56 protein-coding genes, 1 pseudogene and 1 riboswitch (2 of these 58 cut by a window edge) are annotated in these 54,479 nt (G+C 63.4%); of the genes and pseudogenes, 29 read left to right on the top strand and 28 right to left on the bottom strand.

The features are described 5' to 3' along the window. From pcaD to ACGYLO_RS10075, 4 genes are all read right to left on the bottom strand, one after another. On the bottom strand, window positions 1-576 hold the 5' portion of the coding sequence (pcaD, locus tag ACGYLO_RS10060; protein ID WP_271689419.1) for a 3-oxoadipate enol-lactonase. 228 nt of this gene lie to the left of the window's left edge; only the first 576 of its 804 coding nucleotides appear in the window; its start codon is at window positions 574-576; its stop codon lies beyond the left edge, outside the window. 169 nt (window positions 577-745) lie between these two features. Next, window positions 746-1,717, bottom strand: coding sequence for a threonine/serine dehydratase (locus ACGYLO_RS10065; RefSeq protein WP_271689420.1), 972 nt, complete (start codon window positions 1,715-1,717; stop codon window positions 746-748). Continuing rightward, the gene (locus ACGYLO_RS10070; protein WP_276154537.1) at window positions 1,714-2,535 is read right to left on the bottom strand and encodes an alpha/beta fold hydrolase; all 822 of its coding nucleotides are present in this window, start codon (window positions 2,533-2,535) and stop codon (window positions 1,714-1,716) included. The genes ACGYLO_RS10065 and ACGYLO_RS10070 overlap by 4 nt, the downstream gene beginning before the upstream one ends. Next, window positions 2,535-3,221 (bottom strand): haloacid dehalogenase type II, encoded by a 687-nt coding sequence (locus ACGYLO_RS10075; protein ID WP_271689422.1) that lies wholly within the window; start codon window positions 3,219-3,221, stop codon window positions 2,535-2,537. The genes ACGYLO_RS10070 and ACGYLO_RS10075 overlap by 1 nt, the downstream gene beginning before the upstream one ends. 195 nt (window positions 3,222-3,416) lie before the next feature. Here ACGYLO_RS10075 and ACGYLO_RS10080 point away from each other — a divergent pair, with 195 nt between their 5' ends. Continuing rightward, the gene (locus ACGYLO_RS10080; protein ID WP_271689423.1) at window positions 3,417-3,854 is read left to right on the top strand and encodes a peptidylprolyl isomerase; all 438 of its coding nucleotides are present in this window, start codon (window positions 3,417-3,419) and stop codon (window positions 3,852-3,854) included. A gap of 97 nt (window positions 3,855-3,951) precedes the next feature. Next, window positions 3,952-5,067: a class I SAM-dependent RNA methyltransferase gene (locus tag ACGYLO_RS10085; protein WP_271689424.1), complete on the top strand. Its 1,116-nt coding sequence runs from the start codon at window positions 3,952-3,954 to the stop codon at window positions 5,065-5,067. Between the two features lie 189 nt (window positions 5,068-5,256). Here ACGYLO_RS10085 and ACGYLO_RS10090 read toward each other — a convergent pair whose 3' ends face one another. Further along, a complete protein-coding gene (locus ACGYLO_RS10090) occupies window positions 5,257-6,048 on the bottom strand; it encodes an enoyl-ACP reductase (protein WP_271689425.1) in 792 nt (263 codons plus the stop codon). A 9-nt stretch (window positions 6,049-6,057) separates the two neighbouring features. Continuing rightward, window positions 6,058-7,287 (bottom strand): beta-ketoacyl-ACP synthase I, encoded by a 1,230-nt coding sequence (gene fabB / locus ACGYLO_RS10095; protein ID WP_067261394.1) that lies wholly within the window; start codon window positions 7,285-7,287, stop codon window positions 6,058-6,060. 163 nt (window positions 7,288-7,450) lie between these two features. Here fabB and ACGYLO_RS10100 point away from each other — a divergent pair, with 163 nt between their 5' ends. Then, window positions 7,451-8,830 (top strand): NAD-dependent succinate-semialdehyde dehydrogenase, encoded by a 1,380-nt coding sequence (locus ACGYLO_RS10100; protein WP_271689426.1) that lies wholly within the window; start codon window positions 7,451-7,453, stop codon window positions 8,828-8,830. A gap of 65 nt (window positions 8,831-8,895) precedes the next feature. Beyond that, entirely contained in the window at window positions 8,896-9,498 is a 603-nt protein-coding gene (locus tag ACGYLO_RS10105; protein ID WP_271689427.1) for an SDR family oxidoreductase, read from the top strand. Window positions 9,499-9,557: 59 nt separating this feature from the next. On the opposite strand, the gene fabA is transcribed toward ACGYLO_RS10105, so the two are convergent. Then, window positions 9,558-10,067: a bifunctional 3-hydroxydecanoyl-ACP dehydratase/trans-2-decenoyl-ACP isomerase gene (fabA, locus tag ACGYLO_RS10110; RefSeq protein ID WP_067261401.1), complete on the bottom strand. Its 510-nt coding sequence runs from the start codon at window positions 10,065-10,067 to the stop codon at window positions 9,558-9,560. 163 nt (window positions 10,068-10,230) lie between these two features. Here fabA and irrA point away from each other — a divergent pair, with 163 nt between their 5' ends. Then, entirely contained in the window at window positions 10,231-10,650 is a 420-nt protein-coding gene (irrA, locus tag ACGYLO_RS10115) for an iron response transcriptional regulator IrrA (RefSeq protein ID WP_067261468.1), read from the top strand. Between the two features lie 31 nt (window positions 10,651-10,681). Here the strand turns inward: irrA and ACGYLO_RS10120 are convergent, their stop codons facing one another. The 4 genes from ACGYLO_RS10120 to ACGYLO_RS10135 form a co-directional block, all read right to left on the bottom strand. Continuing rightward, window positions 10,682-11,299, bottom strand: a complete 618-nt coding sequence (locus ACGYLO_RS10120; RefSeq protein WP_271689428.1) for a class I SAM-dependent methyltransferase — start codon at window positions 11,297-11,299, stop codon at window positions 10,682-10,684. A gap of 1 nt (window position 11,300) precedes the next feature. Continuing rightward, complete coding sequence (gene pssA, locus ACGYLO_RS10125; protein ID WP_067261404.1) at window positions 11,301-12,080, bottom strand: CDP-diacylglycerol--serine O-phosphatidyltransferase; 780 nt, start codon at window positions 12,078-12,080, stop codon at window positions 11,301-11,303. Window positions 12,081-12,090: 10 nt separating this feature from the next. Further along, on the bottom strand, window positions 12,091-12,783 hold the full coding sequence (locus ACGYLO_RS10130) for a phosphatidylserine decarboxylase (protein ID WP_209217358.1): 693 nt from the start codon (window positions 12,781-12,783) through the stop codon (window positions 12,091-12,093). A gap of 323 nt (window positions 12,784-13,106) precedes the next feature. Further along, entirely contained in the window at window positions 13,107-13,976 is an 870-nt protein-coding gene (locus tag ACGYLO_RS10135; RefSeq protein ID WP_271689429.1) for a hypothetical protein, read from the bottom strand. Between the two features lie 122 nt (window positions 13,977-14,098). On the opposite strand from ACGYLO_RS10135, the gene miaB reads away from it, so the two are divergent. Then, window positions 14,099-15,403 carry a tRNA (N6-isopentenyl adenosine(37)-C2)-methylthiotransferase MiaB gene (gene miaB, locus ACGYLO_RS10140; protein WP_271689430.1) on the top strand — a complete coding sequence of 435 codons (1,305 nt, stop codon included), beginning with the start codon at window positions 14,099-14,101 and terminating at the stop codon, window positions 15,401-15,403. Between the two features lie 55 nt (window positions 15,404-15,458). Here the strand turns inward: miaB and ACGYLO_RS10145 are convergent, their stop codons facing one another. Beyond that, a complete protein-coding gene (locus tag ACGYLO_RS10145) occupies window positions 15,459-15,803 on the bottom strand; it encodes a hypothetical protein (RefSeq protein ID WP_209217356.1) in 345 nt (114 codons plus the stop codon). Between the two features lie 457 nt (window positions 15,804-16,260). On the opposite strand from ACGYLO_RS10145, the gene ACGYLO_RS10150 reads away from it, so the two are divergent. The 7 genes from ACGYLO_RS10150 (at window position 16,261) to metK (ending at window position 22,477) form a co-directional block, all read left to right on the top strand. Then, window positions 16,261-16,803 (top strand): OmpA family protein, encoded by a 543-nt coding sequence (locus ACGYLO_RS10150; protein WP_394374346.1) that lies wholly within the window; start codon window positions 16,261-16,263, stop codon window positions 16,801-16,803. Between the two features lie 13 nt (window positions 16,804-16,816). After that, on the top strand, window positions 16,817-17,140 hold the full coding sequence (locus ACGYLO_RS10155; protein ID WP_197470808.1) for a hypothetical protein: 324 nt from the start codon (window positions 16,817-16,819) through the stop codon (window positions 17,138-17,140). Window positions 17,141-17,287: 147 nt separating this feature from the next. Then, the gene (locus ACGYLO_RS10160; RefSeq protein WP_271689935.1) at window positions 17,288-18,271 is read left to right on the top strand and encodes a PhoH family protein; all 984 of its coding nucleotides are present in this window, start codon (window positions 17,288-17,290) and stop codon (window positions 18,269-18,271) included. Continuing rightward, window positions 18,246-18,791 (top strand): rRNA maturation RNase YbeY, encoded by a 546-nt coding sequence (gene ybeY / locus ACGYLO_RS10165; protein ID WP_271689432.1) that lies wholly within the window; start codon window positions 18,246-18,248, stop codon window positions 18,789-18,791. The genes ACGYLO_RS10160 and ybeY overlap by 26 nt, the downstream gene beginning before the upstream one ends. A 27-nt stretch (window positions 18,792-18,818) precedes the next feature. Continuing rightward, complete coding sequence (locus ACGYLO_RS10170; protein ID WP_067261410.1) at window positions 18,819-19,721, top strand: hemolysin family protein; 903 nt, start codon at window positions 18,819-18,821, stop codon at window positions 19,719-19,721. After that, window positions 19,718-21,211: an apolipoprotein N-acyltransferase gene (gene lnt, locus ACGYLO_RS10175; protein ID WP_271689433.1), complete on the top strand. Its 1,494-nt coding sequence runs from the start codon at window positions 19,718-19,720 to the stop codon at window positions 21,209-21,211. The genes ACGYLO_RS10170 and lnt overlap by 4 nt, the downstream gene beginning before the upstream one ends. A 31-nt stretch (window positions 21,212-21,242) precedes the next feature. Further along, window positions 21,243-21,291, top strand: a riboswitch (SAM-SAH riboswitch). A gap of 4 nt (window positions 21,292-21,295) precedes the next feature. After that, window positions 21,296-22,477, top strand: a complete 1,182-nt coding sequence (gene metK / locus ACGYLO_RS10180) for a methionine adenosyltransferase (RefSeq protein ID WP_271691856.1) — start codon at window positions 21,296-21,298, stop codon at window positions 22,475-22,477. A gap of 46 nt (window positions 22,478-22,523) precedes the next feature. On the opposite strand, the gene ACGYLO_RS10185 is transcribed toward metK, so the two are convergent. The 4 genes from ACGYLO_RS10185 to ACGYLO_RS10200 all read right to left on the bottom strand — a co-directional run bounded on the left by ACGYLO_RS10185 (window position 22,524) and on the right by ACGYLO_RS10200 (window position 25,807). Further along, window positions 22,524-23,150, bottom strand: coding sequence for a d(CMP) kinase (locus ACGYLO_RS10185; protein WP_271689435.1), 627 nt, complete (start codon window positions 23,148-23,150; stop codon window positions 22,524-22,526). After that, window positions 23,147-23,650 carry a hypothetical protein gene (locus tag ACGYLO_RS10190; protein WP_271689436.1) on the bottom strand — a complete coding sequence of 168 codons (504 nt, stop codon included), beginning with the start codon at window positions 23,648-23,650 and terminating at the stop codon, window positions 23,147-23,149. The genes ACGYLO_RS10185 and ACGYLO_RS10190 overlap by 4 nt, the downstream gene beginning before the upstream one ends. After that, window positions 23,647-24,999 (bottom strand): 3-phosphoshikimate 1-carboxyvinyltransferase, encoded by a 1,353-nt coding sequence (gene aroA, locus ACGYLO_RS10195; protein WP_271689437.1) that lies wholly within the window; start codon window positions 24,997-24,999, stop codon window positions 23,647-23,649. The genes ACGYLO_RS10190 and aroA overlap by 4 nt, the downstream gene beginning before the upstream one ends. A 106-nt stretch (window positions 25,000-25,105) precedes the next feature. Further along, window positions 25,106-25,807, bottom strand: coding sequence for a tRNA (guanosine(46)-N(7))-methyltransferase TrmB (locus ACGYLO_RS10200; protein ID WP_271689438.1), 702 nt, complete (start codon window positions 25,805-25,807; stop codon window positions 25,106-25,108). Window positions 25,808-25,937: 130 nt separating this feature from the next. Between ACGYLO_RS10200 and ACGYLO_RS10205 the strand changes: the two genes are divergently transcribed. The 5 genes and pseudogenes from ACGYLO_RS10205 to ACGYLO_RS10225 all read left to right on the top strand — a co-directional run bounded on the left by ACGYLO_RS10205 (window position 25,938) and on the right by ACGYLO_RS10225 (window position 30,357). Continuing rightward, on the top strand, window positions 25,938-26,729 hold the full coding sequence (locus ACGYLO_RS10205; protein ID WP_271689439.1) for a response regulator: 792 nt from the start codon (window positions 25,938-25,940) through the stop codon (window positions 26,727-26,729). 357 nt (window positions 26,730-27,086) lie between these two features. Then, a pseudogene (gene rpsA, locus ACGYLO_RS10210) lies at window positions 27,087-28,781 on the top strand (30S ribosomal protein S1); the annotation flags it as partial. A gap of 284 nt (window positions 28,782-29,065) precedes the next feature. Further along, window positions 29,066-29,350 carry an integration host factor subunit beta gene (gene ihfB, locus ACGYLO_RS10215; protein WP_067261426.1) on the top strand — a complete coding sequence of 95 codons (285 nt, stop codon included), beginning with the start codon at window positions 29,066-29,068 and terminating at the stop codon, window positions 29,348-29,350. Then, on the top strand, window positions 29,350-29,700 hold the full coding sequence (locus ACGYLO_RS10220; RefSeq protein WP_067261428.1) for a lipopolysaccharide assembly protein LapA domain-containing protein: 351 nt from the start codon (window positions 29,350-29,352) through the stop codon (window positions 29,698-29,700). Before ihfB ends, ACGYLO_RS10220 begins: the two co-directional genes overlap by 1 nt. Before the next feature lie 9 nt (window positions 29,701-29,709). Then, window positions 29,710-30,357, top strand: coding sequence for a phosphoribosylanthranilate isomerase (locus ACGYLO_RS10225; protein ID WP_271689440.1), 648 nt, complete (start codon window positions 29,710-29,712; stop codon window positions 30,355-30,357). A gap of 73 nt (window positions 30,358-30,430) precedes the next feature. Here the strand turns inward: ACGYLO_RS10225 and ACGYLO_RS10230 are convergent, their stop codons facing one another. The 5 genes from ACGYLO_RS10230 to ACGYLO_RS10250 form a co-directional block, all read right to left on the bottom strand. Then, window positions 30,431-31,927, bottom strand: a complete 1,497-nt coding sequence (locus ACGYLO_RS10230; RefSeq protein ID WP_271689441.1) for a phosphomannomutase/phosphoglucomutase — start codon at window positions 31,925-31,927, stop codon at window positions 30,431-30,433. Window positions 31,928-31,954: 27 nt separating this feature from the next. Continuing rightward, window positions 31,955-32,788, bottom strand: a complete 834-nt coding sequence (kdsA, locus tag ACGYLO_RS10235) for a 3-deoxy-8-phosphooctulonate synthase (RefSeq protein WP_271689442.1) — start codon at window positions 32,786-32,788, stop codon at window positions 31,955-31,957. Then, window positions 32,785-34,521, bottom strand: a complete 1,737-nt coding sequence (locus tag ACGYLO_RS10240) for a capsule biosynthesis protein (protein WP_271689443.1) — start codon at window positions 34,519-34,521, stop codon at window positions 32,785-32,787. The genes kdsA and ACGYLO_RS10240 overlap by 4 nt, the downstream gene beginning before the upstream one ends. Further along, the gene (locus tag ACGYLO_RS10245; protein WP_067261436.1) at window positions 34,499-35,158 is read right to left on the bottom strand and encodes an ABC transporter ATP-binding protein; all 660 of its coding nucleotides are present in this window, start codon (window positions 35,156-35,158) and stop codon (window positions 34,499-34,501) included. Before ACGYLO_RS10245 ends, ACGYLO_RS10240 begins: the two co-directional genes overlap by 23 nt. A gap of 237 nt (window positions 35,159-35,395) precedes the next feature. Beyond that, on the bottom strand, window positions 35,396-36,019 hold the full coding sequence (locus ACGYLO_RS10250; protein ID WP_067261478.1) for an acyl-homoserine-lactone synthase: 624 nt from the start codon (window positions 36,017-36,019) through the stop codon (window positions 35,396-35,398). A 465-nt stretch (window positions 36,020-36,484) separates the two neighbouring features. Between ACGYLO_RS10250 and ACGYLO_RS10255 the strand changes: the two genes are divergently transcribed. Further along, window positions 36,485-37,888: a cell wall metabolism sensor histidine kinase WalK gene (locus ACGYLO_RS10255; RefSeq protein WP_271689444.1), complete on the top strand. Its 1,404-nt coding sequence runs from the start codon at window positions 36,485-36,487 to the stop codon at window positions 37,886-37,888. A 128-nt stretch (window positions 37,889-38,016) separates the two neighbouring features. Here ACGYLO_RS10255 and ACGYLO_RS10260 read toward each other — a convergent pair whose 3' ends face one another. Both ACGYLO_RS10260 and ACGYLO_RS10265 read right to left on the bottom strand, forming a co-directional pair. Then, window positions 38,017-39,048, bottom strand: coding sequence for a permease (locus ACGYLO_RS10260; RefSeq protein WP_271689445.1), 1,032 nt, complete (start codon window positions 39,046-39,048; stop codon window positions 38,017-38,019). Continuing rightward, the gene (locus tag ACGYLO_RS10265) at window positions 39,041-39,382 is read right to left on the bottom strand and encodes a helix-turn-helix transcriptional regulator (protein WP_271689446.1); all 342 of its coding nucleotides are present in this window, start codon (window positions 39,380-39,382) and stop codon (window positions 39,041-39,043) included. Before ACGYLO_RS10265 ends, ACGYLO_RS10260 begins: the two co-directional genes overlap by 8 nt. A gap of 109 nt (window positions 39,383-39,491) precedes the next feature. Here ACGYLO_RS10265 and ACGYLO_RS10270 point away from each other — a divergent pair, with 109 nt between their 5' ends. Together ACGYLO_RS10270 and ACGYLO_RS10275 are read left to right on the top strand one after the other, a co-directional pair. After that, a complete protein-coding gene (locus ACGYLO_RS10270; protein ID WP_271689447.1) occupies window positions 39,492-40,091 on the top strand; it encodes a uracil-DNA glycosylase family protein in 600 nt (199 codons plus the stop codon). Then, window positions 40,072-40,878, top strand: coding sequence for an SseB family protein (locus ACGYLO_RS10275; RefSeq protein ID WP_271689448.1), 807 nt, complete (start codon window positions 40,072-40,074; stop codon window positions 40,876-40,878). Before ACGYLO_RS10270 ends, ACGYLO_RS10275 begins: the two co-directional genes overlap by 20 nt. 75 nt (window positions 40,879-40,953) lie before the next feature. On the opposite strand, the gene ACGYLO_RS10280 is transcribed toward ACGYLO_RS10275, so the two are convergent. Beyond that, window positions 40,954-41,568 (bottom strand): GcrA family cell cycle regulator, encoded by a 615-nt coding sequence (locus ACGYLO_RS10280; RefSeq protein ID WP_271689449.1) that lies wholly within the window; start codon window positions 41,566-41,568, stop codon window positions 40,954-40,956. Window positions 41,569-41,933: 365 nt separating this feature from the next. On the opposite strand from ACGYLO_RS10280, the gene ACGYLO_RS10285 reads away from it, so the two are divergent. From ACGYLO_RS10285 to ACGYLO_RS10295, 3 genes are all read left to right on the top strand, one after another. Next, window positions 41,934-43,109: an aspartate aminotransferase family protein gene (locus ACGYLO_RS10285; protein WP_271689450.1), complete on the top strand. Its 1,176-nt coding sequence runs from the start codon at window positions 41,934-41,936 to the stop codon at window positions 43,107-43,109. 73 nt (window positions 43,110-43,182) lie between these two features. Further along, entirely contained in the window at window positions 43,183-44,088 is a 906-nt protein-coding gene (gene argF, locus ACGYLO_RS10290; RefSeq protein WP_067261450.1) for an ornithine carbamoyltransferase, read from the top strand. Further along, window positions 44,085-45,119 carry a 2-dehydropantoate 2-reductase gene (locus ACGYLO_RS10295; protein ID WP_271689451.1) on the top strand — a complete coding sequence of 345 codons (1,035 nt, stop codon included), beginning with the start codon at window positions 44,085-44,087 and terminating at the stop codon, window positions 45,117-45,119. Before argF ends, ACGYLO_RS10295 begins: the two co-directional genes overlap by 4 nt. A 19-nt stretch (window positions 45,120-45,138) precedes the next feature. On the opposite strand, the gene ACGYLO_RS10300 is transcribed toward ACGYLO_RS10295, so the two are convergent. Together ACGYLO_RS10300 and ACGYLO_RS10305 are read right to left on the bottom strand one after the other, a co-directional pair. After that, window positions 45,139-46,620 carry an inorganic phosphate transporter gene (locus ACGYLO_RS10300; protein ID WP_067261454.1) on the bottom strand — a complete coding sequence of 494 codons (1,482 nt, stop codon included), beginning with the start codon at window positions 46,618-46,620 and terminating at the stop codon, window positions 45,139-45,141. 160 nt (window positions 46,621-46,780) lie between these two features. Further along, the gene (locus ACGYLO_RS10305) at window positions 46,781-47,209 is read right to left on the bottom strand and encodes an NUDIX hydrolase (RefSeq protein ID WP_271689452.1); all 429 of its coding nucleotides are present in this window, start codon (window positions 47,207-47,209) and stop codon (window positions 46,781-46,783) included. 169 nt (window positions 47,210-47,378) lie between these two features. Between ACGYLO_RS10305 and gndA the strand changes: the two genes are divergently transcribed. Beyond that, on the top strand, window positions 47,379-48,827 hold the full coding sequence (gndA, locus tag ACGYLO_RS10310) for an NADP-dependent phosphogluconate dehydrogenase (RefSeq protein WP_271689937.1): 1,449 nt from the start codon (window positions 47,379-47,381) through the stop codon (window positions 48,825-48,827). A 176-nt stretch (window positions 48,828-49,003) separates the two neighbouring features. Here gndA and truA read toward each other — a convergent pair whose 3' ends face one another. Then, window positions 49,004-49,777, bottom strand: coding sequence for a tRNA pseudouridine(38-40) synthase TruA (gene truA / locus ACGYLO_RS10315; RefSeq protein ID WP_271689453.1), 774 nt, complete (start codon window positions 49,775-49,777; stop codon window positions 49,004-49,006). A gap of 89 nt (window positions 49,778-49,866) precedes the next feature. Here truA and ACGYLO_RS10320 point away from each other — a divergent pair, with 89 nt between their 5' ends. The 3 genes from ACGYLO_RS10320 to ACGYLO_RS10330 are packed head-to-tail and all read left to right on the top strand — an operon-like array spanning window position 49,867 to window position 52,759. Further along, window positions 49,867-51,294 (top strand): YcjX family protein, encoded by a 1,428-nt coding sequence (locus ACGYLO_RS10320; RefSeq protein WP_271689454.1) that lies wholly within the window; start codon window positions 49,867-49,869, stop codon window positions 51,292-51,294. Further along, window positions 51,291-51,755 (top strand): GNAT family N-acetyltransferase, encoded by a 465-nt coding sequence (locus tag ACGYLO_RS10325; RefSeq protein WP_271689455.1) that lies wholly within the window; start codon window positions 51,291-51,293, stop codon window positions 51,753-51,755. Before ACGYLO_RS10320 ends, ACGYLO_RS10325 begins: the two co-directional genes overlap by 4 nt. Continuing rightward, window positions 51,755-52,759: a YcjF family protein gene (locus ACGYLO_RS10330; RefSeq protein ID WP_271689456.1), complete on the top strand. Its 1,005-nt coding sequence runs from the start codon at window positions 51,755-51,757 to the stop codon at window positions 52,757-52,759. Before ACGYLO_RS10325 ends, ACGYLO_RS10330 begins: the two co-directional genes overlap by 1 nt. A 4-nt stretch (window positions 52,760-52,763) precedes the next feature. Here ACGYLO_RS10330 and ACGYLO_RS10335 read toward each other — a convergent pair whose 3' ends face one another. Next, complete coding sequence (locus tag ACGYLO_RS10335) at window positions 52,764-53,543, bottom strand: sulfotransferase (protein ID WP_271689457.1); 780 nt, start codon at window positions 53,541-53,543, stop codon at window positions 52,764-52,766. A gap of 152 nt (window positions 53,544-53,695) precedes the next feature. Between ACGYLO_RS10335 and ACGYLO_RS10340 the strand changes: the two genes are divergently transcribed. Then, window positions 53,696-54,479 carry the 5' end (the start) of an HAD-IIB family hydrolase gene (locus ACGYLO_RS10340; RefSeq protein ID WP_271689458.1) on the top strand. The gene runs 1,268 nt beyond the window's last position, so the window shows 784 of its 2,052 coding nt (coding positions 1-784); it begins with the start codon at window positions 53,696-53,698; the stop codon falls past the right edge of the window.

Here is a 54,479-nt window from a genome sequence, read left to right on the forward strand (position 1 = left end):
CATGAAATCACTGTGCGAAATCGCCGCCGAACAGCCCGCATAGCCCGCGTCGGGCTGCCGCGTCAGCATGTTGCGCCAGAGCGCCAGTTCCGGCGTGGCGCGGAACCTGGTCGAGAACCAACGCTCCATCACCGCATCGGCGAGGCTTTCGATGCCGCCCTTTTCGACCTCCGCGATCCGCGCATCCCAGATGTCGCGGTTGCCGATCTTGGTGGCGGTGTTGCTCAGCACCAGCGCGCGGATCATGTCGAGCCGTTTGACTGCCAGCCCCTGCGCGATCATCCCGCCGATCGAGAGGCCGACGAAGACGCAGCTGCGCACCTGAAGGTGGTCGAGCAGGCGTTCGGTATCTGTGATAAGCGAGCCCATGGAATAGGGCGCGGGCGGGCAGGACGACAGGCCATGGCCGCGTTTGTCGAAGCGGATGATGCGCAGACCGGGCGCGAGCAGCGGCAGGATCGGGTCCCACAGGCGCATGTCGGTGCCGAGCGAGTTGGCGAAGACTACGGGCGCGCCGTCCTCGGGGCCGTCGACGCGGTAGTGCAGTTGCACCTCGCCGGTGTCGAAAATCTGCATGGGGGTCTCCTTTGGGCGGCGTTGAGGGGCAGCATATCGTGCGAACGCGGGAGGTCAAAGACGGGACAGTTCGAATAGGTACCGCCCGGTGGCGCAGCGGGCAGCGCCGACCCGCCCCCCTGGGGCGGCGCTTTCAGCACCACCCCGCGGGCCGGCGCTGCCCTAATCGCTACCCCAGCGTCTTCAGCGCGCGGGCAAACATATCCGCGTCAACGTTCCCCCCAGAGATGGTGACGATCACATCGTCGCCCTCGATCTCCCCGCCCCGGAACAGCGCTGCCGCAAGCGCCACGGCACCGCCCGGCTCGGCCACGAGTTTCAACCGGTTGAAGGCATGACCCATAGCCTGCAACGCCTCATCGTCGCTCACCACCAGCCCCGGGCCCACCAACCGCTGCATGATCGGAAAGGTCAGCTCCCCCGGCGCAGGCGTGACGATGGCGTCGCAGATCGAGCCGAGCGCCTTCGCATTCCGTTCGATCTGGCCGGAAATCAACGAGCGGGCGGCATCGTCGAAGCCTTCCGGTTCCGCCGGGCGCACGCGGAACCCCGGCGCCTCGGCCTCCAGCGCCAGCGCGATGCCGGAGGTCAGGCCACCGCCGCCGCAGCAGACGATCACCTGGGCCTCTTCGATCCCGGCCTCGGCGGCCTGCTGGGCGATTTCCAGCCCCGTGGTGCCTTGCCCCGCGATGACCTGCGGCTCGTCATAGGGTTTGATCAGCGTAAGGCCGCGTTCCTCGGCCAAGGCCGCACCGATCTCCTCGCGGCTCTCATTCGCGCGGTCATAGAGCACCACCTCGGCGCCATAGGCGCGGGTGTTGGCGATCTTCAGGCGCGGGCTGTCCTCGGGCATGACGATCACGGCAGGCGCGCCGTGCATCTTGGCTGCCAGTGCCACGCCTTGGGCATGATTGCCGCTGGAATAGGCGATGACGCCCTTGGCGCGCTGCGCGCTCGGCAGGGCCGAAAGCGCCGACCACGCGCCGCGGAACTTGAAGCTGCCAGTATGCTGCAAACACTCGGGTTTGACCCAGACCCGGCGGCCCGCGATCTCGTCCAGAAAGGGGGAGTTCAAGAGCGGCGTGCGCCGCACATGGCCCTTGGCGCGGTCGGCGGCGGCGCGGATCATGTCGATGTTCATTTGATTTGTCCTATCCATTCGTGCAGCGCGGCGAGCGCTTGGGGTTCGTCGAGAAAGGGCACATGGCCGCGGTCCGGCACTTCGGCCACGATCATATCGGGGCGGCGGGCCTGCATCTGCATCAGCGTCTCGCGGCTGAACAAGGTGGAATTGGCCCCGCGGATCGTGACCAGTGGCAACCCTTGCAGCGCATCGAAGAACGGCCACAGATCGACAGCCTGCTGGCCTGCGGCGGCCACGGCATCGCGCAGATGCGGATCATAGGTGATTTTCAGCCCATCGTCGGTCGCCCTGTAGTGACGCTTGACCTCCTCAAGCCAGCGGCTCTCGGGCACGCCGTGAAACTCGGGGAAGGCGCGGGCCATGGCGGCGGCGGCTTCTTCATAGGTTTTGGCGGCGGGGTTGCGACCGAGATAGCCCATGATGAATTCAACGCCCTTGGGGTCAAGCTCGGGCCCCACGTCATTCAGCGCCACGCCCAAAAGGTGATCATGGGCGATCATCGCCAGCGCCATGGCATTCAGCCCGCCGCGCGAGGTGCCGATGAGGGCGACCTGTTCCAGCCCCAGATGCCCGAGCAATTCCAACACGTCGCGGCATTCCACCGAGAGCGTGTAGTTCCGCCAATTCGCGTCGAAATCCGAGCGGCCCCGCCCGCGGTAGTCCATGCGGATCAGCCGGTGATCAGCCAAATGCGGGGCGAGGTAGTCGAAATCCGCGCCCGTGCGGGTGAGACCGGCAAGGCAGAGGATCGGCAGGCCGCGGCCCTCATCCGTGTAATGCAGCGACAGCCCGTCGGAAGTGGTGAAACGCGGCATCAGAGCCCCGCCAATGCGGGAATGCCGCTCAGCTCGCGCAACTGATGCGCGGGTTTCCACGGCAACCGGTCCACCGGATCGCCGCCCCGGTTTACCCATGCGGTGGTGAACCCATAGCCCGTCGCCGCTGCCGCGTCCCAGCCGTTGGAGGACACGAACAGCACCTCGTCCTTGGCACAGCCGAAGTGTGCCCCGACAAGGTCATAGACCGACGCATGCGGTTTGAAGACGCCGACGCTTTCGACCGAAAGCGAGACATCCAAAAGTTCATCGATTCCCGCCGATTGCACCGCCCCGTCCAGCATCGCCGGGGCGCCGTTCGACAAGATCGCGGTGTTCAGGCCCCCGTCTTTCAGCGCGCGCAGCATGGCGGGCACCTCGTTATAGGCGCGAAGCTCCCAATAGAGCGCCAGCAGGCGCGCACGCAGGGCGGGGTCATCGGCGAGGTTCATCTTCTCCAGCGTCCAATCCAGCCCCTCTTGGGTGACTTGCCAGAAATCGTCATGCGCCCCGGTCACGGCCCGCAGCCATGAATACTGCAACTGCTTGAGGCGCCAGTGTTCTGCTAGTTCCGGCCAAGTCTCGGCGATGGCGGCGAAAGCGGGTTCGGCTGCGGCCTCACGGGCGGCGGCGGCCACGTCGAAGAGGGTTCCATAGGCGTCGAAAACGCAGGTCGTGATGGGCATCTGACAGGCTCTCCCTTTCCGTGTCGCGGCAGAGTGGCACGCAGGCGCGGCGGCGAAAAGGGGCGAATTCCGCGATCGGCCCGGACGGGGGGTTTACTCTCGGGGTCACAATCTTCATGCTGTCGCGGAATTTGGAGCACCCGCGCAGATACGCGGCCTCCTTCCCTTTTTTCCCCTACAGATTGGAGACACCCGATGGCTGAGGTCAAATCCGGCGACACAGTACAGATTCACTATACCGGCACGTTGAAAGACGGCACCACATTCGACAGCTCCGAGGGCCGTGACCCGCTGGAGTTCGTCGTGGGTTCGGGCCAGATCATCCCCGGTCTCGACAGCGCACTTCCGGGCATGATCGAGGGCGACAAGAAGGTCGTTCAAGTGCCCAGCGAAGAGGCCTATGGCCCCGTGAACCCCGAGATGCGTCAGGCCGTGCCGCGCGAGGGCATCCCGGCGGACATCCCGCTCGATCCCGGCACGCAGCTGCAGATGCAGACCCCCGAAGGTCAGGCGCTGCCGGTGACCGTGGTTGAGGTTGACGAGACCACCGTCACGCTCGACGCCAACCACCCGCTGGCGGGCAAGGACCTGCAGTTCGACATCGAACTGGTCAAGATCGCTTCGGCGGCCTGATATCGGTGGCCGGGGGGCTTCCCCCCGGCACGCCCCAAAGACGTCTCCAGCGTCTTTTCCCCTCGCACGCCCGCGCATTGGCGCTTATGCAGGGGCCATGGATACCCCAGATACATTCGAGATTTTCTTTGTCTGCCCGCCCGGGCTTGAGGATTTGCTCTGCGCCGAAGCGCAGGAAAAAGGTTTTGCAGCAGCGCAGGCCCAGCCCGGTGGCGTGACCGTTCAGGGCGGCTGGCCCGAGGTCTGGCGCGCAAATCTGGAGCTGCGCGGCGCCGCGCGCGTGCTGGCGCGGATCGGCGGTTTCATGGCCTTCCATCTGGCGCAGCTGGATAAACGCTGCCGCAAGTTTCCCTTCGGCGATGTGCTGAGGGCCGATGTGCCGGTGAAGGTGCAGGTGACCAGCAAGGCGTCGAAGATCTATCACGCCGGGGCCGCGGCCCAGCGGGTCGAGACCGCGCTGCGCGAGAGCCATGGCATCCCTGTCGATGCCGAGGCCGCGCTGGTGCTGAAGGTGCGCATCCACGACAATCAGGTGACCTTCAGCCTCGATACCTCCGGCGAGGCGCTGCACAAACGCGGCCACAAGGAGGCCGTGGGCAAGGCGCCAATGCGCGAGAACATGGCGGCACTGATGCTGCGGTCCTGCGGCTATGCGCCCGGCGAGCCGGTGGTCGACCCGATGTGCGGCTCGGGGACGTTCCTGATCGAGGCGGCCGAGATCGCGGCGGGGTTGAAGCCCGGGCGCTCGCGGCGCTTCGCTTTCGAGGATCTGGCGAGTTTCGATGCCGGGGCGTGGGAAGAAATGCGCGCTGCGGGGGCGGAGGCCGAGCCTGCCGTGCGGTTCCACGGCTCCGACCGGGATGCGGGCGCGATCCGCATAAGCACGGCCAATGCCGACCGGGCCGGAGTAGGTGGCTGGTGTGATTTTGCCTGCCACGGGGCAGGGGAGGTGCAGCCGCCCGAAGGCCCGCCCGGGCTGGTGATCGTGAACCCGCCCTACGGCGGGCGGATCGGCAACAAGAAGCTGCTTTATCCGCTCTATGGGACGCTGGGCGAGACGCTGAAGGCGCGGTTCCGCGGCTGGCGGGTGGGGCTGGTGACCTCGGAGCCGCCGCTTGCCAAGGCGACCGGGCTGCCGTGGAAGGGGCAGGGGCCGGCGATTGCCCATGGCGGGATGAAAGTGTGGCTTTGGAAGACCGAGGCGTTGCGGTAGCAATTGAGGGCCATCGCCTGCCCGTGGGGTGGCGATCCTGACGGTGATCCGTCCCACTTTATGGTGCAGCGTGAGTGTGCCCTCACAAAGGCGCGCCTAGCCTCACCAAATCGCCTCCCCGCCGGGACGGGCAGGCGATGGCCCGGCGCCTGCGGCTTGATTCCGGGCCGGGGCCAGTCGAAGCCCGTCTTAAAGATGCTCCGCCTGCGGCATCCCCAGCACGTGGAATCCGCCATCCACACGGATAATCTCGCCCGTCGTACAGGCACCTGCGTCGGACGCGAGATACACCGCCGTGCCGCCCACAGCCTCGAGCGTCGCGTTGGACCGCAGCGGCGCGTTCTGATCCGTGTGCTTGTAGGTCTTGCGCGCGCCGCCGATGGCAGCCCCCGCCAGCGTCTTCATCGGCCCCGGCGAGATCGCGTTCACCCGGATGCCTTCCGGCCCCAGATCATTCGCCAGATAGCGCGTCGCACTTTCAAGCGCCGCCTTGGCCACGCCCATCACGTTGTAATTCGGGGTCACCCGGTTCGAGCCCATGTAGGTCAGGGTCATCAGCGTGCCGCCGTTCTCCTTCATCAGCGGATGCGCGCGGCGCGCCACGTCGATGAAGGAATAGGCCGAGATATCCATCGAGTTCTTGAAGTTCGCCCGGCTGGTGTTCAGAAACCGCCCCGTCAGTTCGGATTTGTCCGAAAAGGCAATGGCATGGACGACGAAGTCGATGGTTGGCCAACGCGCGCCAAGCTCCTCGAAGGCGCGGTCGAGCGAGGCGTCGTCGGTCACATCGACATCGACCATGAAGTCGGAGCCGACGCTCTGCGCCAGCGGCTCCAGCCGCTTGCCAAAGGCTTCGCCCTGATAGGTGAAGGCCAGTTCCGCTCCGGCCTCGGCCATCGCCTTGGCGATGCCCCAAGCGATGGAGCGTTCATTGGCCACACCCATGACGAGGCCACGTTTTCCTGCAAGTAAACCAGACATGCCCAGCCCTCAGCCTTGGTACTTCGACAGGATCATCGACCCGTTTGTGCCGCCGAACCCGAAGGAGTTCGTCATCACCGAGTCGAGGCCCGCGTTGTCGACACGCTCCAGCGCGATCTCGGAGGGATCGAGCGCGGGGTCGAGGTTTTGCACGTTGATCGACTTGGCGATGAAATCGTTGTCGAGCATCAAGAGCGAGAAGATCGCCTCCAGCGCGCCGGCAGCGCCCTGCGCGTGGCCGGTCATCGACTTGGTGGAGCTGACGGGCGGGGTGTTGCCCTGACCGAAGACACGGCGCACCGCTTCGATCTCGCCCACGTCGCCCACCGGGGTCGAGGTGCCATGGGCGTTGATGTAGCCCACCTTGCGGCCCTCGGGCAGGGTCTCCAGCGCCAGACGCATGGCGCGCTCGCCGCCCTCGCCCGAAGGGGCCACCATGTCATGCCCGTCGCTGGTGGCGGCATAGCCGGTCACCTCGGCGTAGATTTTCGCACCGCGCGCCAGCGCGTGGTCGAGGTCTTCCAGCACCAGCATGCCGCCGCCGCCGGAGATCACGAAACCGTCGCGGTCCGCGTCGAAGGCGCGGCTCGCTGTCTCGGGCGCGTCGTTGTATTTTGACGACATCGCGCCCATCGCGTCGAAGAGGCAGCTGAGCGTCCAATCCAACTCCTCGCCGCCGCCGGCGAACATCACGTCCTGCTTGCCCAGCATGATTTGCTCGGCCGCGTTGCCGATGCAATGCAGCGAGGTGGAGCAGGCGGAGGTGATGGAATAGTTGATGCCCTTGATCTTGAAGGCGGTCGAGAGGTTCGCGCTGACGGTCGAAGACATGCACTTGGGCACGGCGAAGGGCCCGATGCGCTTGGTCGCCCCGGTGTCCTTCACGATGTTATGCGCGGCGAACATGGCGGAGGTCGACGGCCCGCCCGAGCCTGCCACCAGACCGGTGCGCGGGTTGCTGATCTGCGCCTCGTCGAGCCCCGCGTCCTTGATCGCCTGATCCATGGCGACATAGGCATAGCCCGCGCCCGGCCCCATGAAACGCAAGGTCCGCTTGTCGATGTGATCGGCGAGGTTGATCTTGAGTGTCCCGGCGACGCGGCTGCGGAACCCGTGTTCGGCCATCTCCGGGCTGGCTTCGATCCCGGAGGTGCCGTTTTTCAGTGCTTCGAGCACTTCTTCGGCGTTGTTTCCGATGGATGAGACAATCCCCAACCCTGTGACGACGACGCGGCGCATGCGCAGCACTCCTTTGTTTTGGCAGCCCCGGTGTATGCCAGCACGCCCATACGGCGCAAGCGGTTTGCCGATCCTCTGCGCGCGAAGGTCGCGGTCAAGGTTCTGTGATGGAACGGGGCGGTGGCAGGCGGTGTTGGCTTTGCGAGACATAAAGGAGATTAGAATGCCCAAGATCAATACGGTAAATCCCGCCACCGAAGAGGTGCTCGACACCTATGACGTGATGTCCGAAACCGAAGCGACCCAAGCGGTCGAGGCCACGCATGAGGCGTTCAAGGAATGGCGCAAGCTGACCCATGCCGAACGCGCGCCCTATCTAAAAAAGATCGCCGAGAAGCTGCGCGAGAATAAGGAAAGCCTGTCGGAACTGATGACCCGCGAGGTCGGCAAGCTCTACAAAGACGGGCTGACCGAGGTCGAACTCTGCGCGCAGATCTTTGAATATACCGCCGAGAACGGCCCCGACATGCTGAAGGACGAAGAGCGCAAACACGCGGGCGGCAAGAAGCGCGGTGTGGTGACCTATCAGCCCATCGGCGTGATCTATCAGATCCAGCCGTGGAACTTCCCCCTCTACCAACCCGTGCGCGTGCTGGCCGCGAACCTGATGACCGGCAACGGCTGCGTCCTGAAACACGCGGAAATCTGCACCGGCAGCGGCTTGCGTCTGAAAGAGATCTGCGAAGAAGCGGGCCTGCCCAAAGACCTGTTCAACGTTATCATCATTGACCACGATACCTCCGACAAGCTGATCGGCCATAAGCTGGTGCGCGGCGTGACCATGACCGGCTCTGACAGCGCGGGCAGCCATATCGGGTCCGAGGCTGCGAAACATCTGAAGAAGTCCGTGCTCGAACTGGGCTCGAACGACGCCTATCTCGTGCTCGACGACGCCGATATCGAAACGGCGGTGAAATTCTCGACCATGGGACGGCTTTATAACAACGGCCAGACCTGCGTCTCGGCCAAGCGTTTCATCGTGACCGAGAAGAATTACGACGCTTTCGTGAGTGCCTATGTCGATGCGATGAAGGCGATCCCGATGGGCGATCCGATGGACGAAGACACCAAACTCGGGCCGCTGTCGAGCCAAGAGCAGTTCGAATCCGTCCGCGATCAGGTGAAAGAGAGTGTTGAGAAGGGCGCCGAGGTGCTTTGCGGTGGCGAAGTGCCCGACCGCACAGGTGCCTATTATCCCGCAACCGTACTGGCCGAGGTCAAGCCGGGCATGCCAGCCTATGACGATGAAATCTTCGGACCCGTCGCCTCGGTTATCCGGGCGAAGGATGACGAAGACGCGATGCGCATTGCCAATGACAGCCGCTATGGTCTGGGCGGCGGCATCTTCTGCACGGATGAAGAGCACGCCCTGCGCCTTGCGCGGGATGAGTTCGACACCGGCATGGTGCGGATCAACAACTTTGGCGCCGCCGATCCGAATATGCCCTTCGGCGGGGTAAAGAATTCCGGCTACGGGCGCGAACACGGCGGCTTTGGCATGAAAGAGTTCGTCAACGCCAAGTCGATTTTCCTGCCGTCGTAACCGGAAAAGGCGGGCGGCGCGAGGCGCCGCTCGCCCGTATCAAACTAAATTCCGAGAGGTTCCATATGACCATGAAAATACTTGTCGCCGGTGCGACCGGCAAAACCGGGCGTCTGCTCGTCAGTGAATTGAAAGACCGCGGGGCCGAGCCCATCGCACTGGTGCGCGACGGCTCCGATACCTCTGTTCTGCCCGAGGGCACCGAAGAGCGGAAAGGCAATCTGACCAACCTGCAAACGGGTGTATGCGACGGTGTAGACGCCGTTGTTTTTGCCGCCGGATCAGGCGGCAGCACCGGGCCGGAGATGACCGAAAAGGTTGACCGCGAAGGCGCGCAGCGTCTGGTCGATCTGGCCCGCGAGGCTAAGGTCGACCGCTTCGTGATGCTGAGTTCGGTGGGCGCCGATAACCCGCCTGAGGATCATGAGATGACACATTACCTCAAGGCGAAACAGGCGGCGGATGAACATCTACAGGCCTCTGGCTTGACCCATTCGATCCTGCGGCCCGTGGCGCTGACCGATGACCCCAAGACCAATGCGGTCAATCTGGGCGAGGGGGTCGATCAAAAGGGCGAGGCGCATCGTGCCGATGTGGCAGCCGTGCTGGCCGAGGCCGCGGTTACCGGGCGCCATGACGGTAAGGTGCAGGAAATGCAGACGCTTTGAGCGACAATGCAAAAGGGGGCCGCGCGGCCCCCTTTTCATATCCGTAAAGTCGCAGCGCTTCAGCTCTCGCTAAGGGCGACTTTCATGTCTTTCACTTGATAGATCACCTCGCCATCGGCTTCGACGATGCCGTCGGCCACGCCCATGGTCAGGCGGCGGGTTTGGATCGCCTTAGTGAAATCAATCTTATAAGTCAGCATCTTGCGGTCCGGGCGCACCATCCCGGTGAGCTTCACCTCGCCTACCCCAAGCGCATAGCCGCGCCCCTGCCAGCCGCGCCAGCCGAGGTTGAAGCCCGTGAGCTGCCACAGACCGTCAAGGCCAAGGCAGCCGGGCATGATCGGATTGCCGGGGAAGTGGCATTCAAAGAACCACAGGTCCGGGGTGATATCGAACTCGGCGGTGATATGGCCCTTGCCATGGGCGCCGCCATCGGCCGAGACATCGGTGATCCGGTCCATCATGAGCATCGGCGGGGCGGGAAGCTGTGCGTTGCCGGGGCCGAAAAGCTCACCGCGGGCGCATTTCAGCAGATCTTCCTTGTCGAAACTCGTGGGGTAGTCGGCCATCCTGCGGCTCTCCTGCTGCTCTGTTATAACATCCGGCCCCGTTTAGCACCCCGCCGCCGCGTGCCGCAAGGGCGCGGCAGGGACGCTGCGACGATTGGTGCAAGGTTTTCAATTGAAAACCGGGGATTTCCTCCTTTATATGACCCTGAAAGGCAGGGAACTGATGTCCGCAGAGGTACAAGAGGTCGGAACGCGCTGGTTGGCTCAGGCCGGGCTGCGCCCCACGCGCCAACGTGTCACGCTGGCGAGCCTTCTGGTGGGCGATGGGCAAGACCGCCACGTCACCGCCGAAAGCCTGTTTGAGGCTGCGAAGGGGCAGGGCGAGGCTGTTTCGCTGGCCACGGTCTACAACACACTGCGGGCGTTCTGCGATGCCGGGCTGTTGCAGGAGGTGACCGTGGATGGCTCGAAAAGCTATTTCGACACCAACACCCACGATCACCCACATTTCTTTTGGGAAGACGACAGCAAGCTGACCGATGCGCCCTCGGAAGAGTTGGTGATCGCGCAGCTTCCCGATGCCCCCGAGGGGGCCGAGATTGCCTCGGTCGATGTGGTGATCCGGCTGCGCCGGAAGACCTGAACCGGCGGGGCAACCCCCGCCGCCTGCGTGATCAGCCGCGTTTTCGCAGTACCAGAAAGGTCATCATGCCCATGGGCGGCAGCGCGCGTTCGTCTTCGACTTCCAGCGCATCTTGTTGCAACACGGTTTCCATCTCGAAATCCGAATGCCAGCCGAGCGTATTCGCAAAGGGGGCCGAGACTTTTTCCAGGAAGCCCAGCACGCCCGTGGTGCGCATGAAATGGTTGGCGATGACCACCTGACCGCCGGGTTTAAGTACGCGGGCGATTTCCTCCATCACGCGCTCAGGCTCGGGCACCACGGAGAGCACATGCATCGCAGCAATCGTGTCGAAACTGGCATCGGGGAAGTCGAGGTCGCGCGCGTCCATCTGGCGCAGGTCAGCTACATGTTGCAGCCCTTCGCGGGTGACGCGCTGGCGGGCCTTGGCGAGCATCTCGTCGCTGAAATCAATGCCTGTGACGGAGAGGTGTGGCGCGTAGTGGGGCAGGGACAGGCCGGTGCCGACACCCACTTCGAGGACAGAGCCGCTGCCCTTGTTGATATGGGCCACGACATGACGGCGACCGCCACTGGTCAACGCGCCGAAGGTCTTGTCGTAGATCGGTGCCCAACGGGCATAGGATGTCTCGACCGCCTTGATGTCCATTTCAATTCCTTTTGGTTAAACTCGTTTTCCGTGCTCTCAAAAGCCCCCAGATCACCATGCCGATATAGGCCAAGCAGAGCACGACGAGCGTGGTCCAAGCGTAGGTGGCCAAGGCGGCGGCGAAAATTGCCACGCCCACCAGCAGGTATTTCACATGACGTCGGGAGACTTTGGTGGTTTTGAAAGACCATGTGGGGATGCGGCTGATCATCAGAAAACCGATCAGCACCATATGCAGGCAGATCATCCAATCCGGCAGGATCGGCCGGTTGTGAAAGGCAAAGGACAGCGTCATCGGCAAGAGCACCAGCAGCGCGCCCGCGGGCGAGGGGATGCCGGTGAAGAAGGAGCCGGATTCGCCCACCGCATCGCCATTCTTGGCCTTGGCGGCTTCGGCCTTGTCGTTGACGTTGAATCGCGCGAGCCGCACCACGCAGCAGACCGCGTAGACGAGCACGGAAATCCACGCCGCGCTGCGCATGTCTTGCAGCGCCCAGAAATAGAGGATCAGCGGCGGGGCCACGCCGAAGTTCAGGAAATCGGCCAGCGAGTCCAATTCCGCCCCCATCGGGCTGGAAGACCGCAAAAGCCGCGCAAGCCGCCCGTCCAACCCATCCAGCACGCAGGCCAGAAGGATCAGTTGCACCGCCAGCACATAGTTGCCCTGCACCCCAAAGCGGATCGCCGAAAGCCCTGCGCAAATCGCGGTGATCGTCAGCGCATTGGGCAGAAGCTGGATCAGCGCAAGGTCCGCGCCGGTCTTTTCAGAAGGGGGGCGCATGGGGTCTTTCCTAAAGCGGGGCGGTCTCTATGACCGGCTGTTTCAACTCGGCCAGCACGGTTTCCCCGGCGACCATGGTCTGCCCGATGCGCACCATCGGGTCGACGCCTTCGGGCAGGTAAACATCTAGCCGGGAGCCAAAGCGGATCAAGCCGAAGCGTTCGCCGGTCTCAAGCCCGTCGCCGGATTTCACGAAGCAGACGATGCGCCGCGCCACGAGGCCTGCGATCTGCACCACGGCGATGTCGCGCCCGTCGTCCATGCGGATGCACAGGCTGTTGCGCTCATTGTCGGCGCTGGCCTTGTCGAGCGAGGCGTTGAAGAACTTGCCCGGACGGTAGGCCACGGCCTGCACCTTGCCCGCGACGGGGGCGCGGTTGATGTGGCAGTTAAAGACGCTCATGAAGACGCTGACCCGGGTCAGCGGCACATCCGGCATCCCCAGCTCGGCGGGCGGCACCGCAGGCTCGATGAGTGAGACGATGCCGTCGGCGGGGCTGACGATCAGGTCGGGCCGGTCGGGGGTGACACGCTCGGGGTCGCGGAAGAAGTAGTAGCACCAGATCGTCAGGCCCACGCCGATCCAGCCGAGGACTTCTTCGATGGCGAAGAGCACCAGCGTGACAGCGGCGAAGATCGCCACGAATTTGATGCCCTCGCGGTGCATCGGTTTGATGAATGTGTCGAGCAAGTTGACGGCCATCGGACCCTCCCGTTCAGGCTGTCTTCCGTCATAGGTGCATGGCGGGTGAGTGCAAGGAGGTTTTAGGCGGGCGCAGGTTTTGGGCGGTTGCGGGCTGAGTGTAGCGGATACCGGCGGCGTCTTGTCCGGGCATCGAAAAGGTTAGCCGCCATGTGCTGAGGGTGTCGCCCTCCCTGGGGGGGCGATGAGCGGTCGCGTGGTTTGGGACGGTCATTCTGGACCGTGGCTGGCCCGTCTGCCGAAACGTTGCAAGATCGCCCTCCGGGGGGAGGGAGGGCGATGCCCGTGGTTCCCACGGGCGGGACAGTTGAGAGGAGAGCCTGTCAAAACCACTGCCCCGGCTCTATCAAGCCCAGATCCATCAACTGCCGGGAATGCCACTCGAACGGCTCGGAGTTGTGCCACTGGAATGTAGCGATGTCATAGCGGCTGCCGGGATTGCGCTTCAGCGCCTTGGCCGTGCGGAACGAGCAGATCGCCGCCGTGACGTTGTGGTGCCATTCGCAAGCGTAGGTGTTGTATTCCTCGTCGTTGAACCTGTGGTCGCCGCGCAGCTTCAGCCCCGGTTTGGCGCGAAACAGCGGAATACGGTCGATCTTGCGGCTTTGCGGCGGCACATGTTCCTCGAACCGCCAGCGCAGCCCGCCAAAGAAATCAAGCTGCCGTTCCTTGGGATGCCCCTGCCGGGCCGCATCCTTGCGCGCCAGCGCGTAATAGCCCGAGCGGTCCAAATGCGCCTGCTCGAGTGAAACGGCATTGGGGTGTTCCTTGAGGTCCAGCGCATAGAGGTCCACCACATAGGCCAGCATGGAATCGCGCCGCTCTTCGCTGTGAAAGGCCAGCAATTCCTTGACGTTACGTGTCTCGCTGAAGGGGTGGAACAGGTATTCGGCGTTGTAGCAGTAATAAAGCCATTGCCCCGGCACCGCCGCGATCATGCGGTTCACGGCCCGCTCCAGCGCGGCTTCGGCGGTGGTGTCATAATCGACCCGCAGCACGCTTTCCTCTAGGTCGCGGGGCAGGTCGAAACCGGAGGGCATCAGCGCCACGACGCTGTCGAACCCCACCTGCTGGTGGTGGCGCAGGGTGGTGTCGACCTCAATCTCATCCTCGACCAAGATCATGGCGATGGGGCCTGTGTTCAGCGCCGTGCGGGCCTCTTTTATAAGCTGGTCGAGATCGCGATACCGCATAGGCCCCCGCTGGAATTTGCCGCCGGTAAAGTCGGCCAATTCCGGGTGCATTGCAAGACGCGGCCACCGCTGTTAGACGACGCCATCTGCCCGAAATCCGTCAAAACCCTTGGATGCCCGCCATGACCCAACCGAAAAAGCTGTTCATCAAGACCTATGGTTGCCAGATGAACGTCTATGACAGCGAACGCATGGCCGAGAGCCTTGGCGGGCAGGGCTATGTCACCACCGACCGCGCCGATGACGCGGATATGATCCTGCTCAACACCTGCCACATTCGCGAGAAGGCGGCGGAGAAGGTCTATTCCGAACTGGGCCGTCTGAAACCGCTGAAAGACGCGCGGCCCGATCTGAAGATCGGCGTGGCGGGCTGCGTGGCCCAAGCCGAGGGCGAAGAGATCATGCGCCGCCAGCCCGCCGTCGATCTGGTGGTCGGCCCGCAAAGCTACCACCGTCTGCCGGAGATGGAAGCGAAGGTGCAGGGCGGGCAAAGCGCGCTCGACACCGATTTCCCGGCAGAAGACAAATTCGACCACCTCAAGGGCCGCCCCAAGGCGAAACGCGCCCCCGCGGCTTTCCTGACCGTGCAAGAGGGCTGCGACAAGTTCTGCGCCTTCTGCGTGGTGCCCTATACCCGCGGCGCCGAAGTCTCCCGCCCCGCCGAGAAGGTGCTGGACGAGGCCCGCGATCTGGTTGAGCGCGGCGTGCGCGAGGTCACCTTGCTGGGGCAGAACGTCAACGCCTACCACGGCGGCATGACGCTGGCCGGGTTGATCCGCGCACTGGCCGAGATCGACGGGTTGGAGCGTATCCGCTACACCACCAGCCACCCCAACGACATGGGCGACGATCTGATCGCGGCCCATGGCGAGGTGCCCGAACTGATGCCCTATCTGCATCTGCCGGTGCAGTCGGGCAGCGACCATATCCTGAAACGGATGAACCGCAGCCACACCGCCGAAAGCTACCTCAAGCTGCTTGAGCGCATCCGCGAAGCGCGGCCCGACATCGTGCTGTCAGGTGATTTCATCGTCGGCTTCCCGGAAGAAACCGAGGCGGATTTCGAGGCCACGATGGAGCTCGTCCGGCAGGTGCGCTACGGCTATGCCTATTCGTTCAAATACTCCACCCGCCCCGGCACGCCGGCCGCCGAACGCCCGCTGGTCGATCCAGCCATGGCCGACGACCGTTTGCAGCGTCTGCAAGGGCTGATCACCCAGCACCAGCAGGAAATCCAGCAGTCGATGGTGGGGCGCGAAGTCTCGGTTCTGGTTGAGAAGAAGGGCCGTCTACCCGGTCAGATGCTGGGCAAGTCGGAGTATCTGCATGCGGTGCATATCGAAGATAGCACGGCACAGATCGGTGATATCCAGCGCGTGCGGGTGACCGAGGCCAAGACGAACTCTCTGGCCGCCGTTCTGGTCTGATCCGCAGCCCCAAGGGGGCTGCAACGGGTGCGCGTCGCCGCGCACCCTTGGCTTGTCAGTAGTTGTGTTTGCGGTGTGACGCGGCATCCGCAAAGATCCGCTTCATCGTCGCTTTCAGCCCCTCAGGGTTGCCGACGAGTGTGTGATCCCGGCAGACCCGTTCTGCCACGGCATGGGCGGTGGCAAAGTCATAGCCCACGGCCACGAGGCTATCCACGAAGACCGAGTTTGGCCGGTCCCAGATCACGTCGTTCCACGGGCCGCGGTAGCAGCTGACGTGGATCACATTGCCCGTGGGATGGGCCACACCTTGGTTGTGATAGGCGTATTTCACGCCCCCCGCGAAAGCGGGCAGCGCAAGCAGGCCGGTGACGGCGGTGGCGAGTAGCGTTTTCATCATAAGTTGGTCCCCCAGTTTTCATTGCAGCAATCAAGATCGGCAAAGCCGCGCGAAGTCCCACCCTCGCGATCCGATGGAAAGAGGTTTAGGTCTAAAGGTGCGATTTTCAAGAAAATTCAATGGCAGGGGCTGGTGTTTGCGAACAATCCCAAGGGCTTGCGCGGGATTGTCGCCAAGCCGTCGTCAATAGCCTGTTTTCGGCGGATCGGGGCAGGGTGAAATGGCCGCGCTCCGAAGCCGTTTTGCCGCTACCCCGCGGTGGATTCGTTGTAAGCCGCCAAGGTTCGGCCACAAAATGTTGATTTCACAGCTTCACAGCGAGACCGTTTTTACCTAACCTGACCCTATACTCAAAAGGCGCGGGTCCGGGGAGGGGTCGCATTTGCCAAAGATAAGAACCAGAAATTAGAATAGGACAAACGCTGTGGGACCCACTATTTCCAAAGCACTGCGCGCCATGGCCAGCCTGACGATGGCAGCGGCGCTGATCGTGGCCAGCACCTCGGTCGATGCGCAGACACCCTCGCAACAGGGCCGCGACAAGGGCGTTTACACGCCGACCATCTGGGTCGACCCGGATGGCTGTGAGCACTGGGTTATGGATGACGGGGCAGAGGGCTATATGACCCCCCATGTCACCCGGCAGGGCATTCCGGTTTGCCGCCGTGGCGATGTCTGCGGTGTGATGGAGGCGGATCAGTTCTTTGCCACCGACAAATACAGCATCTCGCCGCAAGGCCGGGCGCGGCTGGCGAACTTCTTCCAATCGACTGGGGCGGTATCCTACATCATCACCGGCCATACCGACAGCCGCGCGTCGGACGCCTATAACATGCGCCTGTCCTACAACCGGGCCAATGCCGTGGCGCGCATCGCCAATCAAGTGGGTGCCAAGATCGCCGATGTGCGGGGCTATGGCGAACGGATGCCCGCCGTGCCGAACAATTCCGCTGCGAACATGGCCAAGAACCGCCGTGTCGAAATCATCTGCATTCGCTGAAGGGACCGTAAAAGTGATTAAGACAAAACTTCTCATGGTCACAGCCTGTGCCGTCGGCCTTTCGGCCTGTACCGATTACGAAGGCGGTCTGGGCCGGGGCTACCCTTCGGACAAGACCTTTGACCGGGGCATCGACAAAAAGCACCTGAGCAACCTTCAGGCGGGCATCTGGGTCGATCCGAACGGTTGCGACCACTGGATCATCGACGACGGGGTCGAGGGCTATCTCTCGGCACGGCTCGATAAATTCGGGAAGCCGGTCTGCTCGGGCGTGGCGCCACCGACACATACCGCAGGCCACTTCAAAGGTGGCTCCAACATCAAAGACCCGAATTGACCTTGGCGGGCCATATCACAGACCCCGGGCCGGAGCGCGTTGCGCTTCGGCCCTTTTTGTCGCGACGGGTTGGTAAATCGATCCGGTCTGACTATTTCAACATTTAGTGCTTCACAAAGGATACGCGCATTGCCTTCAACTGATCTGATGACACCGGAAACCGCGGCCGAACGGGTGGTGGAATTTCCCGATAACCGCCTTTTGATCGACCTCTGCGGCGCCTATGACGCGCATCTGGCGGCCATCGAGAAATCGCTTGAGGTGCAGATCATCCGGCGCGGCAATCACCTGCAAATTCTGGGCGAGGCTGTTGAGAAGGCCGAGAGTCTGCTTAACGCGCTCTACGTCCGGCTGGAAAGTGGCCGCGCGGTTGAGCCTGCGGATGTGGACGGTCTGCTGCGCATGGGCAACTCCGGCGCGGGCACCGGCGTGCGTCAGGGTGACCAGCTTGAAATGCCGATCTCGGATGCGATCGAAATCCAGACCCGCAAGAAACGGGTTGAGCCGCGCACCGATGCGCAGAAAGCCTATGTGCAATCGCTCTTCGACAACGAGCTGGCCTTTGGCATCGGCCCTGCGGGCACCGGCAAGACCTATCTGGCTGTCGCCGTGGGCGTGTCGATGTTCATCGGCGGCCATGTGGACCGGATCATCCTCAGCCGCCCCGCGGTCGAGGCGGGCGAGAAGCTGGGCTATCTGCCGGGCGACATGAAGGACAAGGTCGACCCCTATATGCAGCCGCTCTACGACGCGCTGAACGACTTTTTGCCGAGCAAGCAACTGGCCAAACTGCTAGAGGAAAAGCGCATTGAGATCGCGCCGTTGGCCTTCATGCGGGGGCGAACGCTGTCCAACGCTTTCGTGGTGCTGGACGAGGCGCAGAACGCCACTTCGATGCAGATGAAGATGTTCCTGACCCGGCTGGGGCAGAACTCGCGCATGGTGATCACCGGCGACCGCACCCAGATCGACCTGCCGCGCGGGGTGCAGTCGGGGCTTCAGGATGCGGAGCGCTTGCTCAAGCAAATCCCCAGCATCAGCTTCAACTACTTCTCGTCCAAAGACGTGGTGCGCCATCCGCTGGTCGCCGCGATTATCGAAGCATATGAGGCCGATAGCGGTGCCGCTTGACGTTATGCTGGAAGATTTCGACATCGTGATCGAAGACGACCGCTGGGCGGCGGTCGACCTTGAGGCGCGCGCCCATGCCGCGGCGCGGGCTACCTTGGGCCATCTCGGCCTTGATGCCGAAGCCGCTGAGATGACCCTGCTGGCCTGCGACGACAGCCGCATCGCCGCGCTGAACGAAGATTTTCGCGGCAAAGCGCGGGCGACCAATGTGCTAAGCTGGCCTGCCGAGGAACGCGGGGCGGTCACCCCGGGCGGCGATCCGCTGCCTGTCGCCCCCGGCATTGACGGGATGCTCGAACTGGGCGACATCGCCTTGGCTTTCGAGACCTGCGCCGCCGAAGCCGCGGCAGCGGAGAAGCCATTAGATGCCCATGTGACCCATTTAATCGTGCACGGGCTGTTGCATCTTTTGGGCTATGACCATGAAAATGACCCCGACGCGACGTTGATGGAGGGGTTGGAGCGCGAAATACTTGGCAAAATGGGTTATGATGACCCATATAAGGAAAATGGGCCTTGAGGGGCTTTGTAACACAGACGGGACCCAATGGGCGATACAGACGGATCATCTGACGCGGCGCAGAGCGCGCTGACAGATGAAGACAGACATGAGCAGCCGGATGATGGCGCGATGCGCACCGGTAATTTCTTTTCTCGGGTGTTCGAGGCGCTAAGCCCATCGGACAGTGAGGACGACACGCCAGAGACCTCGGCAGAGGCTGAGCGGCCCACGGGCCACGGCATGATGAACCTGCGCCGGATGCGGGTCGATGACGTGGCGATCCCAAAGGCGGATATCACCGCCGTGCCGGTCAGTGCCACGCTGGATGAGCTGGTCTCGGTCTTCAAGGAAAGCGGCATGACCCGCCTGCCGGTCTACGATGGCACGCTCGATACGCCCGTGGGCATGGTCCACCTCAAAGACCTTGCGCTAAACCACGGTTTCAATGGCAAAAACACCAAGTTTGATCTGCGCACCCTGCTGCGGCCCTTGGTCTATGTGCCGCCGTCGATGACCATCGGCGTGCTGCTGACCAAGATGCAGGCCGAGCGGCGGCATATGGCACTGGTGATCGACGAATATGGCGGTGTCGACGGGCTGGTGACCATCGAAGATCTGATCGAACAGGTCATAGGTGAGATCGAAGACGAACATGACGTCGACGAGGGCACCTATTGGACGGTCGAAAAGCCCGGCACTTATCTCGCGCTCGCCAAGACCCCGCTGGGGGATTTTGAGGCTGAGATTGGCCATTCCCTGACCGACCATGAAACCGTCGACGAAGAAGAGATCGACACGCTTGGCGGCTTGGTCTTCATGCTGTCGGGCCGCGTGCCTGCGCGGGGCGAGGTGGTCTTGCACCCCGACGGGCCGGAGTTCGAGGTGATCGACGCCGATCCGCGCCGTATCAAACGGTTGCGGGTCCGCACCCAAGGGGCCGGGGGATGAGGCAACGGCTGGCGATGCGGGGCCGGTTGCTGCTGGCCCCCCTCGCCGGGGCCATCGCAGCCTTCGGGCAAGCGCCTTATGAACTGCCTATTTTGCTCTTTGCCGGGCTGGTAGCCGCGTTCTGGCTGTTTCGCGCGCAGGCGGGCGGGCCGGCGCGGGCGGCGCTTTTGGGCTGGGGCTTTGGCTTCGGCTACTTCCTACATGCGCTGCAGTGGATCGTCTCGCCCTTCATGGTCGATGTGGCGCGGCATGGGTGGATGGCACCTTTCGCGCTGATCCTGCTGGCCGCTGGCATGGCGCTGTTCTGGGGGGTGGCTTTTGGCCTCGCCCGCTGGATCGCGCCGAAGCGTGGGCTGGCGCTGACTTGGGCGGCGGTGGAACTGCTGCGCGCCTATATTTTCACCGGCTTTCCATGGGCCATGCCTGCGCAGGCGCTCGTCGGTGTGATGTCCGGGCAGGGGCTTGCTTGGGTCGGCCCCTATGCGCTGAACCTCTGGCTTTTCGCCATCGCCGCGATCTTGCTGCTGCGCGGCCCTTTGAGCCTGCGGTTGGGGCAGGGGGCGTTGGCCTTGTCGACGGTGCTGCTGTTGCTGCTGCCCCCGCAAGCGCCGCCTGCGGTGCTGACCGAGAACGTGGTCCGTTTGGTGCAGCCCAATGCCGCGCAACGCGATAAGTGGAACCCCGATACCTTTGAATTCTATTTCTCCCGCCAGCTCGACTACACTGCCGCTGCGCCGCAAGACGAAGGCGCCGCCCCCGATCTGGTGATCTGGCCCGAGACCGCGATCCCATGGTCGTTGGACATGGCGGGCAGCGCCTTGGATGAGATCGGCGCAGCCTCGGACGTGCCGGTGGTGCTTGGCGTGCAGCGCCGGTCGAACATGCGCTATTACAACTCGCTTGTTGTGTTGGACGAAGGCGGCGCGGTCGATCAGCTTTATGACAAACATCACCTCGTGCCTTTTGGCGAATACATGCCCTTGGGGGATCTGATGGCGCGTTTCGGGATCCACGGCCTCGCCGCGCAGGAGGGGAACGGCTTTTCCAGCGGGCCGGGGGCGCAGGTTTTGGATCTGGGGCCGCTCGGCGCCGCATTGCCGTTGATTTGCTACGAGGCCGTCTTTGCCCATGATGTGAACGCCGCGCCAGCGCGGCCCGCATTCCTGATGCAGGTCACCAATGACGCATGGTTCGGCAAGGCCGCAGGCCCGCGTCAGCATCTGGTCCAAGCGCGGATGCGCGCGATTGAGCAGGGGCTGCCCATGGCCCGGGCGGCCAATACTGGCATCTCGGCGATGATCGACCCGCAGGGGCGGGTGATCGCTTCGCTGCCGCTCAATTCCGCGGGCTTCATCGACGCGCCGCTGCCTGCGCCATTGGCACCAACGCTCTACAGTCGCAGCGGTGATTTGCCTTTGATCCTGCTTCTGACCCTCTGCCTTGCCGGGCTTGCCGTGGCCCGCCGTCGCAGCCCGGGGAATGCCGATTGACCATCCACCAGCGGTTGTCTAAGCCGTTGGGAGAGCACCACAACGGCTTCCTGACGTGGTGCGTAATTTTTATTGGAGCACTACATGTCCCGTCAGAACTATACTTTCACTTCGGAATCCGTTTCCGAGGGGCACCCGGATAAGGTCTGCGACCGGATTTCCGATGCCATCCTCGACGCTTTCATCAGCGAGGAACCCGAAGCGCGGGTCGCCGCCGAAACCTTTGCCACCACCAACCGCGTCGTGATCGGGGGCGAGGTCGGGTTGGCCAACAAGACCAAACTGGACGAGTACCTAGCGGGTGTCGAGGACATCGCCCGCGCCTGCATCAAGGACATCGGTTACGAGCAGGATGAGTTCCACCACGCGACATGTGAGATCACCAATCTGCTGCACCCGCAGTCGGCGCATATCGCCCAAGGCGTCGATGCCGCCGATGGCAAGGAAGAGGGCGCAGGCGATCAGGGCATCATGTTCGGTTTCGCCACCGATGAGACGCCCGAGTTGATGCCCGCGCCGATCCACTACGCCCATGCGATCCTGCGCCGTCTGGCCGAGGTGCGCAAAGACGGGACCGAGCCGACCCTGCGGCCCGATGCGAAAAGCCAACTCTCGGTGCGTTACGAGAACGGCAAACCGGTGGGCGTAAGCTCCATCGTGCTGTCGACCCAGCATGAGAGCGAAAGCCAGACCAGCGCCGATATCCGCGAAATCGTGGAGCCCTATATCCGCGAGGTGCTGCCCGAGGGGTGGATCGACGCCGACACCGTTTGGCATGTGAACCCCACCGGCGTTTTCGTGATCGGCGGGCCGGATGGCGACGCGGGCCTCACGGGCCGAAAGATCATCGTCGACACCTATGGCGGGGCCGCTCCGCATGGCGGCGGTGCGTTCTCGGGCAAAGACCCGACCAAGGTTGACCGTTCGGCGGCCTATGTGGCACGCTATCTGGCGAAAAACGTCGTGGCGGCAGGGCTGGCGAACAAATGCACCATCCAGCTGAGCTATGCGATTGGCGTGAGCGAGCCGCTGTCGATCTATTGCGACACCCATGGCACCGGTGACGTGCATGACGCCGCGATCGAAAAAGCGATCCGCCAGATCATCGACCTGACCCCGCGCGGCATTCGTGAGCATCTGCAGTTGAACAAGCCGATCTACCAGCGCACGGCGGCCTATGGCCACTTTGGCCGCGCGCCCGACGCGGATGGCGGTTTCAGCTGGGAGCGCCGTGATCTTGTCGATCAGTTGAAAGCGGCTGTGTAAGTATTGAGGGGGTGGGCGACAGCGCCCCCCCTTTTCGCGGCGGGGGTCAGCCCCGTTTCGCCTCGACCAAGGCCACGGCGGCGGCCACCGCATCTTCAATCGCCATTTCCGTCGTGTCGATCTGCTTGGCATCCTCGGCAGGTTTCAGCGGTGCTTGGTCCCGGCTCATGTCGCGCAGGTCGCGCTGGCGCACGTCTTCCAACACATCTTCATAGCTGGTCTCGATCCCTTTGCCCGACAGTTCGGCGAAACGGCGCTGTGCGCGCACTTCGGGGCTGGCGGTGATGAAGAGTTTGACCGGCGCGTCGGGGCAGATCACCGTGCCGATGTCGCGCCCGTCGAGCACCGCGCCGCCCGCGCGGGTGGCAAAGCTGCGCTGGAACCGCACAAGGGCGGCACGCACCGCGGGGATCACCGCCACTTTGCTGGCCTCTTGGGCAACCTCGGGGCTGCGCAGAGTAGGGTCTTCCAGATCGACGGGGGCGAGGGTCTGGGCCGCTTCTTCCGGGTCCATCCCGGTGAGGGTCTTGGCCGCGACCGCGCGGTACAAAAGCCCGGTGTCGAGATGCGCAAAACCAAAATGCGCCGCCACCGCCTTGGCCACGGTGCCTTTGCCCGCCGCGGCGGGGCCGTCGATGGCAACGGTGATGCCGTTGGTTTTGTTATCCGTCATCGCAAATTCCTTTTGTTCCGGGCCCGCAGGCCAAGCAGCAGGGCCGCCGTGAAGCAGCCCGCCAGTATCACCCATTTCGCCTTTGTGAACAGGCTCGCCGTAGCGACGGCCTGCGCGGTGATCCGGTCCGGCCCCAATTCGACCAGCCGCCCGATCAGCATGTTTTCGGTGTAATCCGCCCCCAGATACAGCGCCACGGCCAGCGTCAGCCCCAAGCGCAGCCCGCCCACCGACCAGCGCCGGAACCACAGCAGGAGGGCCAGTGCCAAGAGGGCGGGAAAGGCGGTGTCGGCCAGCCGGAACTGGCCCAGATACAGCGCCGTCTGCTCGGGGCTGAGTGCTGACAGATAGGCGCGCGCCCCGGGCAGATCATAGCCCAGAAGCCGCCCGTCCAAGACGCCGATGCCCGCCGCGCGCAGATGTGTCTCGGCAAAGCCCGCAAGGGCTGCAAAGGCCAGTGCAGCGCAAAGGCTGAGCCAGATCAGCCGGTCGCCTGTCACGCAGGCAACCGTTCGACCTGCGCACCCAAGGAGGCCATCAGCGGCTCGAAGATCGGGAAGGAGGTGGCGATGGGTCCGCCGTCATCCACCTGTACCGGCTGTTGCGCGACCATGCCAAGGATCAGGAACGACATGGCGATACGGTGGTCGAGATGGCTCTGACAGGTTGCACCGCCGGGGATATTGCCGTGGCCCAGACCTTTGACGGTCCACCAATCCGGCCCGTCTTCGACCGCGACCCCATTGGCGCGCAGCCCGCTGGCCATGGCCTCAATCCGGTCGCTTTCCTTGACGCGCAGTTCCTTGACGCCGCGCATCACGGTCTCGCCCGTCGCACAGGCTGCCACGACCGAGAGCACTGGGTATTCGTCGATCATGCTCGCCGCGCGTTCGGCGGGGACTTCGATGCCCTTGAGGTTGGGCGAGAATTTCGCGCGTAGATCGGCCACAGGCTCGCCGCCTTCGGTGCGTTCGTTTTCATAGGTCAGGTCCGCGCCCATCTCGCGCAGGGTGGTGAACAGCCCCGCTCGCGTGGGGTTCAACCCGATGCCGGGCACCAGCACGTCCGATCCGGGGACGATCAGCGCCGCGCAGACAGGAAAGGCGGCGGAGGAGGGGTCGCGCGGCACGTCGATATGCTGCGGCTTCAACTCGGGCTGGCCGGTCAGGGTGATGACGCGGCCCTCGTCGGTCTCTTCAACCGTGATCTCGGCGCCAAAGCCCGCCAGCATCCGCTCGGTATGGTCGCGGGTGGCCTCGGCCTCGATCACCACGGTTTTGCCGGGGGCATTCAGCCCGGCCAGCAGCACTGCGGATTTGACCTGCGCCGAAGGCACAGGCACGGTGTAGCGCACTGGCACAGGCTCGGCCGCGCCGACCAGCGTCATCGGCAGGCGGCCCCCGGCGCGGCCCACGGTTTGCGTGCCGAACAGCGCCAGCGGGTCAGTCACCCGCGCCATCGGGCGGCTGTTGAGGCTGGCATCGCCCGTGAAGGTGACCGAGATCGGAGAGGTCGCCATCGCCCCCATCAACAGCCGCACGCCGGTGCCGGAATTGCCGCAGTCGATCACATTGTCCGGCTCGGCAAAGCCGCCGACACCCACCCCGTGCACGGAATAGGAGCCGCCGCCGTGGTCGACGACCTCGGCCCCGAAAGCGCGCATGGCTTTGGCGGTGTCGAGCACGTCTTGCCCCTCCAAAAGCCCGGTGATCGTGGTCTCGCCCACGGCCATGGCGCCAAGGATCAGGCTGCGGTGCGAGATCGACTTGTCGCCGGGCACTTCGGCGGTGCCGCTAAGCGGCCCGCAGGCGCGCGATGACATGGGAATGGGGCTGCCGTGACTGGACATGAGGTACCTCTGATCTGCTCAAGGTTCCTATTATCGCAGGCGGGCGGCAGCGTCCATCGCCACGCGTGCGATGGATTGGAAACGGGGTGGTATCAGGCGCAAATACTTAGCGTTTGCGGAAGGTCAGGTAATGCGGGGTGCGCCCTTCGCGCAGCGCCTTTTGCTCATAGCGGGTCGAAATCCAGTCATCCCAAGGCGCGCGCCAATCGTCAGGCCCTTCGGCCAGCCAATCAAACCCATGCTGCGGCACCTGTTCGAGCGTCTGGCGAACGTAGTCCTCGATATCCGTCGCCACGCGGAAGATCGCGCCGGGTTTCAACACGCGGGCCAGCGGCTCCAGATGCTCGGGCGTGACAAAACGGCGGCGGTGGTGGCGGGTTTTCGGCCAAGGATCGGGATAGAGCAGGAACGCCCGGTCGATGGAGGCTTCGGGCAACACGTCGAACATATCGCGCACGTCACCGGGGTGAATGGCAAGATTGTCCACGCCCGCGCGCCGGATTTTGCCCAGCAACATGGCGACGCCGTTGATGTAAGGCTCGCAGCCGATGATGCCTACATCGGGGTTCTGCCCGGCCTGATACACCAGATGCTCACCGCCGCCAAAGCCGATTTCCAGCCAGACCTTGCGCCCGCCAAACAGCGTATCAAGGTCAAGGGGCCTTCGGTCGGGATTGCTCTCCCAATCGACGGCCCCCGGCGACAATGCGTCGAGGTCTTCGTCGATATAGGTCTTTTGCGACTTCTTCAGCGCTTTGCCTTTGAGGCGGCCATAGAAGTTGCGGCGGGGGCGTGTTGTATCACTCATGGCGGCTCATGTAGCGGCCCCGCCGCGCCACCGCAACATTCCTCTGCAAGGCTGGCGGCGAATAGGGGCGGGTTAACCATTTGTTAGGCTCCGTGGGTCTAAATGCCGAGGCAAAGCAGGGGGACGGCTGATGAGCGTGGCAAGGCGCGGAAGCGGTGCAGGCGATAGGGCGAATGGCGCAGCTGAGCCTTTGGCGGCGGCGCGCATCCTGATCGTAGATGACCAGCGCTTTGACCGGATGCGGATCAAACGGCTCTGCGGCGGGCTGGACTTTCCTGTCTCTTTGACAGAGGCGGAGAGCCTCGCCGCCCTCGGCCAGCAGTTGGATGAGGGGGCGTTTGACCTGATCTTGCTGGACTACAACCTGCCCGACGGGGATGGCCTGCGCGGCTTGCAGATGATCCGCGCCCATCCACACAACGGCGGTGTGGCCACGGTGATGGTCACCGGGACGGAGCAGAGTGACGTCGCGATCGAAGCGCTGCGCGGCGGTTGTAGTGACTATATCGCCAAGGATGAGCTTTCGCAAAGCACACTCAGGCGTTCTGCCTTTCACGCGCTTCACAAGACCGCTCTGCAACTGAGCGTGGCCACGCAGGAGCAAAAACGGACTGAGCTGCAAAGCGTTCTACGGCGGTTCACCGAGGAATGCGCGCAGGATATCAAGCCGATGGTGAATGAAAGCATGCGCGCGCTATGCGCCTTGGACCGGTCGAACCCCGCCGCCGTGGCGGAGGCGTTAGGAAAGGTCGACTACACTTTCTTGCGTCTGTGGGAGTTCGTTGAGGATCTTGCCAGCTATCAGGGCAGTGACCTTGCCGAACGCGATCTTGCCGATCCGCCGAAACCCGCGCCGGGGCTGGGCGCGGGCTGGGGCGGGCGAGCGGCGGCTTACCGCGGCAGGGGCCGTGCAGATCGCTAGGAAAAGGTTGCAGCGCCGCGATGGCTCTGATGCATTGTGGTGCCCTCTATCCCCGGGCGCGCTACGGAACCCTCGCCCGGCAGAACCCCGCATATCCCCCGGCCAGCACGCCATAGCCCTTGCAGGAGCGCCAAAATTCGCCTATACGCGCCTTGTCTAAGGGGCGGTTACAGCTTCGGACGCGATATAGCGGGCAGGGTCGGTACTAACCGGCCCTCTTTTGTTTGCGTTCGGCTGCGGGTCAACCGCTGTGCTTTTATGTCGGAGCTTCTCTGACAAGATCGGCACGGTGCCACCACAACGACCAATTGCAACTCCAGACCGGCGGAGACAACCGCGCGGCCAGAAACATTTGATAAGGATACGAAAAGCTACATGACCAAAGCAATGGACGAATTCGAAGCGCTTCTTAACGAGAGCTTTGAAATGGACACGCCCCAAGAGGGCACAGTCGTCAAAGGCAAGGTGATCGCTGTCGAAGCGGGCCAAGCCATCATCGACGTCGGCTACAAAATGGAAGGCCGCGTTGAGCTGAAAGAATTTGCTGATCCCGGCGAATCCCCCAAAATCGAAGTTGGCGACGAAGTCGAAGTTTTCCTTCGCCAAGTCGAAAACGCGCGTGGCGAAGCCGTCATCAGCCGCGAAATGGCCCGCCGTGAGGAAGCCTGGGATCGTCTGGAAAAAGCCTATGCCGCAGAAGAGCGTGTCGAAGGCGCGATCTTTGGCCGTGTCAAAGGTGGCTTCACCGTCGACCTCGGCGGCGCAGTTGCATTCCTGCCCGGCTCCCAAGTCGACGTGCGCCCCGTACGCGACGCAGGCCCGCTCATGGGTCTCAAGCAGCCGTTCCAAATCCTCAAGATGGACCGCCGTCGTGGCAACATCGTTGTATCGCGCCGTGCGATCCTCGAAGAGTCCCGCGCCGAACAGCGTGCCGAAGTCATTGGCAACCTGACCGAAGGTCAGACCGTCGATGGTGTGGTCAAGAACATCACCGAATACGGTGCGTTTGTTGACCTTGGCGGTGTCGACGGCCTGCTGCACGTCACCGACATGGCATGGCGCCGCGTGAACCACCCGTCCGAAATCCTGTCGATTGGCGAGACCATCAAGGTTCAGGTCATCAAGATCAACAAAGAGACCCACCGCATTAGCCTCGGCATGAAGCAGCTGCAGGAAGATCCATGGGATTTGGTTGGCGCGAAATACCCGCTGGGTTCCGTGCACAGCGGCCGCGTGACCAACATCACCGACTACGGCGCATTTGTTGAGCTGGAGCCCGGCGTCGAAGGTCTGGTCCACGTCTCCGAGATGTCCTGGACCAAGAAGAACGTGCACCCCGGCAAGATCGTGTCCACAAGCCAAGAAGTCGAAGTCATGGTTCTGGAAATCGACAGCGCCAAGCGTCGCGTTTCCCTTGGTCTCAAGCAGACCATGCGCAACCCATGGGAAGTCTTTGCTGAGACCCACCCCGAGGGCACTGAAGTCGAAGGCGAAGTCAAGAACATCACCGAATTCGGTCTGTTCGTTGGCCTGCCCGGCGACATCGACGGCATGGTTCACCTCTCCGACCTCAGCTGGGACCAGCGCGGCGAAGAAGCGATCCAAGACTACCGCAAAGGTGACGTGGTTCAGGCCGTTGTCTCCGAAGTGGACGTTGAGAAAGAGCGCATCTCGCTCTCGATCAAGAACGTCGGCGGTGACAAGTTCGCCGAAGCCGTGGGCGGCGTGAAGCGCGGCTCGATCGTGACCGTGACCGTGACCTCCATCGAAGATGGCGGCATCGAAGTCGAATACGAAGGCATGAAGAGCTTCATCCGTCGTTCCGACCTCAGCCGCGACCGTGCCGAACAGCGCCCCGAGCGTTTCTCGGTCGGTGACAAGGTCGACGTGCGCATCACCAACGTTGATGCGAAAGCACACCGTCTGGGCGTTTCCATCAAGGCACGCGAGATCGCGGAAGAGAAAGAGGCGGTACAGCAGTACGGTTCCTCCGACTCCGGCGCGAGCTTGGGCGACATCCTTGGTGCGGCGCTGAAAGGCGACGACGAGTAAGCATATTCCACGTTGAAGATGTGATCTTAGCGAAGGCCCCGCATGGCCACATGTGGGGCCTTTTGCTGTTCAGGGGGCGGGGTCGAATCGCGAAGCGGGTTTTGACCCTTATGCCCAATCCCTACGCGCCGTGGCCTTCAGCGGCGGCAGGCGGCGGAAAAGGGCCGAAATAACAGAGGTTTCGCTGCGAAAAATCTATCGCGGCGTTGGTGGAACACCTTCCCGTGTGGGGCGTTATTTCCTATAGTCGGATAAGACATCAATAAATTCTCGGGGGACGTGCCATGATCCGGTCGGAACTGATCCAGAAGATCGCTGACGACAATCCGCATCTTTATCAACGTGATGTTGAGCGGATCGTAAACACGGTCTTTGATGAGATCACGGGCGCCATGGCGCGTGGGGACCGGGTTGAATTGCGCGGCTTCGGTGCTTTTTCCGTTAAAAAACGCGATGCCCGTGTGGGGCGCAACCCGCGCACCGGTGAGACGGTGAATGTCGAAGAAAAGCATGTACCCTTCTTCAAGACGGGCAAGCTCTTGCGTGACCGGCTGAACGGGAAAAGCTGATGCGTTACATTCGTTATGCCTGCATCGCGCTTTTCGCGATTGCGCTGGTTTCCGTTGCTCTGGCGAACCGGAATATCGTGACACTTCAAGTGCTTCCGACCGAGATTTCAGGTTGGTTTGCCGTGAACCCCTCTATCGAACTGCCGCTCTTTATCGTGATCCTTGGCGGGATCATCGTAGGGCTTTTGGTGGGCTTCGTTTGGGAATGGATCCGCGAACATGGCCACCGGGCCGAACTGGCGCGGCAGGCGCGTGAGCGTCGTCGGTTGGAGCGTGAGGTGATCCGCCTCAAGGAAGAGAAGCATCAGGGCAAGGATGAGGTGCTGGCGCTGCTCGACGAAGCAGGCTAAACCCCACCCATGCCTGAGAACGTTAACGTAAAAATCTGCGGTTTGACCGACCCTGCCGATGTGCCCGCCGCCCTTTTAGCGGGCGCACGCACCTTGGGGTTTGTCTTTTTCGAAAAATCCCCCCGCCATCTGTCGCTGGAGGCCGCGGCGCATATGACCGAGGCAGTGCCTGACGGCATTTGCAAGGTCGCGCTGACCGTCAATGCCGACGATGCGGCGCTAGATGCGTTGCTGGCTGCGGTGCCCTTTTTGGACATGCTACAACTGCACGGCAGCGAAAGCCCTGCGCGGGTGGCCGAGGTCAAGGCGCGCTATGGGCTGCCGGTGATGAAGGCCGTGGGCGTGGCGGATCGCGATGATTTGGCGCTGCTGAACGACTATGTCACAGTCGCGGATCAGCTTTTGGTTGATGCCAAGCCGCCCAAGGATGCGGTGCTGCCGGGGGGCAACGGTTTAGCCTTTGACTGGCGGCTGATCGCTGGGCGGCGCTGGCCCAAGCCTTGGATGCTCGCCGGGGGGCTGAACGCCGAGAATGTGGGGGAGGCGATTGCCCTCACCGGGGCGCGACAGGTTGATGTCTCTTCGGGGGTCGAGAGCGCGCCGGGGGTGAAGAATGCCGAGCGCATTCGCGCCTTCTGCGAAGCGGCGCTGAAGTAAACTCTTCTAGTTCAAAAAAAAGGCCCGGTGGCGATGCCCCGGGCCTTTGTCGTTCTGGTGCCGTAACTGGCGATCAGATCGATTGATCGTAATCGCCGACGCCCGGCTCGGTGCGGATCACCGCATCGATATCGGCGAAGATCGCGCGCATTTCGGCGTCAGATTCGGGGCTTTCGCAGACCACGACCAGGTTCGGCGTGTTGGAGGAGGCCCGCACGAGGCCCCAGCCGCCGTTGTCGAGCATGACGCGTGCGCCGTTGACGGTAATGACCTCGGCAATCGCGCGGCCGCCGATCTTGTCCCCGGCATCGGCCTTGGCGGTGAGCTTCTCCACGATCCGGTCGAGGATGTCGTATTTCTCGGTGTCCGAGGCATAGGGCGACATGGTGGGCGTCGAATAGGTCTGGGGCAGGGCGCGGCGCAGGTCCGACATGGATTTGTCTGGGTTGCGGTCCATCAGCTTGCAGATTTCCACCGCGACGCGCATGCCGCAGTCATAACCCCGGCCAATCGGCTCGGCCAAGAAATAGTGGCCGGACTTTTCGAACCCCGCCAGCGCGCCCAGTTCTTTGACACGGCGTTTCATGTGGCTGTGGCCGGTTTTCCAATAGTCCGCCTTGGCCCCGTGTTTTTGCAGCTCAGGGTCCGAGGCGAAGAGCCCGGTGGATTTCACATCTGCGACGAAAGTGCTGTTTGGGTGCAGTTTGGCCAGATCGCGGGCCATGATGACGCCCATCTTATCGGCGAAGATTTCTTCGCCCTCGTCATCCACCACGCCGCAGCGGTCCCCGTCACCGTCGAAACCGAGCGCCAGATCAGCGCCGGAGGCGCGGACGCTGTCGGCCATGTCGTGCAGCATCTCCATGGCTTCGGGGTTTGGGTTGTAATGGGGGAAGGTGTAGTCGAGCGTGTTGTGGCTATCGACGACCTCGACCCCCAAGCGGCGGAACAGCTCGGGCGCGAAGGCCGACGCGGTGCCATTGCCGGTGGCGCAAACGACTTTCAGTTTGCGGGTCATTTTGAAGTCACCCACAAGGTCATCCAAATAGGCTTCGCGCACGCCGTCGACGAACTCATAAGCCCCGCCCGGACGCCGTTCACCACGGCCATTCAGGACGATGTCGCGCAGCTCGGCCATCTCGTCCGGGCCGTGGGTAAGGGGGCGCTGAAACCCCATTTTGACGCCGGTCCAGCCGTTCGGGTTGTGGCTCGCCGTGACCATGGCAACGGCAGGGGCATCGAGGTGGAACTGGGCGAAATAGGCCATTGGGGAAAGCGCCGGGCCGATATCCTTGACCGTGATCCCGGCCTGCATCAGCCCCAGCATCAGCGCATTTTTGATCGAGAGCGAATAGTCGCGATAGTCATTGCCCACGGCGATGACAGGCTCGATCCCGCGCGCATGCATCTGTGTGCCAAGGCCGAGGCCGAGGGCGGTGATGCCGGGCAGGTTGATGTCGTCGGGGTATTTCCAACGCGCGTCATATTCGCGAAAGCCCGTCGGGGTGATCATCGCATCGCGCAGAAATTCCCAAGTGTTCGGGGTCACGGTGGAGGCCGGTTTACTCACGTCAAATACTCGCTTTTTAAGATAAATTTAGAAAGTCAGCGGATGGCTTTTGGCCAGCGCGTCGAATTGCATCAGCAGGTTGATCAGCCCCGGCATCTGGTCGAGGTAGATCATATTGGGCCCGTCACTAGGCGCGCGGTCGGGGTCTTCGTGGGTTTCCATGAAGATCGCCGCAACGCCAATCGCCGCAGCACCGCGGGCCATGACGGGGGCAAACTCACGCTGGCCGCCCGAAGAGCCGCCCTTGCCGCCGGGCTGGGCCACGGAATGGGTCGCGTCCATCACCACCGGATATCCGGTTTGGGCCATCTGCGGCAGGCTGCGCATGTCGGCGACCAGCGTGTTGTAGCCAAAGGTCGTGCCGCGTTCGGTCAGCAGGATGTTGCGGTTCCCGGTGCTTTCGATCTTATCGACGATGTTCTGCATCTCCCAAGGGGCGAGGAACTGCCCCTTCTTCACGTTCACCGCCTTTCCGGTCTCCCCGGCGGCGAGCAGCAGGTCGGTTTGGCGGCAGAGGAAGGCGGGGATTTGCAGCACGTCGACCACTTCACCGACCTGTGCGCATTGCGCCTCATTATGCACATCCGTTAGCACCGGCACGTCATTGGCGCGGGCCACAGATCGCAGGACTTGCAGCCCCTTTTCGATGCCCAAACCGCGCTTGCCCGAGAGGGAGGTGCGGTTGGCCTTGTCATAGCTGCCCTTGAAGATGAACTGCGCGCCTGCGGCGTCACAGGCCTCTTTCAGAATGCCCGCCACCATCTGCGCGTGGTCTTCGCTCTCCAACTGGCAGGGGCCAGCGATCACGGTGAGGGGACGATCATTGCCGACGGTCAGATTGCCAATGCGCAGCTGGGTCATGAAGTTACCTGTTCTCTTAGAATGGACGCTGTCAGGGACAACATCAGGTAGATGCCTGCAAAGATAAGGAAAGCCAATATCGTGTTTTCGAACTTGCGGGGGTAGGTCGCCTCGTCCGGGGCCACGGGGTTGACCGCCACGGTGAGGTAGCGGACTTGCCTCCCGGCCTCGGTTCGGGCCTGTTCCATTGCGGTTTGCGCGCTTTGCAGCACCATGTCGGCAGAGGCCAGATCGGCCTGCGCAAGCTGTGCGGCGACCGCCTGTTGCGCCAGCGAGTTTTCGCCTTCGTTGGCGGCGGTCATCCGCTCGCGCAGTTTGGTGAGCTGTTCGCGCAGCCGTCGCACATCCCCGCGCGCGCCATCGACCTTGGCTTGGTTCGGGCGCTGGTTGTCGAGCAGGGCGGCGAGTTCGAGTTCCTTTTCGATCAAAAGGGTCTCGTAATTGGTGATCTGCGTGCGGATCGAGGCGATCATCGCCTCGGGGTCGACGTTGTTGTCGACCTGCAGTTTGATCAGCGCCTCCTGCGCCGCGCGGCGGTTCTCCAGCGCGGTTTCATAACCCTCCAGCGCGTCGCGCATCCCGTCTTCGCGCTTTTGCTTGCTCAGGTCATTCACCCGCTCTTCGGCATAGGTGAGCAGACGTTTCGAGAATTCTTCCGAGACCTCGGGATCGGCGGCAATCACCTCCATCCGGATCACGCCTTCGGTCGGGTCGTAGCCGATTTTGACGTTCTTCTTGTAGGTCTTATAGGCTTCTTCGTTGCTGGGATTTTCCGAAAGCCGTTGGATCGCGTCGATCTCAGGGTCGGCGAAATGGGCGCGAAACCCTGCGTCTGCGTCGAGCCGCAGCATCGCGTCTTTCGATTGCAGATAGGCCTGCGTTGCGATGCTGTCGGCGCTATTGGCGAATTGCGTGGGCAGAAGCCCGCCAAAGGGGCTGGAGCCGCCGCCACCTTCGTTCTGAATGATCAGAAACTGGCTTTCGGTGGCATACATCGGTGTGGCGATTTTGTAGAAATAATAGCCGGCGGCGATGGTCGGCAGCATGACGAAAAAGGCCAGCCGGACCAGCAGCATGGCCGCTTTGCGGCGGCGGCGGCGGGTGATGTCGCGCTGAATGTCCGAGATCTCGCGCTGGCGACGTTCGGCGGGGCTGACATCGGTCGAGGGCAGGCCGCGCGGGCCGCGGGGCGTGGTCTGGGGCAGTTGCACCTTCGGGTCGCCCGGCTGACCGCGGGTGGCGGGCAGGCCGCTGTCCGCCGGATCGCCCGACTGCGGCACCACGAGTTCCAGCATGTTGGACCGCTGAAACGGGTCGATCCCCTTGGCCCGCAAAAGGCGCACCGCGTCAAAATCCGAGGTCGGCGCCAGCCCGTGTTTCTGCGCCACCCGCCGCGCCATGCGCAATTGCCGGCCTGTCAGCCCTTCGCGGCGGATCGCGTCGATGTCCTGCTCGGCTGAGACTTCATTGGCGGAAGACACCTCGCCCGAGCGGGCGCTTTCGGAATGGGGGGCTTTGCCGCTGCGGGCGGCATGCTCCAAGGCTTCCTTGCTGTGCGAGGGTTCCACCTCGGTCGCATCGGCGACGGCGCGCAGTTTGGCCTTGCGCGCGGCCTTTTCGGCGTCGGTCTGGCCCGCCTGCGCCTTCTCGGCGCTGCTCGGCGCGGCGCTGCTGCCCGAGGGGGGCGGCGCCTTGCGGATGCGGAATTTTCTAGCCTTGGGTTTCGTAGTCATAGAGCTGTTTCGCTTCTTCCAAGGTATCGAACATATGTAGTTTGCCGTCCAAAAGGACAGCGGCGGAGCGGGCAAATTTCTCAAGCGTATGGGCCTGATGCGAGACGATGATGATCGTCGTGGTCCGCAGCCGTTCTTTCAGAATATCACCCGCCTTGCGGTTGAATTCCACGTCTGTCGTGCCGGGCATGCCTTCGTCAATCAGATAGATATCAAAATCCAGCGCCAACATCAGCGCGAAAGAGAAACGCGCCCGCATCCCGGCAGAATAGGTGCCGAGCGGCTGGTCAAAATATTCCCCCAAACCGCAGAGCCAGCGGCAAAAGCTTTCCACGTAATCAGGGTCAAGCCCATAGAGCCGCGCGATATAGCGGGCGTTCTCCATGGCTGAGACTTTATTGACCACGCCGCCCATAAAACCCAATGGAAACGAGATGTTGCAGCCCCGCCTAATCTCTCCTTCGTCGGGTTTTTCCAGTCCCGCCATCATGTTGATCAGGGTCGTTTTGCCGGTGCCGTTGGGGGCCAGAATGCCCAAGGAGTTGCCAAGCTCCACGCGAAAAGACACCCGGTCAAGAATGACCTTGTGCTGCGATCCCGTCCAAAAGGACTTGGACACATTTTCAAATTCCAGCATTCGCTGCTCCGGTTGGTGCTAAGCGGGGCGTCGCGGCGCCTCTGGTATCAGAGGTATCTTAACCGTTTATTCACGGAATTTGACCACAATATGTCGAAACGCGGGCGTTCGCTGGGGCAGAGTGCCGCGTGGGGCTGTTTGGTGGCGTTAAAACCTGCTGCCCGCAGGACGGGTATCCTGCGGGGGGGGGGGGGGGAGCAAGACGGCAGGGCATATCAGTCTGCGCCCGTGCGGGGGTCAGTGCAACGTGTGGGTGCTCTCGGTCGGGGCCATCTCGCCGATGTAGCTGACGTTCATCAAGGCCGCCTGCGTGCGGTCACCGTCGATGTTTTGCACCGGACCTACCGGCACGGCGCTCATCAGGCCAAGCCGGGTCATCCAGCGGCTGAAGGTGGCGGGCACGATGCCCAGAACATGGCTGGCGCCCATGGCATAGGCGGCACCGGCCATCTGGTTCATCAGCATACGTTGTACGGCAATGCGGCGTTGGGCAGGAACGGCGCTGGTGAGGAACAAGCGGGTGGCTTCCCAGATGTCGTCGCGCACGGGCGCTTTGAAGAACAGCACGTCCTGCGGAATGTCCGGCAGCATCCCCAGTTGCGCATCGCGCAGCATGTAGCTGTATTGCGCGCAGGTCGAGGTGGTGGGCATCAGGCGGACCCCGCCCATGACCTCCCCATATTCATGCAAAACGATCCAGCGTGCGCGGGGCGTGTCGTATTGGTCAAACTCCATCCCATCAACCTGAGGGAGATCCCATTGCTTGTCGTCGATGAAGATTCGGCGCCGCGCCCGGAGGAAGTTAACGAATAATTCCCCGTGCTGATGCATGTTCAAAAATGACAAAGTTGTGGCACGCATATAGGGGTTGGCCCGCGCAAGGGCTTCGGGGCTATAGGGGTCAGTCTCTGTCGATTTGCTGCCAAGCAGCTTTCGCGGAAAGCAATTGTTCTTTACTTCCAACGCCTTAGCGTCCTGTGGGGTCAGTTCGGGAAGAACATCCTGCCAAGATTTTCCACTGAAGCTCCGTCCTTGCAGACTCATGTTGGACCTCAAAAATTCGCTGTAAAAATACCTCTTATCAAGAGGCTAACCTCTAGTTGCATGAAATGGCCATACTTATGTCCCATTTCCGGGTGTAGAAGGGAAGATGATCGCGTCTAACATGTGCTTCGATGCCGAAATGCAACATGTTAAGAGCGTTTGTCGGCAGAATGCCGACATTCGAGCAGCCGACCGAAGAAAACGAGAGCGATGTCGCAGGAAAAAGTAACATACGGCCCGATTCATACGCCGCATCTGGCAGACGCGACAAAGGTGCAGCAGATGCGGGATTATTCCCAAGTCGGCGTTAACCTGTTCTGGCAGCGGCAGATGATCTTTGCGGCGGCCATTTGCCTATCTGCGTTCTACTATGATCTGTGGCTGTCGATCTCGACCGTGATCCTGATCGCGATTTCCGAGACTTTCGACTATCTGCTTTTCCTGCGCATCACGCGTTGGCGCGGACGCAGCCCCCGTTTGGCGCGGCTGTTCATGAACCGCATCTATATTGGCACGGTGCTGAGCGCCGGGGTGATCAGCTATTTCGCCCTTGGGATCGCGCTTCAGCAGGGGGCGACAACGCATTTCCTGCCGCTGTTCTTCCTTTTCGCGGCCGCGCTTTTCGCCTCGATGAACAACCACCATATCCTGCCGGTGCTGATGCTGCGGCTTGCGATCTATGGCGCGACATTCCTCTTCATCCCGATCTGGGACATCGTGCGCACGGGGGCGAGCATCGAATCCGAGCTTTGGACCCAGTTGTTCACCGTGGTCTTCGTCCTCTATTTTATCGTCGATTGCTCTCGCATCTTCCTCAAGATGTACCGCACAAATCTGCGCCAACTTGAAGAGCTGAAGGTCGAGCATGAGAAAACCAAGATCGCGTTCAAGGTGAAGACCGAATTCGTCTCGACCATCAGCCATGAGCTGCGCACGCCGATGACCTCGATCAAAGGGTCGCTCGATATGGCCTGCGCCGGGGTTTTGGGTGAGATGACCCCGCAGATGGAGAAAGTTCTAAAGATCGCGCAGCGCAATTCGGCGCGGCTGACGTCGATCATTAACGAGATTCTCGACCTGCAAAAGTTCGAGGCGGGCAAGATCAGCTTTGATATCGAACCGCTTGAGGTGCAGACCATCATCGAAGACGCGATCGAGCTAAACCAATCCTTTGCAGGCAACCTTGGCGTGACGCTGCGCTATGCCAAACCGTCGGAGCCTGCGGGGATCGCCACGGATGAAAAGCGCCTGCAACAGGTGATGTCCAACCTTCTGTCGAACGCGGCCAAATTCTCGCCCGCCGGGTCGACGGTCAAGGTCACCTCGGTCAACCTTGGCGACAAGGTGCGGATCAGCGTGATCGACGAGGGGATCGGCCTGGCCGAATCCGAGCGCGAAAAGGTTTTTGACGAATTCTCGCAAATCGATTCCTCGGACCAGCGGGCCGTCGGCGGCACCGGGCTGGGGATGAACATCTCGAAACGGATCATCGAAGCCTTGGGCGGGCAGATCGACTATTTCAAGAACGACGGCCCCGGCACGACCTTCTATATCGATATGCCCTTGGGCAATGGTACGGGGAAGGAATTGCCCCATGGGATGGCCGTCAAAGACATGGTGAATGGCGAGGGGCCGATTGGGGATGAACCCTCCGAAAAGCCAGACGGAGAGCGCGCGGCGGCGTAAGTCGCGAGCGCCTCGCTGCCCGGCCTCTCGGCGCGGGCGACATCTGCCCTCACCCCAAAGACAATCTCAAACGGAAAAGGGGGCGGCATTTCTACCGCCCCCGCATTCGGGTCGCCAGTTTGATGCGGTCACGCGACCAACTGCCAGATCACACCCGCAAAGATCGCTCCGACGAAGGCAAAGCCGATGTAGGCGGCGAAAACACGCGGTTTGACCAGGGCCCAGACCGCGATGGCCGCCGGAATGCAGCTTACCCCGCCCGCCACGACAAAGGACATGGCCGCGCCTTGGGTCATCCCTTGCGCCAGCAGCGCGTCGATCAGGGGCACGGCGGCATAGCCATTCAGGTAGGCCGGTGCGCCCACGAATGCGCCCAGAATGATTGGCATGATCCCGGTGCCCCCCAAGACATTGGCGATCCATTCCGCGGGCACATAGGTCAGCATGAGGGCTTCGACCACATAGGCGAGGGCCAGCCATTTGACGAGGAACAGCGCGTTGGTCAGTGCGGTATCGGCAAAGCTCGCCCGGCGGTCGGCCTCTTGCCAGAACTTCCAAACCGGCGCGCCGGAGAACGGTTTGGCCGAAGAACAGCAGCTGCTTTTCGCGGGCTGGGGGCGCAGGGGGTCGTTGAAAATCGGCGTGCGGGACAGGGCCATGACGGTGAAACCCCCGAACATGCCGACGCCAAGCGCCGCGATGGTTTTCGCCAGGGCAAAGTCGAAGCCGAGCGTGCCTGAGGTGATCGCGAACATCGCCGGGTCCATCAGCGGGGAGGCCAGCCAAAAGGCCATCACCGCGCCGAGCGGGGCGCCGACGGCCAGCAGCGCGGCGATGAAGGGGATCACCTCACAACTGCAAAAGGGGGACAAGCCGCCAAGCGCCGCCGCCATCACCACCATCCGCGCCGGGTTGCCCTCAAACGCGCGGGCAAGCAGGCTCTCCGCCCCGCTGGCTTTGAGATAGGCCACGGCCAGCACCGCGAAGGCGATGAAGGGGGCGGTGTGCAAAAGCGCCTCAGACGCGAAGATGACCGTCGGCATGACCTGTGGCGGATCCAGCAGCGCGATCAGCGCCAAGAGCGCCAGCGTGATGCCCCAAGCGCCTTTCAAAAAGGCCAAGCGGTGCAGCGCGGGGAGGGTTTGTGTGGTATCAGCCATGGTTATGCTCCGTGCAGCCTTCGATTGCGTCTGCGCAGCATTCGGTCAGCAGGAAATTCGCCAACGCCTGCACCTCTTCATAGGCGACGGCGGCGCAGATGGTGCTGCGGCCTTGCTTTTCCTGTTTCACCAGACCGGCAGAGGCCAAGAGTTTTAGATGATGTGTCAGGGTCGAGCCGGTCACGCCGGTGCGTTCGCCCAGCGTGCCGATGTTCAGCCCCTCTGATCCGGCGCGCACCAGCGTGCGCAGCACCAGAAGGCGTTGTTCCGATCCAAGCGCCGCAAAGCTGCTGGCGGCGAGGGTGAGGGCGGGGGTTGCGGATTCTTGTTTCATGATTCTAGAAATATCGAAACGTCAGCGCGATGCAAGGTTTATTTCGATAATTGTCGAAGTGATGGCCCGCCGCCCTTTATCTTTTGGCCCTACCGCTTATCTCCTGCTCATGAAGGATATCCGAGATGATCTGGCGGCCTGCCGCCTTTGTGCCGAGCGTTTCGCCGTGACCGCGACCCAGCATCGCCCGCGGCCCATCGTCTGGTTCAAACCCGGCGCGCGGCTGCTGATCGCCAGCCAAGCGCCCGGTAAACGGGTGCATGAGGCGGGCAAGCCGTTCTGGGATATGTCCGGCACCCGCCTGCGCGACTGGCTGGGGCTGGATGAGGCGACATTCTATGACCGCGATAGGGTCGCCATCGTGCCGATGGGCTTTTGCTTTCCGGGCTATGATGCAAAGGGCAGTGACCTGCCACCGCCGCGTATCTGTGCGCAGACTTGGCGCGAACCGGTGCTGGAAATGCTGCCCGATCTGCGGCTCACGGTGTTGATTGGGGCCTATGCGATGAAATATCACCTCCCCGGATTTCGCAATGTGACCGAGGCCGTGGCGGGCTGGCGGGATCATCCGCCGGGGGTCTTTGCCTTGCCTCATCCGTCGTGGCGCAATACCGGATGGTTGAACAAGAATCCCTGGTTCGCGGAAGAGGTCTTGCCCCGTCTGCGCGCCGCCGTGTCCGAGGTGATGAATGACCGACCGCCAAACTGACCCCAAGACCGAGCCGACCCCGCTCGACCAAGCTCATGCTTCGATGACCTCCGCCCCCGACGACGACGCGGCGCGGCTGCGATTTTACGAACGTATCGCGGATGTCGAGCTTTTCATGCTGCTTGAGGATGAGCCGCAGGGCGATCAGATCAGCCCGGTGCTGCTTGATGATAGCTATGTCATGGTCTTCGACCGCGCGGCGCGGCTCTCGGCTCACGTGGGGGAGGCGTCTCCTTACGTGGCGCTCTCGGGCCGTGCGATTGCCGCGATGTTGGAGGGGCAGCCATTGGGCATGGCGGTGAACATCGGTGTGGCCCCGTCCGAGATCCTGCTGCCTGCCGAGGCGATGGACTGGCTGCGCGACACATTGGCCCATGCGCCGGGCGAGGTGGAGGCGGGCATCGACCGCGTGTTCCCGCCGCAGGGCTTGCCCGAGACGCTGATCGCCGCGATTGATGCGAAATTGGCGACGGCCACCGGCATGGCGGCGGGGGCCTTCCTTGTCGGTGTCGAATACAGCGGCGGCGGGCGCGGGCATCTGCTGGCCTTCGTCGGTGCGATCCCCCGCGCGCAAGACGCGCTGGTGCGCGCGGCGTCTGAGGCGCTGACCTTTTCGGGGATCGAGGCGGGGGCGATGGATGTCGGCTTCTTCGGCCCCAATGACGCGGTGGTCGAGAAGCTGGCCCGCATCGGCCTGCGTTTTGACCTGCCGCAGATGGAGCCTTTGCAGAATACGCCCCGGATGGCCCCGGGCAGCGATCCGGCGAAACCGCCGAAACTGCGCTGATCTAGGCCTCAGGCAAAGAAAGAGGCGGGCAGGGCACTCAAGCCCGCCCGCCTTTTTTTGTTTATCCTGACAGTCTTAGCGGCGGCGGTCGCGCCGGGCGCTCATCGGTTGGAAGGCGACGCCGACATGGGCCTCGCAATAGGGTTTGCCCTGCTGCACGGGCAGGCCGCAGAACCAGAAATCATCGGTCGCCGGGTCGCCCACGGGCCATTTGCAGGTGCGTTCTGTCAGTTCCATCAGGCCGATTTTTTTGGCCTTCTTCTCCACTTCGCTGACCTTGGCGAGCGCCTCTGGGCTGATCTCATTGGCCGAAGGCTGCGGCGGCAGGGGCTGGCCTGCGGGGATGATCTGCTTGCGTGCGGGCAGGTTGGGCTTGGGTGCCGGGGCTGCGGCGGGCTCTTCGGCTTCGGGCGCGGGGGCGGCCTCGGCCTCCGGCGCGGCTTTGGCGGCGGGCTTCGTCTTGGCCTCGGCCTTGGGGGCTGCGGGCTTGGCCTTGGGCTCCGGCTTGGCAGTCGCCGCCGCCGCGGCGGCGGGCGCGCCCGCGGTGCGGTTCGACAGGCCCAGACGGTGCACCTTGCCGATCACGGCGTTGCGCGTCACCCCACCCAGTTCCTTCGCGATCTGGCTGGCGGACTGGCCTTCGCCCCACATCTTTTTCAGTGTCTCTACGCGCTCATCAGTCCAGGACATACGGGGTTCCCCAGTTAAAAAGCGGCCCCCTAGCCCGGACCGCTTTGTCAGTGTATTGGCCCCCATTTTATCTTCTGGGGCCGCAGGTGCAAGCGCCGATGCCCCCCTCGGGGGCGGCGCAAGGCGATTGGGGCTTTACGTGGGGGATGAAGGGCGGCTATGCAAGAGCCATGATCAAATCTGCCGCATATTCCATCCGACGACGCTTCGTCCGATAACATGGTGCCCCCCCTTGGGGCGGCGTGATGGCCTGATCTCTCAGCCTGCGTGCTGCATCCTTTCAAAAACAAGCAAATCCCATTGACCCTGCGCCAGCCCCATGCCCTTTTACCGGCGTGACACGGCCCTCTTTCAAGGACAAACAGATGATCCCTTCCGTTCTGCCAACCTATAATCGCGCTCCTTTGACCTTCGTCAAAGGCGAAGGCACTTGGCTGATCGAGGCGGATGGGCGACGTTTTCTTGATCTGGGCGCGGGGATCGCGGTGAACGCGCTTGGCCATGCGCATCCGGCGCTGGTGAAGGCGCTGACCGATCAGGCGCAGGCGCTATGGCATACGTCGAACCTCTACCACATTCCGCAGCAAGAGGCGTTGGCCGACCGGCTGGTGGCCGAGACCTTTGCCGACACCGCCTTCTTTTGCAATTCGGGGACCGAGGCCTGCGAATTGGCTGTGAAGATGGCGCGCAAGTATTTTTACGAGGCAGGCCAGCCTGAGCGGGTCGAGATCATCGCCTTTAACGGGGCCTTTCACGGCCGCTCTTCTGCCGGGATCGCGGCGGCGGGGTCTGAGAAGATGACCAAAGGCTTCGGCCCGCAACTGCCGGGTTTCGTGCATCTCGACCTTGGCGACAGCGCCGCACTTGAGGCTGCCATCACCGACAAGACCGCCGCCATCATGGTTGAGCCGGTGCAGGGCGAGGGCGGTATTCGCGCCGTGCCGGATGCCGAGTTGCAGCAGATGCGCGCGCTTTGCGACGCCCACGGGCTCTTGCTGATCTGCGATGAGGTGCAATGCGGCGTCGGCCGGACCGGACGGCTTTTTGCCCATGAATGGGCAGGGGTAACTCCCGACATCATGATGGTGGCCAAGGGCATCGGCGGGGGCTTTCCGCTCGGCGCCGTGTTGGCCACGGAGAGGGCCGCATCGGGCATGACCGCAGGCACCCACGGGTCGACCTATGGCGGCAACCCGCTGGGCTGCGCCGTGGGCTGCGCTGTGCTGGATGTGGTCGCCGATGCCGCCTTTCTGGCCGAGGTGAATCGCAAATCGGGGCTGCTGCGTCAGCGTCTCGAAGGGCTGGTGGCTGAGCATCCGGAGGTCTTTGAGGAGGTGCGCGGCGCGGGGCTGATGCTGGGCCTGAAATGCAAGGTGGCGAATGCCGATGTGGTCGCCTCGGGCTATGCCCATGAGCTGATCACCGTGCCCGCCGCCGACAATGTGATCCGCCTGCTGCCGCCGCTGACCATTTCCGACGATGAGATTGCCGAGGCGGTGACCCGGCTCGACGCCATCGCGCGTGACCTGACCCCGGCCTGAGCGCCATTCACCCCAAAACATTCCTCGGGCTTTCAAGGCCGTGGCCTTGGACCCCGCAAGACAGAGACGACAGATGAACCATTTCCTCGATATCCACCAAACCGACCCCGCCGATCTGCGGCAGATCATCGACAATGCCGCCGCCATGAAAGCCGCGCGCAATGGCCGCCCGCGCGGCGCGCCGGATGATGACCAGCCGTTGAAGGATCACATGGTCGCGCTGATCTTTGAGAAACCCTCGACCCGGACGCGTGTCTCTTTCGACGTGGGCGTGCGGCAGATGGGTGGGCAGACCATGGTGCTTTCGGGCGCCGATATGCAGCTCGGCCATGGTGAGACCATCGCCGACACCGCCCGCGTGCTGTCGCGCTATGTCGATATGATCATGATCCGCACTTTCGAAGAGCAGACCCTGCTGGAGATGGCGGAATATGCCTCCGTTCCGGTGATCAACGGGCTGACCAACCGCACGCATCCCTGTCAGATCATGGCCGACATTCAGACCTTTGAGGAACACCGAGGCCCGATCAAAGGGCGCAAGGTGGTCTGGTCGGGCGACGGCAACAACGTCTTTGCCAGTTTCGCCCATGCGGCCAAGCAGTTCGACTTCGACCTTGTCTTCACGGGGCCTGAGCCGCTCGACCCCGAGCGCGCGCTCGACGGGCTTTATACGACCGAGCGCGACCCCCAGAAGGCCGTGGAGGGTGCCGATCTGGTGGTCACCGATACTTGGGTCAGCATGCATGATCCGCAATCGGCGCGCGAGCGGCGGCACAACCAGTTGCGCGGCTATCAGGTCAACGATGCGCTGATGGCGCTGGCCAAGCCCGACGCGCTCTTCATGCATTGCCTGCCTGCGCACCGCGATGACGAGGCGACAAGCTCGGTCATGGATGGGCCGCATTCGGTGATCTTTGACGAGGCCGAGAACCGTCTGCACGCGCAGAAAGCTGTCATGCGCTGGTGTCTGGGCGCATGAGCGACGACCCCCGCATCGTTGTTGCGGGCGCGGGGGCGGTGGGCTGCTTTGTCGGCGGGCTGCTGGCCGGGGCGGGCCATGCCGTGACCCTGCTGGCGCGGCCCCGCATTCAGGCTGAAATCCGCACCCATGGGCTGACCCTGACGGATTTCGGCGGCATGGCGCGCTACCTCTCGCCGGATGATCTGAACCTTGCCGGGGGTGAGACCTGCCTGCGCGATGCCGATATCGTGCTGGTCACGGTCAAATCGCGCGACACCGAAGACATGGCCCGGCTGATCGCCCGCCACAGCGCGCCCGGCGTGCAGGTCATCAGCCTGCAAAACGGCATGGGCAACCGCGCGGCCTTGGCCGAGCAACTGCCGCAGCATGATCTGCGCGCGGGGCTGGTGCCGTTCAACGTCGTGGCCATGGGGCAGGGCTGCTACCACCGGGCAAGCTCGGGCGATCTGGTGATCGAGGCGGGCCCGGCTGATCTGGCCGCGCGCCTGTCGCTGCCGGACCTAAAGGTAGAGGAACGCGCCGATATCACCGCCCTGCAATGGGGCAAGTTCCTGATGAACCTCAACAATGCCCTGAACGCTTTAAGCGGTCTGCCGTTGCAAGCGCAGTTGCAGGATCGGGCGTGGCGGCGTCTGATGGCCGATCAATGGGCCGAGGCGCTGGCGGTTCTGCGCGCCGACAAGATCCGGCCCGCCATGACCACGCCGATCCCGGCGCGGCTGGTCCCGACGTTCTTGCGCCTGCCGACGCCGATTTTTACCCGCGTCGCCGCCACCATGTTGCAGATCGACCCGCAGGCGCGGACCTCGATGGCGCAAGACCTCGCCGCGCGCCGCCCGACCGAGATCGACGCGCTCCAAGGCGAGGTGCAGCGCCGCGCAAGGGTGCTTGGCCGCGCGACGCCGGTGACGGATATGGTGCTGCGGGTGATGGGCTGGGCAGAGCTTGCGGATGAAGGGCTGCCGCATCTGCCGGTCACCGCCCTTCGGGCCGAAATGGCGGCAGGGCAGGACCGGCAAGAGGGGTGAGGCGCCCCCGCGCCTGACCTTAGTTCACAAAGGCGTTCAGCACCCAAAAGACGATGCCAGAGAGCAGCGCCGCTGCGGGCACGGTGATCACCCAAGCCGCGACGATCGTCATGAAATGCGAGCGGCGCACCAGCTTGCGGCGGCGGCGCTCTTCCTTGGCGATGCGCTTGACCTCACCGGTCTTGGCCCCGATCCGGCGCAGGCGCCGTTCCATATGCCATTCACGGTAAAAGCCCACGCCAAAGACCCCGCCCACGGCGATATGGGTCGAAGACACGGGCAGGCCGAGCCAGCTTGCCACGATCACCGTGATCGCCGCCGAAAGCGCCACGCAATAGGCGCGCATCGGGTTCAGCTTGGTGATCTGGCTGCCGACCATGCGGATCAGTTTCGGCCCGAACAGGAACAGACCGAAGGAGATGCCGAAGGCCCCGATGATCATCACCCATGTGGGGATGCTCACCTTATCCTCGAAACCGCCGAACTCGGTCGCATGGACGATCGCCGCCAGCGGGCCGACCGCATTGGCCACGTCATTGGCCCCATGGGCAAAGCTGAGAAGCGCGGCGGAGAGGACCAGCGGCAGGCCAAAGAGCGTTTTGACCGAACGGTTGCGGTTCTCCATCCCTTCCGAGGCGCGGCGGATCAGCGGGGCGGAAATGGCATAGACCACAAGCCCCGTCACAAGCCCGATGATCAGGGCGACCGGCATATCGATGCTGATGATCTTTTTCAGCCCCTTGAGCGCCAGATAGGCGGCAAAGACACCGGCCATCAGCCCCACCAGCACCGGCACCCAAGTGCGCGAGGCGGCGATTTTGTCGTCTTGGTAGAGGATGCGCGCCTTGATGAAGGCCAAGAACATCGCCGCCACCGCACCGCCCAGCACGGGCGAGATCACCCAGCTTGCGGCGATCATGCTCATCGAGCTCCAGTTCACCGCGCCAAGGCCCGCTGCTGCGATGCCCGCGCCCATGACGCCGCCGACGACCGAATGGGTGGTCGAGACCGGCGCGCCGACCCATGTGGCAAGGTTGACCCAGAGCGCGGAAGAGACCAGCGCGGCCATCATCGCCCAGATGAAGATGCGCGTGTCCGCGACACTCGCCGGGTCGATGATGCCCTTGGAAATGGTCGAGACGACATCGCCCCCCGCCAGCAAGGCCCCGGCGGATTCGCACAAGGCCGCGATGACGATGGCGCCGCCCATGGTCAGCGCATTGGCGCCGACGGCGGGGCCCATGTTGTTGGCCACGTCATTCGCGCCGATGTTCACCGCCATATAGGCGCCAAAGACCGCCGCGGCGATCACGACAAAGCTGGAGGGCTGTTGCCCGAAGATTACCGCCGCAACGGCACCTGCCACCACGATAAAGGCCAGCGCGATGCCCGGCGCCACGAGGGGGCGGGCGACATAGGTCGCGGCCAGTTCGACTTGCGAAATACGGTTGAGGTCCTTGTCCAGTGTCTTCCACTGGCTGCCCTGCGGTTCCGTTGCCATTCCTGTATGATCTCCGATCCTAACGTTCAGCGGGGGGTGACATAAGGCTACCGAGGGCGCAAGTCACCCTGTCACAAAATTGTAACATCCCGAAACGGGCAGGGGCGGCAATGGGGCAGGGGGGAAATGGCACCGGACAGCGGCCCGGCGCCGAAGGGGCTTAATGGAAGGCAGATAAGATTGCTTTAAGATCAGGCTCATCCACGAGTTCCGATGCCTCTTGCGGGGTGAACCACGCGCGTTTGCGCATGCCCGCTTCGGGGTATTCCTCGCTCAGATCGCGGACGCGGGTGAGGTAGACCTGTGTGGTCACGGGCACGGTCAAACCTTCGCCGAGACCCTTGTCATAGTCGAAAATGCCCATCGGATCGGATTCGATATCCGCATTGGTCACCCCGGCCTCTTCCCATGCTTCCTGCAAGGCGGCCCCGGCACCGTCCAACCCGTCGATCGGCCAGCCCTTGGGCAAAATCCAGCGGCCCGTATCGCGGCTGGTGATCAGCAGGACCTTTTTGCCCGCCTCGGTGTCGCGGTAGCACAGGGCGGCAACCTGCACACGGCGGGGACGTTTGAAAATAGGAAGGACCATATCCTCCCATGCGCGTCTAAATACTTGTGTCATTACAGAACTATGCCTCGGTCGGGTGTTTTTCTTGTTATCCGCACATTATATAGTCTTCCCGAACGCAAATCAAACTGCGGCCCGCCGGATAGGTGGGCTTGGCAGTATGACAGGCTAGAAATGAGGCATGATCGTTATGGCAACTGGCACGCAGGCGGACGGGGGCGCGGCACAGGGCGCAGGCGCCGATATCGGGGTATACGGTCTGGGGACCATGGGCTCGGCACTGGCGCTGAACTTGGCCGACAATGGATTTACCGTGGCGGTCAGTAACCGAGAGGCCGATTGGATCGCGCCGTTCCTTGACGAGGCCGGACCGCTGGCCGAGCGCCTGATCGGGACGGAGCGGCTTGAGGATTTCGTTGCCGCCATCGCCCGCCCGCGCAGCATTCTTTTCATGATCCCCTCCGGCGCGCCGGTCGATGCGATGATCGAGGCGATCAAACCGCTGCTGGATGAGGGCGACACTTTGATCGACGGCGGCAACGCCGATTTCCACGACACCCGCCGCCGCAGTGCCGAACTCGAAGGCACGGGGCTGCATTTCGTCGGCATGGGCGTGTCGGGTGGCGAGGCCGGGGCGCGCAATGGCCCGTCGATGATGGTCGGCGGCAGCGCGCATTCTTGGACCCAGTTCAAACCGATGGCCGAGAAGATTGCCGCGCAATTCGAGGGCACGCCTTGCGTGGCGCATCTCGGCCCCGACGGAGCGGGGCATTTTGTCAAAACGGTGCATAACGGCATCGAATATGCCGACATGCAGATGATCGCCGAAGTCTACGGCCTGCTGCGCGATGCGGGCGGGCAGGGCGCGGTGGAAATTGGCAATCTCTTTGCCGACTGGCGCAAGGGGCCGCTGAACTCCTATCTGATCGAAGTCTCGGCCGCGGCGCTTTTGTCGGTCGATACCCAGACCGGCACGCCGATGGTCGATGTGATCCGCGATCAGGCCGGGCAAAAGGGCACCGGGCGCTGGACCTTGATCGAAGCGCTCAAGATGGGGCAATCGGCCAATACCATCGAAGCCGCCGTCGGCGCGCGCGGTTGGTCGAGCGAGAAGTCTGTGCGCGAAATGGCCGAGCCGCTGTTGCCCGAAGGCGTGCAGGACGCGCCGCTGCCCGAAGAGGCGGATCTGGAAATGGCGCTTTTGGCGGGGCGGATCATCGGCCACGCGCAGGGCTTTCGCATCCTGTCGGCGGCGTCGGAGGAGTTTGACTGGTCGCTCGACATGGCGCGGATCTCCGAGATTTGGCGCGCGGGTTGCATCATCCGTTCGGCGTTGTTGGACGAGTTTGCCGATGCCTTCCGGGGCGAATTGCCCGGTGGACATCTGATCCTCGCCCCCGCCATGCGCAAACGCTTGGAAGAGAGCATTCCGGCGCTGCGCCGGGTGGTGGCGGCGGGCGCATTGCTCGGTGTTGCGTTGCCCGCGCTGTCGGCGGCGCTGGCGTGGTATGACAGCATGCGCCGGGCGCGCGGCACGGCGAATATGATCCAAGCGCAGCGGGATTTCTTCGGTGCGCATGGGTTTGAGCGGATCAGCGAAGAGGGAAAATTCCACGGGACGTGGACGCCTCTGCCGTAAGAGGGCTTATAGGTCCGGAAACAAGCCAAAGGCGCCGGACCATCGCCTGCCCGCCCGGTCGGGGAGGCGATTTCGCCAGGGGCGGTGTCCTCTAGGTAACGCGCTCCTGGGCTGCACGATAAAGTGGCACGAACCGACTGAAGCATCGCCACCCCCCGGGCAGCTGATGTTCCTCGTCACGCCTTAGCGAACGGGTCCACCGGATAGCTCACATGCGCCAAATATAACCCCTGCGGCGGGCAGACCGGCCCGCAGGCGGCACGGTCCTTTGCCGCGAGTGCTGCACCCATATCCGCCACGCTCCAAGACCCCGCGCCGACACGCTCGAGCGAACCGACGAAACTGCGCACCTGATTGTGCAGGAAGGACCGCGCGCGCACGTCGAAATGATACTCCGTCCCGGCCATGGTCTCGACCTGCGAAACCTGTAACCGGTCGAGTGTTTTCACCGGGCTTTCCGCCTGACAAACGGTCGAGCGGAAGGTGGTGAAATCATGTTTGCCCACCAAAAGATCCGCCGCCGCCTGCATGGCTGCGACATCTAGGCGGTGTTTGATCTGCCAGACCAGCCCCGCTTGATGCACCGCCGGGGCACGGCGGCTGAGAATGCGGAAGTGATAGCGCCGCTCAAGCGCCGAAAAGCGGGCGTGAAAATCCTCGGGCGCCAGCACGCAATCGGTGATCGCGATGGGCTGCGGCTTGAGGTGATAGTTCAGCGCCTCGCCGAGCCGGAAGGGCGACCAATCGCGGGACATGTCGCAATGCGCAACCTGCGCCAGCCCATGCACCCCGGTATCGGTGCGCCCGGCGGCGGCGATGGTGTGGTCACCGGGTTCCAGCTTGGCCAAAGCGGCCTCGATCGCGCCTTGCACTGTGGACTGGTCAACCTGACGCTGCCACCCGTTGAAGGGCGCGCCGTGGTATTCGATTTTCAGGGCATATCTGGGCATGACCGGGGCCTTAGCGCGGGCGGGCGCTTCTGGCAATCCCTGCCTGCCGACCCTATGTTGAGGCCAAAGAAAGAAGGACGGGCGCAGCTTTGGGTATCACAGGCATTGCCGACGGGATTTGGCGGCAGTTTGAGAATGTCACCGACACGGTGGGCGAGACGTTTTTCGAGCCGGTAATCCGGCTTGGGGTCACGGGGCTTGCGCGTTCGGGCAAGACGGTTTTCATCACCTCGCTGGTGGCCAACCTGCTGGACCGGGGGCGGATGCCGGGGCTGCTCGCGGCCTCTGAGGGGCGGATCGAAGCGGCGTTTCTGCAGCCCCAGCCCGACGATACCGTGCCCCGGTTCGAGTATGAGACCCACCTTGCCGCGCTGACCGGAAAGACGCCCCATTGGCCCGAAAGCACGCGGGCGATTTCGGAACTGCGGCTCTCGCTCAAGGTGCGGCCCAATGGGTTGCTGGCGGGCTTCCAAGGGCCGCGCACCTTGCATCTGGATATCGTGGATTACCCCGGCGAATGGCTGCTAGATCTGGCGCTGATGGATGTCACCTATGCCGAATGGTCGGCGCAGGTGATCGAACGGATCGCAAGCCGGGAGGAGGCGGCAGGCTACCGCGCGCTGGCTGAGCGGACCGATCCCCATGCCGAGTTGGAGGAGACCACCGCCCGCAGGCTTGCCGACAGCTTTGCCGACTATCTGCAAACCGCCCGTGCTAATGGCTATTCCGACTGCACGCCGGGGCGCTTCCTGCTGCCCGGTGACCTTGCAGGCTCACCGGTGCTGACCTTCGCGCCGCTGCCGGGATCGGAAGGCGCGCCGCGCAAGTCGCTGATCCGCGAGATGGCGCGGCGGTTCGAGGCCTATAAGAAACAGGTGGTGCAGCCCTTCTTCCGCGATCACTTTTCGCGGATCGATCGGCAGGTGGTGCTGGTTGACGCGCTTGGCGCGATCCACCAAGGGCCGCAGGCGGTCGAGGACCTGCGCGGCGCGATGGCCGATATTCTGGGCGCCTTCCGGCCGGGGACGAACAACTTTCTGACGACGCTGCTGCGGGGCAAACGGGTCGAGAAAATCCTTTTTGCCGCGACCAAGGCCGACCATCTGCACCACAGCCAGCATCCCCGGCTGAGCGGTATCATGCAGGCGCTGATCCGCGAGGCGCGGGACCGGGCGCAATATGCGGGCGCGGGCACGCGGGCCATGGCCATCGCCAGCCTGCGCGCCACGACCGAAGACGTGATGACCCATGGGGGAGAGCCGCTCGACGTGGTGCGCGGCACGCTTTTGAACGAGGATGAGACGCGCGGGCGGCAGGCGGCATTCTATCCCGGTGAACTGCCCGAAGACCCGGCCCATCTGCTGACCCCCGCACGGCAGGGCGCGCAGGAATGGCTGGGGGCGGATTATCAGATCATGCGCTTTGCCCCTGCGGTGTTGGACCTGCGCCCCGGCGATGGGCCGCCGCATATCCGGCTCGACCGTGCGGCGGAATTCCTGATTGGGGACCGGCTGTGAGTGCGGTTGTGACAGGCCCCGCCACCCTGCGCCCGGCGCAGCCCCTCGACGCAGGCGCCGTGGGCGGCATCATGAGCGATTTCGCCCGAAACACAGCGTGGTTGCCCCGCATTCATACCGGTGCCGAGGATATCGCCCATGCCGATGCGATGATCGCCCGGGGCTGGATCACGGTGGCCGAGCGGGAGGGCCGCGTGGCTGGTTTCGCGGCCTGCGAGGGCGGCGCATTGGACGCACTATTTGTGGCGCAATCGGCGCGGGGGCAGGGCATCGGCTCGGCCCTTCTGTGCGCGTTAAAGACGCGGCATAAGTCGCTGACCTGCTGGACCTTTCAGGCCAATGCGCGGGCCATCGCCTTCTACCGCCAACACGGGTTTGCCGAGACCGCGCGCAGCGATGGCAGCGCCAATGACGAAGGGCTGCCCGATTTGACATTGCACTGGCAAAGGGAGGCCGCCTGATGGCCCGCGGACCGATCCTGTTCGACCTTGAGGAAGACGCCAAGCCGCAGCCCTCGGTCGCCGATGCGCCGGCGGTGCCCGAGTTGGACGTCGAGGCTCCGCCGCCCAAGGGCCAAGCGATGCAGATCGCCGCCCGGCTTGCCGCGCGCAAACCGTCGCGCTTGGTGCGGCTGTTCTGGGCGCTGGCGGGGGCATTGGTCACGGCGCTGGTGTCGATCGCGGCTTGGACTTTTGTCACCGACCTGATGGCGCGCTACCCGCTGCTGGGCTGGGCGATGACGCTGCTGATCGGGGCGTTTTTGCTGGTCCTGCTGCTGCTGTCGCTGCGCGAAATGGCGGCTTTCGGGCGGCTGGCGCGGCTTGACGGGCTGCGCCATGATGCGGGCGAGGCGTTGGCGCAGGGGGATCTGACCGCCGCGCGCAGCGTCACGGACCGGCTTGAGGCGCTCTACAAGCACCGTGAGGATACCCGCTGGGGCCGCGACCGGCTGACGGAGCTGCGCGGCGATCAATTCGATGCCGAAGCGCTTTTGGGGCTGGCGGAGAGTGAGGTTCTGGCCCCGCTAGACCGTGCCGCCACCCGCGAGGTCGAGGCCGCCGCCCGGCAGGTCGCCGCCGTGACCGCGCTGGTGCCTCTGGCGCTGGCCGATGTCGCCGCGGCCCTTAGCAGCAACCTGCGCATGATCCGACGCATCGCCGAAATCTACGGCGGGCGCTCGGGCTTTTTCGGCTCATGGCGGCTGACCCGCGCGGTGCTGTTGCATTTGGTGGCGACGGGGGCCGTGGCCGTGGGGGATGATCTGATCGAGCCGCTCTTGGGCGGGTCCATCGTCGCCAAGCTGAGCCGCCGTTTCGGCGAGGGGCTGGTGAACGGGGCGCTGACCGCGCGCGTTGGCGTGGCCGCGATCGAGGTGTGCCGCCCGTTGCCCTTTGCCCGCGAGAAACGCCCCGGCGTGCGGGGCATCATCAAACGCGCGCTGACCGGGGTGCTCGGCGAGGGTTAACCGATCACGCTGCCTCAACCGCTTCGCGCACCGCGCGCAACGGGTGCTGGATCAGGCCGGGCCAAGGCGAGACCTGCAACCCGGGGGCATAGCCCCATCGCGCGCCCTCGGCCGCATGTGCCTTCGTCATCTGTGTGGCCCCGGCGTGGGTTTGATTTCCATCCGCAATGCCCTCGGGCAATGCCGCCTCGGGCAGATCGGTGAAACGCGCGATCCGGCGCAGGGCGCGGGAGGCGTCGGCAACGATATCCTCATAACGCAGAACCATCACCGCATGCAGATAGGGCAGGTCATCCAGCATCTGCACCTGTGCCGCGATCCAATGGTCGATCAACGCCTGCGCTGGCGCATGGACCCATGACGCGACCGAGGCGGCAACGGCCTCGGGGTGGCGCAGGACGACGATGAATTGCGACATGGGAAAGAGTTGCTGCATCAACCGCATGCGGGTCAGGTTCACCGGTGATTTTTCAACCCGCCAACGCAGGTCCGGGGCAAACCACGGCGCCCAGTCCTGCGCCAGCCGGGTCTTCGTCTCCAAACTGTTGAGCGGATGCGCCTCGGTCAGATGTTCCTCAGGGTTGGTCGCGAAATGCATGGGCCGCCCGGATTGCGCCGTATGGGGAATGGCCCCTTGCAGGTAGACCCCCTCATTCTCGGGCGCCGCCGATCCGGTGATGCCACCCGCGCCGGGCAGGGCATTGGCCAAGCGGTTGACCAGCGAGGTGCCTGAGCGGTGCAGCCCGCCGATGAACAGGTAGCGCGGGGGGATTTCTGAGGGCATCACGACGGCTCTGATTGGGGGAGAGAGAGGCGGGGTTCAATGGCAGGCAGCTAGGACGTCCAACCGCGCTGTCCAGCGATGTATGCATTAACATTTGTTATCGGAACGGATGGGCTGTGAGGGGGGTCACCCCTCCATAAGGAGACCCATTCATGTTCATTTGTCACATTGCCCTCGGGGGCTGCCTCACGGCGCCGTCTGTCAACTATGGCGTGACCGAAGATACCGGCGGTCACATCGCCTATATCTTGGGGGCGGCCCGCGCGCAGGCGGCGCGGGGCGATGTGGATGCGGTGCAGATCGTGACCCGTGCTTTCGATGAACCAAGCCTTGGGGCCGTGCACGCCCAGACCGAGCAGCAGGTCAGCCGCAGCCTGTCGATCCGGCGGCTTTGGACGGCGGAGCGGGGGTATCTGAGCAAAGAAAACCTCGCCGCGGAAATTCCCGCGCTGGTGGAGGCGTTCCTCGACGATCTGGCGCAGGCCAAACGGCTGCCGGATGTGATCCACGCGCATTTCGCCGACGCGGCGCAACTGGCGCTGGCGGCGCGGGCGCGGTTCGGCATTCCGGTGATCTATACCCCCCATTCGCTGGCCCTGAGCAAGTCAGGGGCAGAGGTGGATGCCGCCCGTGTCGCGGCAGAGCGGCGCGCGCTGTTGGAGGCGGATGCGGTAGTGCTGTCTTCGCGCGATGAGGCCGAGGTGCAGGTCGCGGCCTATGGGGCGGATGCGCAGGCGCGGGTGCACCGGGTCTCTCCGGGCGTATCGCTGCGCCGCCCGGCTGAGGCCGGGGCGGGCCGTGCGCTCTTGGCCGGTCAGTTGAGCGACCCCGACCGCCCCACGCTGCTCGCCGTGGCGCGCCCCGTGGCCCGCAAGAACCTTGCGACCTTGGCGCGGGTCTATGCGCAAAGCCCCGCTTTGCAGGCGCGGGCGAACC

The organism is Sulfitobacter sp. 1A13353, from assembly GCF_043557255.1.
Classification (GTDB): Bacteria; Pseudomonadota; Alphaproteobacteria; order Rhodobacterales; family Rhodobacteraceae; genus Sulfitobacter; species Sulfitobacter faviae.

Excerpts from the sequence above, each read along its gene's own strand:
- ACGYLO_RS10255 (WP_271689444.1), top strand. The coding sequence starts at position 36,485 with ATGCGGGATTATTCCCAAGTCGGCGTTAACCTGTTCTGGCAGCGGCAG.
- ACGYLO_RS10265 (WP_271689446.1), bottom strand. The coding sequence starts at position 39,382 with ATGAAACAAGAATCCGCAACCCCCGCCCTCACCCTCGCCGCCAGCAGC.
- ACGYLO_RS10220 (WP_067261428.1), top strand. The coding sequence starts at position 29,350 with ATGCGTTACATTCGTTATGCCTGCATCGCGCTTTTCGCGATTGCGCTG.
- ACGYLO_RS10270 (WP_271689447.1), top strand. The coding sequence starts at position 39,492 with ATGAAGGATATCCGAGATGATCTGGCGGCCTGCCGCCTTTGTGCCGAG.
- ACGYLO_RS10130 (WP_209217358.1), bottom strand. The coding sequence starts at position 12,783 with ATGGCCGTCAACTTGCTCGACACATTCATCAAACCGATGCACCGCGAG.
- ACGYLO_RS10120 (WP_271689428.1), bottom strand. The coding sequence starts at position 11,299 with ATGGACATCAAGGCGGTCGAGACATCCTATGCCCGTTGGGCACCGATC.
- ACGYLO_RS10225 (WP_271689440.1), top strand. The coding sequence starts at position 29,710 with ATGCCTGAGAACGTTAACGTAAAAATCTGCGGTTTGACCGACCCTGCC.
- irrA (WP_067261468.1), top strand. The coding sequence starts at position 10,231 with ATGTCCGCAGAGGTACAAGAGGTCGGAACGCGCTGGTTGGCTCAGGCC.
- aroA (WP_271689437.1), bottom strand. The coding sequence starts at position 24,999 with ATGTCCAGTCACGGCAGCCCCATTCCCATGTCATCGCGCGCCTGCGGG.
- ACGYLO_RS10305 (WP_271689452.1), bottom strand. The coding sequence starts at position 47,209 with ATGGTCCTTCCTATTTTCAAACGTCCCCGCCGTGTGCAGGTTGCCGCC.
- ACGYLO_RS10150 (WP_394374346.1), top strand. The coding sequence starts at position 16,261 with ATGGCCAGCCTGACGATGGCAGCGGCGCTGATCGTGGCCAGCACCTCG.
- pssA (WP_067261404.1), bottom strand. The coding sequence starts at position 12,080 with ATGCGCCCCCCTTCTGAAAAGACCGGCGCGGACCTTGCGCTGATCCAG.
- fabB (WP_067261394.1), bottom strand. The coding sequence starts at position 7,287 with ATGCGCCGCGTCGTCGTCACAGGGTTGGGGATTGTCTCATCCATCGGA.
- ACGYLO_RS10065 (WP_271689420.1), bottom strand. The coding sequence starts at position 1,717 with ATGAACATCGACATGATCCGCGCCGCCGCCGACCGCGCCAAGGGCCAT.
- ACGYLO_RS10185 (WP_271689435.1), bottom strand. The coding sequence starts at position 23,150 with ATGACGGATAACAAAACCAACGGCATCACCGTTGCCATCGACGGCCCC.
- ybeY (WP_271689432.1), top strand. The coding sequence starts at position 18,246 with ATGAGGCCGATAGCGGTGCCGCTTGACGTTATGCTGGAAGATTTCGAC.
- ACGYLO_RS10280 (WP_271689449.1), bottom strand. The coding sequence starts at position 41,568 with ATGTCCTGGACTGATGAGCGCGTAGAGACACTGAAAAAGATGTGGGGC.
- ACGYLO_RS10285 (WP_271689450.1), top strand. The coding sequence starts at position 41,934 with ATGATCCCTTCCGTTCTGCCAACCTATAATCGCGCTCCTTTGACCTTC.
- gndA (WP_271689937.1), top strand. The coding sequence starts at position 47,379 with ATGGCAACTGGCACGCAGGCGGACGGGGGCGCGGCACAGGGCGCAGGC.
- lnt (WP_271689433.1), top strand. The coding sequence starts at position 19,718 with ATGAGGCAACGGCTGGCGATGCGGGGCCGGTTGCTGCTGGCCCCCCTC.
- ACGYLO_RS10070 (WP_276154537.1), bottom strand. The coding sequence starts at position 2,535 with ATGCCGCGTTTCACCACTTCCGACGGGCTGTCGCTGCATTACACGGAT.
- argF (WP_067261450.1), top strand. The coding sequence starts at position 43,183 with ATGAACCATTTCCTCGATATCCACCAAACCGACCCCGCCGATCTGCGG.
- truA (WP_271689453.1), bottom strand. The coding sequence starts at position 49,777 with ATGCCCAGATATGCCCTGAAAATCGAATACCACGGCGCGCCCTTCAAC.
- kdsA (WP_271689442.1), bottom strand. The coding sequence starts at position 32,788 with ATGACCCAGCTGCGCATTGGCAATCTGACCGTCGGCAATGATCGTCCC.
- metK (WP_271691856.1), top strand. The coding sequence starts at position 21,296 with ATGTCCCGTCAGAACTATACTTTCACTTCGGAATCCGTTTCCGAGGGG.
- ACGYLO_RS10300 (WP_067261454.1), bottom strand. The coding sequence starts at position 46,620 with ATGGCAACGGAACCGCAGGGCAGCCAGTGGAAGACACTGGACAAGGAC.
- ACGYLO_RS10330 (WP_271689456.1), top strand. The coding sequence starts at position 51,755 with ATGGCCCGCGGACCGATCCTGTTCGACCTTGAGGAAGACGCCAAGCCG.
- ACGYLO_RS10250 (WP_067261478.1), bottom strand. The coding sequence starts at position 36,019 with ATGCGTGCCACAACTTTGTCATTTTTGAACATGCATCAGCACGGGGAA.
- ACGYLO_RS10245 (WP_067261436.1), bottom strand. The coding sequence starts at position 35,158 with ATGCTGGAATTTGAAAATGTGTCCAAGTCCTTTTGGACGGGATCGCAG.
- ACGYLO_RS10080 (WP_271689423.1), top strand. The coding sequence starts at position 3,417 with ATGGCTGAGGTCAAATCCGGCGACACAGTACAGATTCACTATACCGGC.
- fabA (WP_067261401.1), bottom strand. The coding sequence starts at position 10,067 with ATGGCCGACTACCCCACGAGTTTCGACAAGGAAGATCTGCTGAAATGC.
- ACGYLO_RS10205 (WP_271689439.1), top strand. The coding sequence starts at position 25,938 with ATGAGCGTGGCAAGGCGCGGAAGCGGTGCAGGCGATAGGGCGAATGGC.
- ACGYLO_RS10135 (WP_271689429.1), bottom strand. The coding sequence starts at position 13,976 with ATGCGGTATCGCGATCTCGACCAGCTTATAAAAGAGGCCCGCACGGCG.
- ACGYLO_RS10275 (WP_271689448.1), top strand. The coding sequence starts at position 40,072 with ATGACCGACCGCCAAACTGACCCCAAGACCGAGCCGACCCCGCTCGAC.
- ACGYLO_RS10160 (WP_271689935.1), top strand. The coding sequence starts at position 17,288 with ATGACACCGGAAACCGCGGCCGAACGGGTGGTGGAATTTCCCGATAAC.
- ACGYLO_RS10170 (WP_067261410.1), top strand. The coding sequence starts at position 18,819 with ATGGGCGATACAGACGGATCATCTGACGCGGCGCAGAGCGCGCTGACA.
- ACGYLO_RS10335 (WP_271689457.1), bottom strand. The coding sequence starts at position 53,543 with ATGCCCTCAGAAATCCCCCCGCGCTACCTGTTCATCGGCGGGCTGCAC.
- ACGYLO_RS10145 (WP_209217356.1), bottom strand. The coding sequence starts at position 15,803 with ATGATGAAAACGCTACTCGCCACCGCCGTCACCGGCCTGCTTGCGCTG.
- ACGYLO_RS10075 (WP_271689422.1), bottom strand. The coding sequence starts at position 3,221 with ATGCCCATCACGACCTGCGTTTTCGACGCCTATGGAACCCTCTTCGAC.
- miaB (WP_271689430.1), top strand. The coding sequence starts at position 14,099 with ATGACCCAACCGAAAAAGCTGTTCATCAAGACCTATGGTTGCCAGATG.
- ACGYLO_RS10105 (WP_271689427.1), top strand. The coding sequence starts at position 8,896 with ATGACCATGAAAATACTTGTCGCCGGTGCGACCGGCAAAACCGGGCGT.
- ACGYLO_RS10085 (WP_271689424.1), top strand. The coding sequence starts at position 3,952 with ATGGATACCCCAGATACATTCGAGATTTTCTTTGTCTGCCCGCCCGGG.
- ACGYLO_RS10200 (WP_271689438.1), bottom strand. The coding sequence starts at position 25,807 with ATGAGTGATACAACACGCCCCCGCCGCAACTTCTATGGCCGCCTCAAA.
- ACGYLO_RS10090 (WP_271689425.1), bottom strand. The coding sequence starts at position 6,048 with ATGTCTGGTTTACTTGCAGGAAAACGTGGCCTCGTCATGGGTGTGGCC.
- ACGYLO_RS10100 (WP_271689426.1), top strand. The coding sequence starts at position 7,451 with ATGCCCAAGATCAATACGGTAAATCCCGCCACCGAAGAGGTGCTCGAC.
- ACGYLO_RS10240 (WP_271689443.1), bottom strand. The coding sequence starts at position 34,521 with ATGACTACGAAACCCAAGGCTAGAAAATTCCGCATCCGCAAGGCGCCG.
- ihfB (WP_067261426.1), top strand. The coding sequence starts at position 29,066 with ATGATCCGGTCGGAACTGATCCAGAAGATCGCTGACGACAATCCGCAT.
- ACGYLO_RS10260 (WP_271689445.1), bottom strand. The coding sequence starts at position 39,048 with ATGGCTGATACCACACAAACCCTCCCCGCGCTGCACCGCTTGGCCTTT.
- ACGYLO_RS10295 (WP_271689451.1), top strand. The coding sequence starts at position 44,085 with ATGAGCGACGACCCCCGCATCGTTGTTGCGGGCGCGGGGGCGGTGGGC.